The 56082-nt window shown below is 44.5% G+C and carries 61 protein-coding genes and 1 pseudogene (1 of these 62 only partly in view); 31 read left to right on the top strand and 31 right to left on the bottom strand.

Annotation, left to right across the window (positions count from 1 at the left end; genetic code table 11):
• From B5G33_RS11635 to B5G33_RS11605, 7 genes are all read left to right on the top strand, one after another.
• Positions 1-446, top strand: partial view of a penicillin-binding transpeptidase domain-containing protein gene (locus tag B5G33_RS11635; RefSeq protein ID WP_087417772.1) — the end only. Its footprint begins 2455 nt before the window's first position; 446 of the gene's 2901 nt are visible here — the last part of the coding sequence; its start codon lies beyond the left edge, outside the window; the stop codon is at positions 444-446.
• A 45-nt stretch (positions 447-491) separates the two neighbouring features.
• Positions 492-1283, top strand: a complete 792-nt coding sequence (gene minD / locus B5G33_RS11630; RefSeq protein WP_087417771.1) for a septum site-determining protein MinD — start codon at positions 492-494, stop codon at positions 1281-1283.
• A gap of 18 nt (positions 1284-1301) precedes the next feature.
• Positions 1302-1562 carry a cell division topological specificity factor MinE gene (locus B5G33_RS11625; protein WP_242971253.1) on the top strand — a complete coding sequence of 87 codons (261 nt, stop codon included), beginning with the start codon at positions 1302-1304 and terminating at the stop codon, positions 1560-1562.
• Positions 1563-1609: 47 nt separating this feature from the next.
• Positions 1610-2740, top strand: coding sequence for an FtsW/RodA/SpoVE family cell cycle protein (locus B5G33_RS11620; protein ID WP_087267848.1), 1131 nt, complete (start codon positions 1610-1612; stop codon positions 2738-2740).
• The gene (locus tag B5G33_RS11615; protein ID WP_087267851.1) at positions 2737-3132 is read left to right on the top strand and encodes a methylglyoxal synthase; all 396 of its coding nucleotides are present in this window, start codon (positions 2737-2739) and stop codon (positions 3130-3132) included. The genes B5G33_RS11620 and B5G33_RS11615 overlap by 4 nt, the downstream gene beginning before the upstream one ends.
• Positions 3116-4120 carry a D-alanyl-D-alanine carboxypeptidase gene (locus B5G33_RS11610; protein WP_087417770.1) on the top strand — a complete coding sequence of 335 codons (1005 nt, stop codon included), beginning with the start codon at positions 3116-3118 and terminating at the stop codon, positions 4118-4120. Before B5G33_RS11615 ends, B5G33_RS11610 begins: the two co-directional genes overlap by 17 nt.
• 167 nt (positions 4121-4287) lie before the next feature.
• The gene (locus B5G33_RS11605) at positions 4288-4707 is read left to right on the top strand and encodes a twitching motility protein PilT (protein WP_087417769.1); all 420 of its coding nucleotides are present in this window, start codon (positions 4288-4290) and stop codon (positions 4705-4707) included.
• 67 nt (positions 4708-4774) lie between these two features.
• Here B5G33_RS11605 and B5G33_RS11600 read toward each other — a convergent pair whose 3' ends face one another.
• Complete coding sequence (locus B5G33_RS11600) at positions 4775-4990, bottom strand: DUF378 domain-containing protein (protein ID WP_087267859.1); 216 nt, start codon at positions 4988-4990, stop codon at positions 4775-4777.
• A gap of 143 nt (positions 4991-5133) precedes the next feature.
• On the opposite strand from B5G33_RS11600, the gene B5G33_RS11595 reads away from it, so the two are divergent.
• The 8 genes from B5G33_RS11595 (at position 5134) to B5G33_RS11560 (ending at position 12075) form a co-directional block, all read left to right on the top strand.
• Positions 5134-6642 (top strand): HlyD family efflux transporter periplasmic adaptor subunit, encoded by a 1509-nt coding sequence (locus tag B5G33_RS11595; protein ID WP_087267862.1) that lies wholly within the window; start codon positions 5134-5136, stop codon positions 6640-6642.
• A gap of 29 nt (positions 6643-6671) precedes the next feature.
• Complete coding sequence (locus tag B5G33_RS11590; protein ID WP_087417768.1) at positions 6672-7373, top strand: YggS family pyridoxal phosphate-dependent enzyme; 702 nt, start codon at positions 6672-6674, stop codon at positions 7371-7373.
• A 17-nt stretch (positions 7374-7390) separates the two neighbouring features.
• Positions 7391-7999 carry a cell division protein SepF gene (locus B5G33_RS11585; protein WP_087267868.1) on the top strand — a complete coding sequence of 203 codons (609 nt, stop codon included), beginning with the start codon at positions 7391-7393 and terminating at the stop codon, positions 7997-7999.
• A gap of 9 nt (positions 8000-8008) precedes the next feature.
• The gene (locus B5G33_RS11580; protein ID WP_087267871.1) at positions 8009-8761 is read left to right on the top strand and encodes a YlmH family RNA-binding protein; all 753 of its coding nucleotides are present in this window, start codon (positions 8009-8011) and stop codon (positions 8759-8761) included.
• A 16-nt stretch (positions 8762-8777) separates the two neighbouring features.
• Positions 8778-9887, top strand: a complete 1110-nt coding sequence (gene aroB / locus B5G33_RS11575; RefSeq protein WP_087417810.1) for a 3-dehydroquinate synthase — start codon at positions 8778-8780, stop codon at positions 9885-9887.
• A 2-nt stretch (positions 9888-9889) separates the two neighbouring features.
• Complete coding sequence (lspA, locus tag B5G33_RS11570) at positions 9890-10408, top strand: signal peptidase II (RefSeq protein WP_087268500.1); 519 nt, start codon at positions 9890-9892, stop codon at positions 10406-10408.
• A complete protein-coding gene (locus B5G33_RS11565) occupies positions 10405-11328 on the top strand; it encodes an RluA family pseudouridine synthase (protein WP_087268497.1) in 924 nt (307 codons plus the stop codon). Before lspA ends, B5G33_RS11565 begins: the two co-directional genes overlap by 4 nt.
• Positions 11329-11433: 105 nt before the next feature.
• Entirely contained in the window at positions 11434-12075 is a 642-nt protein-coding gene (locus tag B5G33_RS11560; RefSeq protein WP_087417767.1) for a cytidylate kinase-like family protein, read from the top strand.
• Positions 12076-12154: 79 nt separating this feature from the next.
• Here the strand turns inward: B5G33_RS11560 and B5G33_RS11555 are convergent, their stop codons facing one another.
• Complete coding sequence (locus tag B5G33_RS11555; protein ID WP_087267876.1) at positions 12155-12883, bottom strand: tRNA lysidine(34) synthetase; 729 nt, start codon at positions 12881-12883, stop codon at positions 12155-12157.
• A 240-nt stretch (positions 12884-13123) separates the two neighbouring features.
• Here B5G33_RS11555 and dtd point away from each other — a divergent pair, with 240 nt between their 5' ends.
• Both dtd and B5G33_RS11545 read left to right on the top strand, forming a co-directional pair.
• The gene (gene dtd, locus B5G33_RS11550) at positions 13124-13591 is read left to right on the top strand and encodes a D-aminoacyl-tRNA deacylase (RefSeq protein ID WP_087267880.1); all 468 of its coding nucleotides are present in this window, start codon (positions 13124-13126) and stop codon (positions 13589-13591) included.
• A gap of 199 nt (positions 13592-13790) precedes the next feature.
• Positions 13791-14855, top strand: coding sequence for a tyrosine-type recombinase/integrase (locus B5G33_RS11545; RefSeq protein ID WP_087417766.1), 1065 nt, complete (start codon positions 13791-13793; stop codon positions 14853-14855).
• A gap of 80 nt (positions 14856-14935) precedes the next feature.
• Here the strand turns inward: B5G33_RS11545 and B5G33_RS11540 are convergent, their stop codons facing one another.
• Positions 14936-17437: a glycoside hydrolase family 31 protein gene (locus tag B5G33_RS11540; protein WP_087417765.1), complete on the bottom strand. Its 2502-nt coding sequence runs from the start codon at positions 17435-17437 to the stop codon at positions 14936-14938.
• Between the two features lie 137 nt (positions 17438-17574).
• On the opposite strand from B5G33_RS11540, the gene B5G33_RS11535 reads away from it, so the two are divergent.
• Complete coding sequence (locus B5G33_RS11535) at positions 17575-18381, top strand: helix-turn-helix domain-containing protein (protein ID WP_087417764.1); 807 nt, start codon at positions 17575-17577, stop codon at positions 18379-18381.
• A gap of 57 nt (positions 18382-18438) precedes the next feature.
• Here B5G33_RS11535 and B5G33_RS11530 read toward each other — a convergent pair whose 3' ends face one another.
• The 12 genes and pseudogenes from B5G33_RS11530 to B5G33_RS11480 form a co-directional block, all read right to left on the bottom strand.
• The gene (locus B5G33_RS11530) at positions 18439-18966 is read right to left on the bottom strand and encodes an IbrB-like domain-containing protein (RefSeq protein WP_087417763.1); all 528 of its coding nucleotides are present in this window, start codon (positions 18964-18966) and stop codon (positions 18439-18441) included.
• Entirely contained in the window at positions 18956-19048 is a 93-nt protein-coding gene (locus tag B5G33_RS22750) for a hypothetical protein (RefSeq protein ID WP_158229612.1), read from the bottom strand. The genes B5G33_RS11530 and B5G33_RS22750 overlap by 11 nt, the downstream gene beginning before the upstream one ends.
• Before the next feature lie 28 nt (positions 19049-19076).
• A pseudogene (locus B5G33_RS11525) lies at positions 19077-19595 on the bottom strand (phosphoadenosine phosphosulfate reductase); the annotation flags it as partial.
• A gap of 79 nt (positions 19596-19674) precedes the next feature.
• Positions 19675-20412 (bottom strand): 3-deoxy-manno-octulosonate cytidylyltransferase, encoded by a 738-nt coding sequence (locus B5G33_RS11520; RefSeq protein ID WP_087417762.1) that lies wholly within the window; start codon positions 20410-20412, stop codon positions 19675-19677.
• A 44-nt stretch (positions 20413-20456) separates the two neighbouring features.
• Positions 20457-22031, bottom strand: a complete 1575-nt coding sequence (locus B5G33_RS11515) for a polysialyltransferase family glycosyltransferase (protein ID WP_087417761.1) — start codon at positions 22029-22031, stop codon at positions 20457-20459.
• Complete coding sequence (locus tag B5G33_RS11510; protein WP_087417760.1) at positions 22028-24718, bottom strand: HAD family hydrolase; 2691 nt, start codon at positions 24716-24718, stop codon at positions 22028-22030. The genes B5G33_RS11515 and B5G33_RS11510 overlap by 4 nt, the downstream gene beginning before the upstream one ends.
• Entirely contained in the window at positions 24715-25257 is a 543-nt protein-coding gene (locus B5G33_RS11505) for a KdsC family phosphatase (protein WP_087417759.1), read from the bottom strand. The genes B5G33_RS11510 and B5G33_RS11505 overlap by 4 nt, the downstream gene beginning before the upstream one ends.
• Complete coding sequence (locus B5G33_RS11500; RefSeq protein WP_087417758.1) at positions 25258-26835, bottom strand: aldolase catalytic domain-containing protein; 1578 nt, start codon at positions 26833-26835, stop codon at positions 25258-25260. It abuts the gene before it with no gap.
• Between the two features lie 15 nt (positions 26836-26850).
• Positions 26851-28173, bottom strand: coding sequence for an exopolysaccharide biosynthesis polyprenyl glycosylphosphotransferase (locus tag B5G33_RS11495; RefSeq protein WP_087417757.1), 1323 nt, complete (start codon positions 28171-28173; stop codon positions 26851-26853).
• A 25-nt stretch (positions 28174-28198) separates the two neighbouring features.
• A complete protein-coding gene (locus B5G33_RS11490; RefSeq protein ID WP_087417756.1) occupies positions 28199-30274 on the bottom strand; it encodes a hypothetical protein in 2076 nt (691 codons plus the stop codon).
• A complete protein-coding gene (locus B5G33_RS11485) occupies positions 30271-31035 on the bottom strand; it encodes an ABC transporter ATP-binding protein (protein ID WP_087267911.1) in 765 nt (254 codons plus the stop codon). The genes B5G33_RS11490 and B5G33_RS11485 overlap by 4 nt, the downstream gene beginning before the upstream one ends.
• Before the next feature lie 18 nt (positions 31036-31053).
• Positions 31054-31809: an ABC transporter permease gene (locus B5G33_RS11480; RefSeq protein ID WP_242974683.1), complete on the bottom strand. Its 756-nt coding sequence runs from the start codon at positions 31807-31809 to the stop codon at positions 31054-31056.
• A gap of 86 nt (positions 31810-31895) precedes the next feature.
• Here B5G33_RS11480 and B5G33_RS21120 point away from each other — a divergent pair, with 86 nt between their 5' ends.
• Both B5G33_RS21120 and B5G33_RS22370 read left to right on the top strand, forming a co-directional pair.
• Complete coding sequence (locus B5G33_RS21120; protein ID WP_143276519.1) at positions 31896-32129, top strand: hypothetical protein; 234 nt, start codon at positions 31896-31898, stop codon at positions 32127-32129.
• Between the two features lie 157 nt (positions 32130-32286).
• Positions 32287-33633, top strand: a complete 1347-nt coding sequence (locus tag B5G33_RS22370) for a gamma-glutamyl-gamma-aminobutyrate hydrolase family protein (RefSeq protein WP_087267916.1) — start codon at positions 32287-32289, stop codon at positions 33631-33633.
• Here B5G33_RS22370 and B5G33_RS11470 read toward each other — a convergent pair.
• The 6 genes from B5G33_RS11470 to B5G33_RS11445 all read right to left on the bottom strand — a co-directional run bounded on the left by B5G33_RS11470 (position 33628) and on the right by B5G33_RS11445 (position 39785).
• Positions 33628-34419 (bottom strand): glycosyltransferase family 2 protein, encoded by a 792-nt coding sequence (locus B5G33_RS11470; RefSeq protein WP_087417754.1) that lies wholly within the window; start codon positions 34417-34419, stop codon positions 33628-33630. The genes B5G33_RS22370 and B5G33_RS11470 overlap by 6 nt on opposite strands.
• The gene (locus tag B5G33_RS11465; protein WP_087417753.1) at positions 34346-35602 is read right to left on the bottom strand and encodes a glycosyltransferase family 4 protein; all 1257 of its coding nucleotides are present in this window, start codon (positions 35600-35602) and stop codon (positions 34346-34348) included. The genes B5G33_RS11470 and B5G33_RS11465 overlap by 74 nt, the downstream gene beginning before the upstream one ends.
• Before the next feature lie 211 nt (positions 35603-35813).
• Positions 35814-36947, bottom strand: coding sequence for an aldo/keto reductase (locus tag B5G33_RS11460; protein WP_087417752.1), 1134 nt, complete (start codon positions 36945-36947; stop codon positions 35814-35816).
• A 98-nt stretch (positions 36948-37045) separates the two neighbouring features.
• Positions 37046-37882, bottom strand: a complete 837-nt coding sequence (locus tag B5G33_RS11455; RefSeq protein WP_087417751.1) for a DUF3737 family protein — start codon at positions 37880-37882, stop codon at positions 37046-37048.
• Positions 37883-37987: 105 nt separating this feature from the next.
• Positions 37988-39082, bottom strand: coding sequence for an aldo/keto reductase (locus B5G33_RS11450; protein WP_087417750.1), 1095 nt, complete (start codon positions 39080-39082; stop codon positions 37988-37990).
• Positions 39083-39302: 220 nt separating this feature from the next.
• Positions 39303-39785, bottom strand: coding sequence for a hypothetical protein (locus B5G33_RS11445; RefSeq protein WP_087417749.1), 483 nt, complete (start codon positions 39783-39785; stop codon positions 39303-39305).
• Between the two features lie 109 nt (positions 39786-39894).
• Between B5G33_RS11445 and rbr the strand changes: the two genes are divergently transcribed.
• Positions 39895-40500 carry a rubrerythrin gene (rbr, locus tag B5G33_RS11440; RefSeq protein WP_087417748.1) on the top strand — a complete coding sequence of 202 codons (606 nt, stop codon included), beginning with the start codon at positions 39895-39897 and terminating at the stop codon, positions 40498-40500.
• Positions 40501-40625: 125 nt separating this feature from the next.
• Here the strand turns inward: rbr and glgX are convergent, their stop codons facing one another.
• On the bottom strand, positions 40626-42803 hold the full coding sequence (gene glgX / locus B5G33_RS11435) for a glycogen debranching protein GlgX (protein ID WP_087417747.1): 2178 nt from the start codon (positions 42801-42803) through the stop codon (positions 40626-40628).
• A 205-nt stretch (positions 42804-43008) separates the two neighbouring features.
• Between glgX and B5G33_RS11430 the strand changes: the two genes are divergently transcribed.
• Entirely contained in the window at positions 43009-44565 is a 1557-nt protein-coding gene (locus B5G33_RS11430; protein ID WP_087417746.1) for a nitrite/sulfite reductase, read from the top strand.
• Positions 44566-44630: 65 nt separating this feature from the next.
• Here B5G33_RS11430 and B5G33_RS11425 read toward each other — a convergent pair whose 3' ends face one another.
• From B5G33_RS11425 to B5G33_RS11415, 4 genes are all read right to left on the bottom strand, one after another.
• Positions 44631-44945 (bottom strand): 4Fe-4S dicluster domain-containing protein, encoded by a 315-nt coding sequence (locus B5G33_RS11425; RefSeq protein ID WP_087417745.1) that lies wholly within the window; start codon positions 44943-44945, stop codon positions 44631-44633.
• The gene (locus tag B5G33_RS21360; protein ID WP_158229611.1) at positions 44905-45081 is read right to left on the bottom strand and encodes a hypothetical protein; all 177 of its coding nucleotides are present in this window, start codon (positions 45079-45081) and stop codon (positions 44905-44907) included. Before B5G33_RS21360 ends, B5G33_RS11425 begins: the two co-directional genes overlap by 41 nt.
• Positions 45078-46094, bottom strand: a complete 1017-nt coding sequence (locus B5G33_RS11420) for an alpha/beta hydrolase (RefSeq protein WP_087417744.1) — start codon at positions 46092-46094, stop codon at positions 45078-45080. The genes B5G33_RS21360 and B5G33_RS11420 overlap by 4 nt, the downstream gene beginning before the upstream one ends.
• 245 nt (positions 46095-46339) lie before the next feature.
• A complete protein-coding gene (locus B5G33_RS11415) occupies positions 46340-47041 on the bottom strand; it encodes a site-2 protease family protein (protein WP_087417743.1) in 702 nt (233 codons plus the stop codon).
• Positions 47042-47608: 567 nt separating this feature from the next.
• Between B5G33_RS11415 and B5G33_RS11410 the strand changes: the two genes are divergently transcribed.
• Both B5G33_RS11410 and B5G33_RS11405 read left to right on the top strand, forming a co-directional pair.
• Positions 47609-47812, top strand: a complete 204-nt coding sequence (locus tag B5G33_RS11410) for a helix-turn-helix transcriptional regulator (RefSeq protein WP_087267948.1) — start codon at positions 47609-47611, stop codon at positions 47810-47812.
• Positions 47809-48198 carry a hypothetical protein gene (locus B5G33_RS11405; protein ID WP_087417742.1) on the top strand — a complete coding sequence of 130 codons (390 nt, stop codon included), beginning with the start codon at positions 47809-47811 and terminating at the stop codon, positions 48196-48198. The genes B5G33_RS11410 and B5G33_RS11405 overlap by 4 nt, the downstream gene beginning before the upstream one ends.
• A 78-nt stretch (positions 48199-48276) precedes the next feature.
• Here B5G33_RS11405 and B5G33_RS11400 read toward each other — a convergent pair whose 3' ends face one another.
• The 4 genes from B5G33_RS11400 to B5G33_RS21355 form a co-directional block, all read right to left on the bottom strand.
• On the bottom strand, positions 48277-48894 hold the full coding sequence (locus B5G33_RS11400; protein ID WP_087417741.1) for a flavodoxin family protein: 618 nt from the start codon (positions 48892-48894) through the stop codon (positions 48277-48279).
• Positions 48895-48953: 59 nt separating this feature from the next.
• On the bottom strand, positions 48954-49055 hold the full coding sequence (locus tag B5G33_RS22745) for a GHKL domain-containing protein (RefSeq protein ID WP_087417740.1): 102 nt from the start codon (positions 49053-49055) through the stop codon (positions 48954-48956).
• A complete protein-coding gene (locus tag B5G33_RS11390) occupies positions 49052-49759 on the bottom strand; it encodes a sensor histidine kinase (RefSeq protein WP_087417739.1) in 708 nt (235 codons plus the stop codon). Before B5G33_RS11390 ends, B5G33_RS22745 begins: the two co-directional genes overlap by 4 nt.
• An 81-nt stretch (positions 49760-49840) precedes the next feature.
• Positions 49841-49999, bottom strand: coding sequence for a hypothetical protein (locus B5G33_RS21355; protein WP_158229610.1), 159 nt, complete (start codon positions 49997-49999; stop codon positions 49841-49843).
• A gap of 52 nt (positions 50000-50051) precedes the next feature.
• Between B5G33_RS21355 and B5G33_RS11385 the strand changes: the two genes are divergently transcribed.
• From B5G33_RS11385 to B5G33_RS11355, 7 genes are all read left to right on the top strand, one after another.
• Positions 50052-51023 carry a hypothetical protein gene (locus B5G33_RS11385; protein WP_087267959.1) on the top strand — a complete coding sequence of 324 codons (972 nt, stop codon included), beginning with the start codon at positions 50052-50054 and terminating at the stop codon, positions 51021-51023.
• Between the two features lie 159 nt (positions 51024-51182).
• Positions 51183-51860: a response regulator transcription factor gene (locus B5G33_RS11380; protein ID WP_087417738.1), complete on the top strand. Its 678-nt coding sequence runs from the start codon at positions 51183-51185 to the stop codon at positions 51858-51860.
• Positions 51861-51994: 134 nt separating this feature from the next.
• A complete protein-coding gene (locus B5G33_RS11375; RefSeq protein WP_087417737.1) occupies positions 51995-52945 on the top strand; it encodes an ABC transporter ATP-binding protein in 951 nt (316 codons plus the stop codon).
• The gene (locus B5G33_RS11370; protein ID WP_087417736.1) at positions 52938-53795 is read left to right on the top strand and encodes an ABC transporter permease; all 858 of its coding nucleotides are present in this window, start codon (positions 52938-52940) and stop codon (positions 53793-53795) included. The genes B5G33_RS11375 and B5G33_RS11370 overlap by 8 nt, the downstream gene beginning before the upstream one ends.
• 13 nt (positions 53796-53808) lie before the next feature.
• Positions 53809-54711, top strand: a complete 903-nt coding sequence (locus tag B5G33_RS11365) for a sensor histidine kinase (protein ID WP_158229609.1) — start codon at positions 53809-53811, stop codon at positions 54709-54711.
• Positions 54712-54782: 71 nt separating this feature from the next.
• Positions 54783-55319 (top strand): flavodoxin family protein, encoded by a 537-nt coding sequence (locus B5G33_RS11360; RefSeq protein ID WP_087417734.1) that lies wholly within the window; start codon positions 54783-54785, stop codon positions 55317-55319.
• A gap of 29 nt (positions 55320-55348) precedes the next feature.
• Positions 55349-55654: a hypothetical protein gene (locus tag B5G33_RS11355; RefSeq protein ID WP_087417733.1), complete on the top strand. Its 306-nt coding sequence runs from the start codon at positions 55349-55351 to the stop codon at positions 55652-55654.
• Here the strand turns inward: B5G33_RS11355 and B5G33_RS11350 are convergent, their stop codons facing one another.
• Positions 55655-55960, bottom strand: coding sequence for an NAD(P)H-dependent oxidoreductase (locus B5G33_RS11350; protein WP_087417732.1), 306 nt, complete (start codon positions 55958-55960; stop codon positions 55655-55657). It lies immediately after the preceding gene.
• Between the last annotated feature and the right edge of the window lie 122 nt (positions 55961-56082).

Below are 56082 nucleotides of genomic sequence, written 5' to 3'. Positions count from 1 at the left end.
CTATTGCAAGCCGGGGGACCAGTTATGATCTGACCCTTTTTGATAAAGTTACTGACGCAGACGGCAATGTTCTGGAAGATTACTCACCGGAAATAAAAGGTGATCTGGATGTTTCAGACAGTACCTGGAGCACTGTTCATGAAGGTATGCGGGGAGTGGCTACAAGAAATCCTATTTTAAGCTCCCTGGATGTTGCCGTGGCAGGAAAGACCGGTACTGCGCAGGAAGATTTATCACGGCCTTCCCATGGTTTATTTATCGGATTTGCTCCTTATGAGGACCCGGAAGTTGCCATGGCTGTTCGTATTTCTTACGGATACAGTTCCGGAAATGCGATATCTGTTGCAAATGATATTTTCAGCTATATGTACAATCTGGAAGATGAATCGGAAATTGTTTCCGGTACTGCAAACACAGATAACATATCCACCGCACAGACGGATTAAAAAATACCAGAGATGCATAAAAGGAAAATATCAGGAGGATGAGGTATGAGTGAGATTATTGTAGTAACGTCCGGAAAGGGCGGAGTAGGAAAAACCACGGTAACGGCAAATCTGGGGCTGGGGCTTGCAAAAATGAATAAAAAAGTGGTAGTAGTAGATACTGACATCGGCCTTAGAAACTTAGATGTGGTCCTGGGGCTGGAAAACAGGATTGTCTATAATCTGATCGATGTGATCGAAGGCAGCTGCCGGATGAAGCAGGCCCTGATAAGAGATAAGCAGTGTGATACCCTGTATCTTCTTCCTTCAGCCCAGACAAAAGACAAGACTGCCATTACCCCGGAACAGATGGTAAAACTTACAGAGGACCTTTCGGAAGAATTTGACTATATCCTGCTGGACTGCCCTGCAGGAATTGAACAGGGATTTAAAAATGCCATTGCCGGGGCCAACAGCGCTATTGTAGTTACAACACCTGAAGTTTCTGCTATCCGGGACGCTGACAGGATCATCGGCCTTCTTCAGGCAAATGAAATGCCAAAGATACAGCTGATCATCAATCGTCTGCGTATGGATATGGTGAAACGGGGAGAAATGATGTCCGTAGAAGATGTGACAGAAATCCTTGCTGTAGACCTTCTGGGAGCCATACCAGATGATGAGGCAGTAGTGGTAGCCACCAATCAGGGAGAACCTCTGTGCGGAAAAAATTCTCCTTCAGGACAGGCCTTTGAAAATATCTGCCGAAGGATTTCCGGAGAGGCAGTGCCTCTCATGGATTTCCAGGGAAAAACAGGAGTTATGAAAAGACTGTCTCAAATTTTCAGAAGATCATAAGAGGGAGGCATGGGTATTATGAGATTTCCAGGCAGACGTTCCGGCCTTATTGCAAAAGACCGCCTCAGGCTTCTTCTTACATCAGAAAGGCTTGACTGTACGCCGCAAATGATGACCATGCTGAAAAACGATATGATAAGAGCTGTGGATAAGTATTTTACTGTTCAGGATAAAAAGGTAGAAATCCGTTATGTAAAAGACCGCAGTACGCTTCTGATAAAGATCCCTCTCCAGAGTGATATAGAAAAATCCTCTCCGGGAATGTCCTTCTGGAGATAATAACTAAGCAATAAATCGATAAGCAACCATAAGAAAAAGGTGTTTTCATGATTAGACTATATAAATTACGTGACTATGATTTCAGATTGGTAATCGCTCTTGTTGTTTTGAGTACCATAGGCGTACTCCTTGTAGGAAGTGCAGATGCATCCCTTCAGAACCGACAGCTCATGGGATTGATCCTGGGACTGGCAGCTATGGTGGTCGTTTCTTTGATGGACTTCAGCTGGATACTTAATTTTTCCTGGGTAATCTATTTCCTGAATATTTTACTTCTTTTGGCAGTCCGGCTTTTCGGAAACGATGCAAACGGAGCTACCCGCTGGATCAGCATCGGAGGCTTCACCTTCCAGCCTACAGAGCTGGCAAAGATTGTCATTATCTTGTTCTTTGCCCGATTTTTTATGGAGCATGAGGAGGATTTAAATACACTGAGGACAATTGTAAAATCTATTATCCTTCTGGCAGTTCCCCTGGCCCTGATCTACATCCAGCCGGACTTGAAAAATACACTTACAATTGTTATACTGTTTTGTATGATCATTTATATGGCGGGACTGAGTTATAAGATCATCGGAGGAGGGCTTTTGGTGGTCATTCCGCTTGTGATTGTGTTTCTGTTTATTATTATGCAGCCCAATCAGTCACTGATACCGGACTATCAGAGAAACAGGATCATGTCCTTTCTGAATTCTGAAGAAGATGAATATTCCGATTCCGTCCTTCAGCAGGAAAACTCTGTAATGGCTATTGGTTCCGGACAGCTTACAGGAAAGGGCCTGAATAACAATGAGGTCTCCTCTGCAAACAATGGAAATTTTGTATCTGAGAACCAGACAGACTTTATCTTTTCTGTGGCAGGGGAGGAGCTTGGCTTTATTGGCTGTGCGGCTATTATCCTGCTGCTGCTGTTCATTATTTTTGAATGCATAAGGATAAGTTTAAGAGCAAAGGACCTGTCGGGAAAGCTTATATGCTGCGGTATGGGAGCCCTTATCGGAATACAGAGCTTTATCAATATAGGAGTTGTCACAAATATCCTGCCTAACACAGGTACTCCTCTTCCCTTTGTCAGCTATGGACTGACCTCCATGGTCAGTCTGTATATCGGAATGGGACTGGTGCTTAATGTGGGGCTTCAAAGATATAAAAAATACAGGGAGGTTGATGAATCATGAACATCGGATTGATCGCACACAATTCAAAGAAGAAATTGATGCAGAATTTTTGCATTGCCTACAGGAATATTTTATCCAGAAATACACTTTATGCTACGGGAACCACCGGCAGGCTGATAGAGGAGGCCTCTAATCTGACAGTCCATAAATTTCTGGCAGGACATCTGGGAGGAGAACAGCAGCTGGGAGCATTGATCGAACAAAATGAGATGGACTTGGTCATTTATCTGAGAGAACCTCTGGCGCCTCAGAAGCATGATCCCGATGTAAAAAGAATTTTTCATTTGTGTGACACCCATAACATTCCCCTGGCAACAAATCTGGCAACTGCCGAGATGATGATTCGCTCTTTGGGAAGAGGAGAGATGGACTGGCGTGAAATGTATAAATAATAAAAAAGTCAGGAAAACTCTTATTCTGATAGGAGTCCTTGCAGGTTTCTTCCTTGTGGGAATCATTGCCCTTGTGCTCTTTACCCGTGGAGGACAGATTAACGAACCTCTGCCTTATTCCAGAAGCGCCCGTATATTCGGAACTTCTGTACAGGAATCTTCCACGGTGGCAGAAGGCATAGCTGAGAATCTATGTGTAGGAGCCAGCAATAATGCTCTGGATGGAGTAGATGCCCAGGAAGGAGAGATGGCAGGCCTTTTTGATATCCGAAATGGCGAGATTCCTTTTTCTCAGAATATTTATCAACAGAAGTCAGCAGGAAGACTGGCCCAGCTTATGACAGTCCTGGTAGCCTACGAAACACTTGACATGGACTCCAGCGTTACGATTGAGCAGGAGGATATCCCCTATGGAGCTGACCGTACCTGTGGCCTGTCTGTAGGGAATGTAATCAGTGCGCGACAGCTACTAAATGCGGCTGCTGTATATTCAGCAGAAGATGCTTGCCTGGCCTTGGCGAGAGCAGCGTCGGGAAGTGCGTCTGCTTTTGTAGAGAGCATGAATAATAAGGCAAAAGAACTGGGTATGACAAACACCAGTTATACAGATCCTGCGGGAACCGATGAGGAAGGGCAATATACCACAGTTTATGATACCTATCTTCTTCTCAACGCAATACTGGAACATCCTGACCTTACAAACACTCTTGGATTGTCCAGTTATACCCTGGACTACAGCCGGGCAGATGGTGAGCAAAAACAGCAATGGCTGAGTTCAGACAACCTTTATGTGACAGGTACTGCTTCATCTCCCAGAGGAGTAACTGTTTTGGGGGGAAAGATGAATGCAGCGGCGGAAAACAACTATGCAGCTCTTCTGGTCCAGGACAATTATGGCAATCCATATGTAGTCATTGTGCTGAATACAGACAGTCAGGTGAATCTCTATGAAAGAATGGAACAGATGATGGAAAAACTGGGTGGCTGAATATCTGTACAGAGACTAGGTACCCGCTAATTTCCTGCTATAAGAAAAAATGCTGGAAATTTTGATTTTACCATTGTATTTTTGAATGATATGCACTATAATTATCTCAACGATAACCACGTTTTTAGTAAAAATACATATTACGTGCGGCTAAGGAGGAAATTGCGATGGTTCAGTTAATTGTAGGAGAAAAAGGTAAAGGAAAAACAAAAGAACTTCTGGACAAAGTAAATAAAGAGGTAAAGGAAGCAAGCGGTACATTTGTTTATCTGGATAAAAGCAGAAAGCACATGTATGAGTTGAATAATAAGGTACGTCTCATTGATATGTCAGAATATGACATCCAGAATAGCAGCGAGTTTCTCGGGTTCATATCCGGTGTAGTGTCTCAGGATAATGACCTTGAAAAGATGTTTCTGGACAGCTTTTTAAAGATTTCAAAAGCTGAGGATGGGGAACTTGGAGAGGTTCTGGAGCGTCTGGATACAATGGGAAAGAAATACGGAGTTTCCTTTATTGTAAGTCTTTCAAAGAATAAAGAGGACTTACCGGAAAGTGCACAGAACATGGTTTTGATTTCCTTATAAACCGCCTTCGATTTCATATGTAAACACGGTTGAAAGCCGCCCCGTTTGGGGCGGCTTTGTTGCGGTCTTAATTATTTTCAGAAAATGATGAAATCCTTCCAAAAAGGCTAAGGAGATACAGACCGCAGATTCCTACCAGCGCATAAATGATCCTGGAAATCCAGGTCATATCGCCAAATAAAAAAGTTACCAAATTGAATCGGAAGAAGCCGATAAGCCCCCAGTTAACCGCACCAATAATTGTTATGATCAGAGCGGTATAGTCTAAAAATTTACTGTTCATATTTTGCTGCCTCCTTTATCACTGTGTATTATTTCCACAGACCATGGTTTTATACGAAAAAATTCTATTGTGATTCTTTATTGAAAATGGTAAAATGTAAGATAGTCTATAGAACATCTAGAGAATAAAAAAGGAGAATTCTATTGTCAGGCAAGAAAAAGTTCTCAGGAACTGTCAAAAATTTTTTTACATCTATTGGAAAATTGCTGACGTTTAATATTAGCACTATCATGTTTGGAGCTCTGCTTTTATACATGATCATTACTGTGGTACTTTATGCTACATCCAGCCATGTAACTACTTATCAGGTTACTACAGGCCCGCTGACTAAGAATCCTGTCTGCACTGCTCTGGCACTGCGCAGCGAAGAGGTGATTACTGCAGAAAATTCCGGATATATCGAATATTATGCTACCGAAGGCATGCAGGTACGTAAGGACGGCTCCGTATACAGTATTTCAAATGAACAGCAGGAAAATACAGCTGTGGCCCTTTCGGACGAACAAATGGAAGAGGTTCGTTCCAGTGCGGAGCAGTTTTCCTATGCTTACAACAGTAATAATTTTTACGATACTTACAGTTATAAATATCAGGTAAGGGGAACGATACTTCAGGCTGCAAAGGCGGAAACTTCCCAAGCTACACAGACATCCGAAGACAGCCAGACTGCTTCTTCAGAGGAAGGGGAAAACACGGATTCTGTAGCCGGAAGCGCAGTTACAGGAAACAGCATTTCGATTGGAAATCAGGATGTATATACGGCGCCAGAGGCGGGAATTGTGGTATATTCAACAGACGGATATGAGAATAAAACCGCGGATAGTCTGGTGGAGGAAGACTTTAATCAGATGGCTTATCAGAAAGAAAACCTGATTACTGGCAATGAGATACAAACTGGAGATTCGGTTTATAAGCTGATTACCAGCGAAAACTGGACATTGATGGTACCTCTTACAGACCAGATGGCTGCTGCTCTGGCAGGAAGGGAATCCATACAGGTAAAATTTGTCAAAGACGGGGAGAGCCAGAACGGTTCTCTATCTATTGTGAATATTGGCAGCCAGAAGGTGGCAAAAATTGAACTGATAAATGGAATGACCCGCTATGCAGGAGACCGTTTTTTGGAAGTAGAGCTGGTTATTAATACTCAGAGCGGATTGAAAATTCCGGTAAGCTCTATTGTGGAAAAAGAATTTTATACGGTTCCACTGGATTTCCTGACCCAGGGAGATAATGGAGACACCCAGGGATTTTTAAAACAGATAGGCTCAGGAGACTCTTCTTCCTCAGAATTTATAGATGCTACCATATACAGACAGGTGGATGCTCAGGGAAATGAGATAACTGAAAATACCCAAGATACCTCCGGTGGCCTGTGCTATGTAGATAAGGATACCCTGAATGAGGGAGACATACTGATCAAGCCAGACTCCGGGGAAACCTTTACTGTAGGACAGGTAGATAATCTTCAGGGTGCTTATAATATCAACCAGGGATATGCCGTTTTCCGGCAGATTAAAATACTGGATCAGAATGAGGAATATTGCATTGTGGAAGAAGGTACTTCCTATGGGCTGAGAGCTTTTGATTATATCGCCCGTGACGGAAGCACTGTGAGCGAGGAAGAAATTTTGTATTCCGGTTCTAATTAATGTACTGACAGAGAAAGGAAGTAGAGAAAATGAGCGTCTGTGATAATTACAGAACTGTAGAAGAAAAAGTAGAGGCTGCCTGCAGAAGAGCCGGCAGAAACCGAGATGAGGTAACACTGATCGCAGTGAGTAAGACTAAGCCGGTGTCAATGATCGAAGAACTGCTCCCCATAGGAGTTCGCGATTTCGGTGAGAATAAGGTCCAGGAGCTGACGGCCAAGGAGGAAGTTTTGCCGAAAGATATCCGTTGGCATATGATCGGCCATCTGCAGAGAAATAAGGTAAAATATGTGATAGATAAAGCCTGTATGATCCATTCTGTAGACAGTCTCAGGCTGGCCTCAGAAATCAGCAAAGAGGCTGTAAAACATGGGATTACTGCAGATATACTTATCGAGGTTAATGTAGCCGGTGAAGAGAGCAAGTTCGGTGTCTCTGTAGAGGAGACCCCTTCCCTTGTTCAGGAAGTCGCAAAACTTCCCGGAATAAAAGTAAAGGGGCTTATGACAATTGCTCCTTACGTGGATGATCCAGAGGAAAACCGGGGCGTTTTCAGAAATTTAAGAAAATTAAGTGTTGACATTGGAGAGAAAAACTTTGATAATGTTACTATGAATGTCCTCAGCATGGGCATGACTGGTGATTATGAAGTCGCCATCGAAGAAGGTGCCACCCACGTACGTGTAGGAACAGGCATTTTCGGAGAAAGAAATTATAATATAGAAGAATAGGAAATGGAGATTGGAATATGAGTTTTTTAGATAAATTTTTGGATGCAGTTAAGGTGAATGATGATTATGATGATGACGATTTCTTAGATGAAGCAGATGACGATTTCGAAGACGAAAAGCCAAAGAAAAGATTCTTTAAAAAACTGGAAGATGATTATGATGATGATCTGGACGATGATCTTCCGCCTGTAAAGAATACTAAAAAAGAAAAGAAAGAGAAGAAAACATCAGCAGCAACAAAAACCGTAAAGCAGCCAAAAACCCAGAATTCTTCAAGTAAGGTGACGCCTATGTATAGTGTTAAGAAGAAAACATCCGGTTCATCGGCAGGTTCTTCTAATGAAGTATGTGTGATCAAACCAAAGAAATTTGACGAGTCTACAGAGATTGTAGATGCCCTTCTTGATAACTGCACAGTTATCCTGAACCTGGAGGGTTTGGATATTACATTGGCTCAGCATATTATTGATTTCACTGCCGGAGCAAGCTACGCTATTGAAGGAAATATCAAGAAAGTGTCTTCTTATATCTTTATTCTAACTCCAGAAGGTGTGGACATAACCGGAGACTCTCAGGAAATCTTAAATGATATAGCCGGGTCAGCATCTATGTATGAAGGATTTTAAAAAACAGCTATGGAAAAGGACCAATTATTTGAAAAACGTATGATGGAACTGGGTAAGAAGGCCTATTACAGAGGCATTCTTACCTTTTCCGATTTTCTCGACCTGAACCAGCAGAATATACTTCACAGCCTTTCCTTTCGAGATACAGGAGTCCAGGTAAAAACCTTCGGAGGCTATGAGTCAGCGGAGCGTCAGATGGCGGCATTCGTCCCTGATGCTCTTTCTTATGAGCAGGCATATCCTATTGCATGTATAAAGGTCCAGCCTCTGAACAGGAAATTTTCTGAGGAGCTGACTCACAGGGACTATTTGGGGGCTATTTTGAATCTGGGCATTGAGAGGAGCAAAACAGGAGATATCCTTCTGGACGACAGTTGCGGTTATATTTTCTGCTGCGAATCTATGGCGGACTTTCTCACAGAGGAGCTTGTGCGTATCCGTCATACTTCTGTGCAGGCCAGGAGACTTTCCCAGGAAGAGCCTCTTCCTTCACCTAAAAGAGAAGAAATCTCAGGAACCGTAGCTTCTCCACGGCTGGACAGTGTAATTGCTCTGGCTTTTGGCAGTTCCAGAAGCAGCATTCTGGGACTGATAGAAGGAGGAAAGGTCTTTGTAAATGGGAAGAGCGTGGTTTCTAACGGCTATGGGATCAAGGACGGAGATATTGTATCCGTCCGGGGAAAAGGAAAATTTCAATTTGGGTCTGTGACCAATAAAACAAAGAAGAACCGGTATCATGTAATTTTATACCGTTATGTCTGAATGGGAGGAACAGGATATGACAGAACAGAGACTGCTGGTAAAAAGAGAGGGAGATTTTACTTATCCGATTACCTTTTATAGTGACTTTTCTGGTCTGAGCAGAGAAGTTGAAAGCCTGGAGAACCGTGGAAAAAGGCTCTGTATCGTGACAGACAGTCATGTGGCTCCACTCTACCTGGAGACGGTAAAGAAAGAGCTGGAAAAAACAGGGAGAGAGATTTACTCTTATATCCTTCCTGCCGGAGAAGAAAATAAAAACCTGGAAGAAATACAGGGAATCTACGAGTTTCTTATAAATAATCATTTTGACAGGAAAGATCTTCTGGCTGCTCTGGGAGGAGGCGTTGTAGGCGATATGACTGGTTTCAGCGCTGCCACCTATCTTCGGGGGATTGATTTTATTCAGATTCCAACCACCCTTTTGGCCCAGGTAGACAGCAGCATAGGCGGGAAAACAGGAGTTGATTTCAAACAGTATAAAAATATGGTAGGTGCTTTTCATCAGCCACTGCTGGTGTATATGAATGTTGCCACATTAAAGACTCTTTCTGACAGAGAATTTGCCTGCGGCATGGGTGAGGTTATTAAACATGGTCTGATCCGCAGCCGGGAGTACAGCAGCTGGCTTACAGAACACAGTGGGGAAATCCTTTCCAGAGAGGAGAAGACCTGTCAGGAGATGATTTATCAGAGCTGTGTGATCAAAAAAACTGTGGTGGAAAATGACCCTACGGAAAAAGGGGAGCGGGCAGTGCTGAATATGGGACATACAGTGGGACATGCAGTAGAAAAACTGAAAGACTTTACTATGCCTCATGGTCAGTGTGTAGCTGTGGGATGTATGGCTTCTGCCTGGCTTTCCAGAAAAAAGGGACTGCTCTCCAATGAAGAGTACCTTGAGACAGCAGAGCAGATGAAATTATTTGGCCTTCCTCTGGCAGTTGAAGGACTGTCTGCAAAGGATATCCTTGACACTACGAAATCTGATAAAAAGATGGAAAAAGGACATATTAAATTTGTTCTCATGGAAAAACCGGGATATGCTGTGGTGGATACCGGAGTGACAGATGAAGAACTGCTGGAGTCCATTGAAAGCATCCGGCTGGAAAACCGGGAGGTACTATGACCATGAATACAGGAAAAAAACGACTGCTGGACTTTGGGATTTTCCTTATTTCCACAGGGATATTAGTGGCTTTTGATCAGTGGACTAAGGCTTTGGCCGTTGCAAATCTAAAGGACCAGGCTGATATTCAGCTGATTTCCGGAGTTTTATGTCTTCATTATCTGGAAAATACGGGTGCAGCTTTTGGAATATTCCAGGACCAGAGAATTTTTCTCCTGCTGCTGACAACGATTATCCTACTCTGTGTCTGCTATGTGCTATGGAAGATTCCTGGAGAAAAAAAATATATCCCACTAAAGATTCTGTGCGGTATGATTACTGCAGGTGGTATTGGGAACCTTATTGACCGGGTTCGTCTGAATTATGTGGTGGATTTTATTTATTTTTCACTGATTGATTTTCCAGTATTCAACGTGGCAGATATTTATGTGACCACCAGTATGATCCTGCTCCTGATTCTTGTATTTTTTTACTATAAAGATGAGGATTTTCAGTTTTTAAAATGGAAGAGAGAAAAATGAAAAGGCTTTGTTTACAGGCAGACCTTTCCTGGACAGGGGAAAGAGTCGATAAATTTCTGGCGGAAGTAATGGAGGATTACTCCCGCTCTTTTTTACAAAAGCAATTCAAAGAAGGTAATATTACGGTTAATGGAAAGCCGGCAAAAGCCAGCCAGAAAGTAACAGAAGATGATGAAATCGTGGTTTTTCTTCCGGAGAATCAGGAACCGGATATTGAACCGGAGAATATTCCACTGGATATTCTCTATGAAGATCAGCAGCTTCTGGTGGTAAATAAACCAAAAGGGATGGTCGTACATCCCAGTGCCGGTCACTACAGCGGGACCCTTGTAAATGCCCTGATGTACCACTGCAAAGATAATCTTTCAGGGATTAACGGCGTGCTCAGGCCTGGAATTGTCCACAGAATCGATATGGATACTACAGGGGCTTTAGTAGTCTGCAAGACTGACACGGCACATCAGAGCCTGGCAGAGCAGCTGAGGGTTCACAGCATTACCCGAAAATACAGAGCGATTGTCCATGGAAATATCAAAAAAGACAATGGAACTGTAGAAGGAGCCATTGGGCGTCATCCGGTGGAACGGAAGAAAATGGCTGTTCATGTCCGGGGAGGCAAGGAGGCGGTGACTCACTTTAAGGTTCTTGAGCGGTTCGGCAGTTATACTTATATTGAATGTCAGCTGGAAACTGGGCGGACTCATCAGATCCGGGTACATCTTTCCAGCATCGGCCATCCTCTCTTAGGAGACCAGCTCTATGGACCAAAAAAATGTCCCTTCCCCTTTCTACAGGGGCAGACGCTTCATGCTATGGTCTTAGGTTTTGTGCATCCTACTACATCAGAATATATGGAATTTACTGCTCCTTTACCGGAATATTTTGAAAAATTATTAGTAAAATTAAGGGGAACTCTTTAAAATTTGAAACTGTTAGATTTACTATGTAAAATTTTTAAATTATCTATACATTTCACTCAAAATGGATTATAATATAGAAAAAGCATTAGGAGAGGAGTGTATGGTATGGCAGCAAGTACAATAGTTACAATTGCCCGCCAGTATGGCAGCGGCGGACGGGAAATAGGGCTTCGGCTGGCTGAAAAAATGGGTGTCAAATGCTACGATAAGGAGCTGCTGGATCGTGCGGCCAAGGACAGCGGAATATGCCAGGAATTATTTGAACACCATGATGAAAAACCCACCAACAGTTTTCTGTATTCACTGGTTATGGATACCTATTCCTTTGGTTATTCCTCGGCGGCTTTTACAGATATGCCTATTAATCATAAGGTGTTTTTAGCCCAGTTTGATGCTATTAAGAAAATTGCCAGTGAGGAATCCTGCGTTATGGTAGGAAGATGTGCAGACTATGCTCTGGCGGATAATCCCAATGCGATCAGTGTGTATATCCATGCAGATCTGGATAAGAGGATTGACAGGATTTCCAGAAAGTACGAGCTCTCAGCGGCTACAGCTAAAGACCGGATACAGAAAACCGACAAACAGAGAGGCAGCTACTATAATTACTACACCAGTAAAAAATGGGGAGATGCAGACAGCTATCACCTTTGTCTGGACAGCGGTATCCTGGGAATCGAAGGCTGCGTAGAGATGATCCTGAAGGCTATTGAAGTGAAAGATAAGGCAAAAAATTCAGGAAAGTAAAAATTAGTCACGATATTCAAAGGCCCCGGAAGAGGATTCTTCCGGGGCACAGTTTTTGTCTTCTATAAAAAATAGGGGCTCAGCCATTTCCCAGGGAATGCCATCCGTTAATATTACTGTTAAGGATCGCAGTAAACATCCGTTCCTTGGTTCCGGGATTCTCTTTTGAAATATCATGGAGAAGCTCCTTGGCATACTGTCTTTTCGTATAGCCATCTACGGGACAGGGGCTTTTTTCGATTTCAATGCCATATTTGTTTTTAAAGCCGATTACATCTGCTTCGTCTACAAAGAGGAGAGGACGGATAACTGTAAGGTCCATCCGGTCCAGATAGGTTTTAGGTGAAAAAGTATGAAACCTGCCCTCATAGATGAGAGAGAGCAGCATAGTCTCTACTACATCGTCCTTGTGGTGCGCATAGGCTACTTTGTTGCAGCCCAGTTCTTTGGCTTTGGCATTGAGAGCTCCTTTTCTCATTTTTGCGCATAGAGAGCAGGGATTGCTTTCTTTTCTCTCCTGAAAAATGATAGGTGCAATCTCTGTCTTTACCAGATGAAAGGGTACATTCAGCTCCCGGCAGAGATTTTCGATTTTATCTGCCTGAAAACCTGGATGCCCCAGGTCCACGGTGATCACCTCTATGGTAAAAGGATTGGGGTAGAAGCGCATCAGTCCGTGAAGGGCATAGAGCATGGTAAGACTGTCTTTGCCTCCGGAAACCCCTACAGCGATTTTATCGCCGGAATCAATCAGATTAAATTCATCAACAGCCTTTCTGGTAAGGCTTAATAATTTCTGTAATTTCATAAAATTTCAGTTCCTTTCAGATGCAGGTTTTGTGAAGCCTTAAGCATCATACCACAGATGCAGAAAAAAAGAAATCATTTTATGGCTGGCGGTGGCCAAATAAATATAAATATTCCCTTGGCTCGTTGCTTTGTGGTATACTATGGAGATGTCAGGGGAGGCGGCATGAATTTTCCCGAGTAGATAAATCGTGACTGGACCGGCCCTGGAAAATATGAGGATGAAAAGAGGATAAAAAGAATGAAACTGGTGATCCAGAAAGTCAGCAGCGCTTCTGTGGAAGTAGATGGAACATGTGTGGGAAAGATCGGAAAAGGATTTCTGGTTCTTGCAGGCATCGGCCAGGAGGATACCCGAGAAATCGCAGATCAATACATTAAAAAGATGGTAAACCTCAGGATATTTGAAGACAGCGATGGGAAGACAAACCTTTCCCTGGCGGATGTAAAGGGGGAGGTTCTGCTGGTTTCACAGTTTACGCTGTACGCCAACTGCAGAAAAGGAAATCGACCTAGTTTTGTAGAGGCAGGGGAGCCTCAGATGGCCCAGGAACTCTATGAATATATGATCAAAAAGATACAGGAGACTGTGCCAGTGGTCCAGACCGGCGTTTTCGGAGCAAAAATGAGCGTGTCTCTTGTAAACGAGGGTCCATTTACAATTATACTTGATGAGAATACCTTTAAGCATAAAAAGGACCGTATATAGCTTTACAATAATTTGACTTATGAAAAATATGGTTTTTTCCAGTCTGGACTTGCCGGAACAAGAGAAGGAGGACTGGAAAAGGCCATTTGTATTTAAAGATTAGTTTAGCGGACAAATACAGATTTATCCGAAAAAGTCTGGCTTTTTTCCGGAATCTGTGATAAACTACTCTCAAAACAAGGATTTTTGGAGGGATTTTATGGCAAAGCCAATGACCTATCGGGAACAGGAAAAAATTGAAAATACAGTAAAACTTCGGGAATTTCTTCAGGAACTTCCTCCTTATGTCAAGGATTATTTCCGGGCCAAGGAACCGACCACTTCAGACAAAACCCGTTTGTCCTATGCTTATGACCTGCGTGTTTTCTTCCGGTTTCTTCAGGAAACAAATCCGGCTTTAATGTCCAAAACTATGGCTGATATTTCCATCCAGGATCTTTCCAGTCTTCAGCCTGTGGATTTTGAAGAATTTCAGGAATACCTTAAGGCCTATAAGGCTCCTGACAACAAGCTGGAAACCAATTCCCGCACCGGGATTGCCAGAAAAATGTCTTGTCTGCGAAGCTTTTACGATTATCTGTGCAAAAGGCAGTTAATACAGTCTAACCCGGTCCGCCTTGTAGACATGCCTAAAATTAAGGAAAAAGCCATTATCCAGCTGGACCCTGATGAGGTGGCCAGTCTTCTGGATTATATAGAAAATTATGGAAATCAGCTTACAGGGGTGAAACTTTATCACTATAATAAACAAAAGTATCGGGACATTGCCATTGTCACTCTCCTGCTGGGAACAGGTGTTCGTGTTTCTGAACTGGTAGGTCTGAACATTTCTGACATTGATTTTAAAAATAATGGAATACGGATACTCCGAAAGGGAGGAAATGAAATGATCGTCTATTTCGGGGAAGAGGTTGAAAAGGCGCTGAAAGACTATCTGGAGATTTCCAGAAATGCCATTACTCCCCTCTCCGGCCATGAGGATGCTCTCTTCCTCTCCGGACAGAGAAAAAGGATCAGTGTAGATGCTGTAGAAAAAATGGTAAAGAAATATGCTTCTGCAGTCTCTGCTAAGACTATCACCCCTCACAAGCTCCGCAGCACCTACGGAACGGCTCTTTACAGAGAGACCGGGGATATTTATCTGGTAGCCGATGTTTTGGGCCATGCAGACGTAAATACAACGAAAAAACACTATGCCAAATTAAGCGACGCCAGAAGGCGCTCTGCTTCCAAGGCAGTGGTACTGAGAGAAAAAACCAACTAGAAGTCAATAGGGCCTGCCGGACCGGCTCATATCAGAAATATGGCGGTTCCTGCAGGCCCTATGCCCTTTATGGAAGGAGTTTACATTCCGATCAGGTCAAACTGTTCAAAGGAAACTACTACCTCATAATCCTTTTTGGGATTGGGGTATTTGATCTGAACAGATTTCAGTCTCTGGCTGTAATACCAGCCAAAATCAGCTCCTTCGAATTTTTTCCTGTGAAGGAAATGAGGAACTTCTTTTCCGTTTACGGTTACCCAGTAAGGAGATTTTTCTCTGTGAATCATATCAATCTGCATATCCTCTACAGCAGTCTGATAAGCCCCTTCGTTGCGGAAGGAAAGGGTGGTCTGCTCTCCTGCTTTCATGGTAATAAAAGTCTTCAGGAATGCGCCCTTTTCATATTCCATAGTAACGCCGTCGTCTTCATATAAAGTAAAGGCTCCGTCACGTCCTGCCTCACAGAGGATGGAAAGGCCTGTAACCCTCTGAGTAGCGAAATTATCCATTTGATTCAGAGCCATAGGGATAATGGCTCCGCTTCTGACAAACAGAGGAATACTGCTAAGGTCCACATCCAGTTCTGCGGTCTCTCCGCCTTCGTAAGGCATTCTTGTGTAGAAATCAAAGAAACGGTTTTCTTTAGGGAAATAGACTTTTCTGGTTTTGGCGCCTTTTTCTACCACGTTGGCTACCAGAAGAGAGTCTCCCAGCATAAAGTCTACTCCTTCCTCATAGCAGGCCGGGTCATTCTGGAAGGCGCTGCACATTGGCTCCATAATAGGAAGACCTGTCTCATGGGCCCTCTCCATAAGGGAATAGAGATAGGGGAAGAGACGATATCGAAAACGGATGGCCTCACGGATATAGTCCGTACAGTCACTGTACATCCAGGGTTCTGTGACTGTATTGTCTGTATTAGTTGAGTGAATAGAAAATCTGGGCTGAAAGATTCCGTTCTGGATCCACCTTACCAGAAGTTCTGCCTCTGGCGCCGGACCATAGAATCCGCCGATGTCGCAGCCCTGGTTGGCTACACCGCTTAAGCTCATACCCAGAATAGTGGCTATATTATATTTCAGAGAGTCCCAGCAGGTAAGGTTGTCCCCTGCCCAGGTCTGGGCATAGCGCTGGATGCCGCAGTGTCCGGAACGGCATACAATGTAAGGCCGTGTATTTCCAAAAGTCTCATGGATTGCTTCCCCGGTAATATGACACATGATATTGGACATTACAAATTTCAGCTGGCCGATAGTGCCGCCCTTTCCTTCAAAGCTGCAGCGGCAGTCCTTATCAATGAGGCTGTCATACTCGCAGTTATCATTCCATACAGAGCTGGTGCCGTATTCCAGAACATTTTCTTTCAAAAGAGCTTTCCAGTTTTCTCTTGTGGAAGCCTTTGTAAAATCTACGAACATGCCTTTGCCGCCCCACCAGGTTCCGATTCCCGGCTCATCGCTTTCACTGGCCTTGATGAACATATCTTTTTCTTTCATCTCTTCCAGTTTCGGATGGACCAGAAGCATTCCCGGTTTCACATTGGGGGATACACATACCCCTCTTTTCTTCATCTGGGCAAAAAAGTCCTTGGGGTCTTTAAAACGCTTTTTATTCCAGGTAAATGTGCAGCGCTTGATCCCTTCTTCCGTGTCAACGGCACAGTATCCTGAGGAAAGCTGGAATCCGTCTACAGGAATTCCTTCTTCCTTAGTTGTATCGATAAATTCTGTAATGGCATCATCACAGTCTGCTTCTAACTCCGGATAATACATGGAAGAGCCCAGATATCCCAGGGCAGATTTTGGGAGCATTGCAGATTTTCCTGTAAGGTCTGTGTACCTTTCAACAACCTGCCGTATGGAAGGACCGGTGATCAGGAACAGATCGATATCTCCTCCGTCTGTCCGGTAACGGCTGTGCATCTTCCAGTAATTGCTCTTTTCCCTTCCCATATCAAAGTCACATTCATAGGTGTTGTGATAGAAATAGCCTACGGCCTTTTGGGTATTCCGGTTCAGCTTGATGTAAAATGGAATATGCTTATACAGTGAGTCTGTCTCTTTGGGATTATAGCCCATGGCGTCCTTGGGACTCATCCCCATGAATTTCTGTGCCTTGTTAAATTCCCCGCTCTTCTCGCCAAAGCCATAGAAACAATCTTCAGGGCTGATCTCGCAGGTATGTATCCTCCGGTGATTGCTGTCCTCCATATAGGCCAGATCTACAATATCTGCGTGAAGCTGAGTGCCTTCCTTATCATAAACACAGATACGGAAAGGTTCTTTTTCCACGATAACTTTCAGCTCTTTCCCCTGGAGCACTGCCTGATTTTCCTCTTCAGTCAAAACAGCCTGAGCCGCAGTGATACGCTTTCTGTATCCTTTCATAAAATCATCCATACGGTCTTCCCAGGCGGTAGTAACCAGACTATAGGATTCTTCTGCAAAATCACCGTCAAACCCTGCCCGGATACGCAGTATCTGGTCAGTAACAAACCAGATACGGATAGGTACACTGTCGGTCTGTACCGTAAAATAAGAATCCTGCTGTGTTACGGAAGCTGCCTTCAAACACACTTTCATAGAGTTTTCCTCCTTCTTTTTGCTTTAAAACTGGTTTTATGATAATATAATATTGAATTAACACCCAGGAAACTATACAAAAATTGCGTATTTTCTTTCTCTTTTTTACATTTCTTGCTTTATATGGGAGGAAAAAGATGATCGACCAGGCAGGGATTATGATGGCCCAGGGGAAAAAGATTGCCTGTGAACGGATACAGGGAGTGAATGATAATATGGCCAAGTCCCACTATCACGAATATTTTGAACTTTATTATCTGGAAAGCGGACGGCGATTTCATATGGTCCAGGATGAAATGTATGAGATGTATCCAGGCCAGTTTATGATTTTTGCACCATATATCATGCATCGCTCCTTTGGAGATCAAAATATGCCCTTTAAAAGACTGGTGCTGTATTTTCAAAGTGGAGAGGTTCTGTCCGAAGAACTGAGAAAAACTGTTGAAGCGGGAGTAGGTGTTTACAGACCAGACAGGCAGGAAGAAACCTTCATACACAGAATACTGGGAAATATTCTGGAGGAACAGGAAAAGCCAGAGGTTTTTTCTGATGAATATATGGCAACCCAGCTAAACGGACTTCTCCTGCAGATTGCCAGGAAGCTGGAAAAGCCGGAACGGGTAAAAAAACTGGACAGGATCGGAGAAGTGCTCCATTTTATCCACACGAATTTTGATAAAGAGATCAGTCTGGAACAGCTTTCCCGGACTTTTTATCTCAGCCCCTATTATCTCTGCAGGGAATTTAAAAAGCATACGAACACCACTATTGTCCAGTACCTGAACGTGACCCGGATCATGAATGCTCAGCGGAAGCTCATGGAGACTAACCAAAGTATCACCCAGATCAGCAGGGAAACAGGGTTTTCGAATATCACGCACTTTAATCGGGTTTTTAAAAGCATTACAGGAGTGTCCCCTACCCAATTCAGAAAACAGTTATAGTCGAGAAATCCCCAAAGCAGATTTTCATTTCCGCTTTGGGGATTTCTTTTCAGACGGCTACTGCTCCTCTTCCTCTGTAGGAACCCAGGCTTTTCCAAATTTCACATCCTTAAACAGCGCCGCCAGGCCGGTAATCTGCTTAAGCCGCAGGATTTCGTCTTTATCCATACCCAGATGTTTGGATATCCAGGCGTCGGACCGGCCCAGCTCGTGGAGCTCCTTTACAATGTTGCTCATCAGGTCCACATCGTGGCTGCCCCTTGCCCGGTTATGGCGGATAGTGCTGGCCATTCGCTGGTCGATGGGCTTATTGATCACAGAGACCGGAAGCATTCCATGTTCCCGCTCATAAATATCCTTGTGCTCTGTGATCACCCGGTAGCGGTGGAATCCGTCTACGATAATATATTCGTCCTGAGCCTTTACATAATAGCAGACAATAGGAATAGTATAGCCATCGGCTTTAATGCTCTCATAGAGCAGCTTCATTTCCGGCGGAGCTACGGCGTTGGGATTGTATGTATTGGGTTTGATCTTTTCCACCGGCACCGGAATGATATAGTATGCAGGACTTTTAAACTCCATATTCGATATCCTCCAAACTCTTATATTTTTCCCGGATCACATCTACTCTCTTCTGCTGCTGTCTGGTAAGACCGAAGCCCATGAAGCGGCAGGTATGGTCGTTTTTCAGTCATGCCCAGAAGGCAGACGGTTTTTTTCGTTCCGTGAGCTACCCGGTACCATCTGCCGAACTGCTTGGCCAGGTCTTCCTGGTGCATTTTATAGCGGTAGGTCCGGATAGGGTTGTTTTCCAGGTTGATCACATAATCATGTTTGGGCATTTCCCGCACCCAGAGCTCCTGTTTCTTGTCATCCCAGGGATACCAGAACATTTCATAGCTGCTGAGAGCCGTCCGGGTAGCCATGGGAAGGCAGACCCAGTAAGGTTCTACCTGGTCTTTGATCTTTTCAAAGGTTCTTTCGATATACTCTGTAGTCACTGTATACTGGGCTTCAAAGTCCTGATGAAAAACCCCAATGGATTTTTCGGGATAGTATTTATTCCGATAGTCCAGTACCAGGTTTAAAAGCAGACCGCTGTCCTTTCCTCCGGAAAAGGAAACATAGATGTTGTCAAATTCTTCAAAGAGAAGTTTAAAACGGTCCATCAGAGCTTCATACACATTCTGTTCCAGATATTCACGTACCATTTATGTATTCCCCCTGTGCTAAATTTCCATAATTTCCCAATTCCTATGAAGGATAATTTAGCACATAACGGGAGAAAATTCAACTGAGTTCCCGGTTTTTCGACCTTTTCCGCACCTCTTCCAGGTCCTTTAAGGTATCTACAGAGAGACTTTCTCCTTTGGCTACCGGTATCAGATAAAGAGGCTTTCCGTAATCCAGAAACCGGAGGGTATCAATGCCCTCTGTCCGTTCCAGCTGACCGGGAGAAGAGTTTTTATAAAAATCCAGCATCTGCCGGCTGTATCCGATGATTCCCACATGTTTGTAGTAGATGCAGTCCAGAGTGCCGAAGGGACAGGGAATAGGTGTTCTGGACATATACAGCGCCTTGTAGCTGCTGTCAAAGACGACTTTGATATTGGAAGAATCCAGAACCTCTTGGGGACTGGTCACCGGCATAATGATGTTGGTGCCGAACTCTGCCTCGTCTGGAAATCTTTCCGGTACTGCCGCAGCAATATTTTCCCAGGATATCAAAGGTTCGTCCCCGTTGATCTGTACATAAAAATCAGCCTTTATCTGTTCTGCAGCTTCCCCAAGCCGATGGGCGGCGCACCGGTGGGTATCCTTTGTGAGGATTACGGGAATCTGCCGTTTTTCACAGGCCCGGAGAATTTCCATACTGTCTGTGGCCACCCATATTTTCTGCAGATTTTCCGCTTTTCTCGCCCGCTCATAAACATGCTGGATCATAGGTTTTCCATTAATGTCCATTAATGGCTTCCCCGGAAGCCTGGAAGAGCCGTATCTGGCAGGAATGATTCCTACTGTCTCCATGGTATTTCCCCTTTCTGGATCATAGTTTAACAAGATGTCCGGTCCTATTGGAACTGTTTTCTCTGTGTTACCAGCTCCAGCTCTCTTCGCAGTTCTTTTTCTGTTTTTATATATTCTGTCAGTCTTTTTTCCGTAGCTGCCAGGATACCTTCCAGCATACGGATCTGTATCTGGCTGTCCGTAAGCTCTTCTATGGAAACCGGTACGGAAGTATCTTCCTGACTCTGGGAGCTTATAAATCTCTCTGCCATTTTTCTCACCTCTTCCCTGGCTGGATAAAAATATAGGGTGTGTGCGCTGCTCCCTTCCCGAATGGAGACAGGTACCATCTGGAAAAACTTTTCTTTTTCTCCCGGCTGGTACATCCGGTAATTTTTTCGGGAGTTCAGATAGAGGACTCCCAGTAGTTCATCCTCCAGTTTCCAGATATCCTCGCCGTTTTCCGGTTCCTTCCTGCTTTCTTGGCATTCTTCAAAATCATCTTGTATACAAAGGACTTTTCCTGTAAGCTCTTCCCGGTTTTGGGAGATTTTCAGCTTTTTATTTTCGGGCCAGTGGATTTTTGCCAGATTTTCAAGCTGGACCTTATTGGCTCCCCGGCACAGGATTCCCTCTGCACCCAGATACGCTCCCAGCCCAAGGGCAGTATAGTAAGAGCCGTCCCAGTGAAAGGTCTGTTCATAGAGCCCATTAAAAATCAGGGTATCTGAAAATTCCCGGCGGATCTGGTTTACCCCTGTGGAGCTGACTGTGGACAATATTTCCGGAAGCTTTTCAAAAACAAATGGCAAAAGCTCCGAGGGAAAAGGCTCCTTCAGGACCTCACAATGGGGAAAGAGCCTGGGATAATAGAGGATATCATCGGGATGGGGCTTTATGAGCACCTGCTTCCCCCGTAAATAATAGTCAAATACATGCTGGTAGATGCCCTTCTGCTCATCTAAAGTTAGCTGGCCCAGATTGGCAAACTGCTGAGTCAGAAGAAGCACCTGGGCACAATCTCCTTTTTTGGAGGGCAGACGAAAAAGCCTGCGGATATTTTCCTGGATTTCCGGGGACAGCCTCAGAAAGTTTTCCAGGACCTGAAAATCTTGTGCTTTTTCGTCCTGAAATCCCGGAAGCTGTGCTTTTTCATCATAATATTTTCTGGTGATCCAGGGACTTTTATGGTCATAGAGATGATATTTCTCTATAAGCCCATATCTGGCAGGAGAAGATTTCTTGTGGATATCTGCCAAGACCCAGGGGCGGCTTAAGGCTCCGCTTCCGTCCTCAAACATCTCAAAAGAAATCTCTTTGGAAATCAGCCAGACCTGAAGGTAAGTGTGGATTCCTGCGATCAAAAGTTTTTCAAACTCTTCCGGAGCATAGGGGATTGTCTTCTGGTATTCTTTTTCTATCTGGCCGAGGATCTCCTCTTCTGTCCCTTTGTACCCTCCGAAACGAAAAAGGAATATCTGGTCAAAAAATCCCCGGCTTTCCAGCTCCTGGTACCAGGGCATCCGTTCGTTAATATAATTGCCCAGGAGCAGCACCGCTTGTTTATCCCGGTAAAAGACCTGGCGGTGGATGATACATTCTAAAATCTGATAAGATGACAGCGCCTGATATAAAATCATGATCTTCCCTCCCAAATTCCGGCTTTTTTCATAACTTCTTCCACAGACTCCATAACTGCCTTTTCCTGGGTGGCGAAAAGATCCCGCCCAAAGATATAGCCGCTGAAATACTTCTTTATCCAGAGGAGATTTCTGGAAAAATACTGGAAGGGCATATAGGCGTCATGGCCGGAAATATCCAGCATATAGGGAAAGTTCCGGAAGTGCTGCTGATATTCCTTTACAAAATCCAGAGCTCCCTGATGGATTTCCTGATTTTTCTTATAATTCTCTACTTCAGGAATGTCATAGAGGAACCGTCCATCCCTGTCAAATCCCAGAAAGGTAGGAGTACAGGACTGGGTGAGGATTTCAAAGAAAAAGGAGTTCAGCCGGTTATTCTCTTCCTGGTGAGCGTCATGAAGGCCTTTATTATACATATTGGAAAAGATATAGGTCTTTACTTCTTCTTTCTGGATCATAGCCGCCATATAAGTGTCGTTTACATTTCTGGCGGCAGCCAGGAGACAGTGAACCTGACAGTCCAGCTTATATACTTGTTCCAGAAGATATTTTACCTGTAGGACATTATTTCCTGACCAGCCTACATCTACTACAGCTACAGACCGGGCGGAGCCGGTTTTTCTGGTGAGATACTGCCGGATCCGCTCTTGATCCCGGACATAACAGTTCTCAAGCTCTTCCCAATGGTCTATCAGAAGCTGTCGGACGATCTTTTCATTTTCAGGAGTCAGAAACTCCTCCTCTTTTATCCGGTAATCGGAAAGGTATTTTTTCAGCTCACCAATGCCAGTCCGTTCAAAAAGAGTTCCGATTTTTGACTTGTAAAGGGCATTGGCCTTGTGGTGAATGATCTGAAGAAGGTAAGGATGCCGGTTTTTTCCTACAATGGTCTTTACCACTCCAATCCTGGACCAGAGGACATATTCCGTGGGAATCTCCGGATACATGGACTGAAAGACCTTCTGATACAGGTCCCCCTCCCGGGCCAGAAACAATACTTTTTCGATTTTGTGCTCCTGGATATAGCGAAAGATCCACTGACAGAATCCCATAACGTAGATTCCCGTATAGACAAATCCTACTTCATAGTAAGGACTGTACTGCCTGGCGCCGCTGTGCAGCTTTGCATTGACGATTCCCCGGTAGGCAGAACCTGTCAGCCGTGACATGTCCCTGGCCCGGAAAATATTGCCTGCTTCATTTACATTCTGGTAGAATCGGGTATCCAGTCCTTTTTCCTTTGCCCTTTCTATATCGGAAAGCCGGTTGTCCCCTATATGGACCATCTTTCCCGGATACTGTTCTTTTAGCACCTCATACAGGCCGCCGTTTCCTTTGGAACAGTTATAGTCACAGGACACCATAACACGGTCAAAATCTTCATAGCCTTTGGCGGAAAGGAGACGAGAAAGGAGTTCCCTGGGCAGATACATATCGGACAGGGCCACCAGGGTCTTTCCTTGAGCGGCCAGGATATAAAAAACTTCCTGCATATAAGAGTTGGGATAGCAGAGCTCGTATTCCAGAGAAAATTCCAGATCCGCTCCTGCCTTTGGATCTATGCCGGTCTCCTGGGCCACCAGTTCATAGATTTCTTTGAGGGTAACTTCACGGTTGCCCCGGAGAAGCTGATTTTTCCTCCTGGCCTCTTCTTCTGCCTGTATGCGGATTTCTGTAAAATTCATAATGTCCAGCTTCTCTCCCACAAGCATGAACAGATCTGAGGGATTAGAGAAGGGACGGAAAAGCAGAGTATCAAAGACATCAAAGGAGATTACATCATAAGGCATCAGGCCTTTGGCAAAGTTCATTACAGAAACCCGGTTGAAAGCCTGGGATTCCGCCCCCTTTTCAAAAAGCCGCCCGCTGTTTTTCTTCGTGAACTTTTCACCTGGCGCCGTAAGTTTCAGTCTTCTGGGAAATTCCTGATAGGTTTTTCCGTTTTTTGTATATTTCAGCAGATAAGAATAGGCGGTTCCGCTTTTAAGCTCTTTATCCGCATAACCAGTCTCCCTGGTCTGTATGAGGAACCGGTAGCTCCCGCCCTCTTCTGATCGATAGAGATTATAATGGAGGGCCCCGGAAACTGGGGTCCAGGAAATCTCCGCGATTCCCTCTTGGGGAAAGCTTCCCTGGAAATCCCTGCTGCCCTCCAAAGTTCCGGCTTTTCTGGATTTTTTCGAGTGTTTTCCAGAAGCATCAGAGAAAATCCTTTCTCCTTTTAAGGCCAGTTTTTTCATGAAAAAGAGTTCTTGGTTCTGCACTGTGGATACGGTGAGAACCTGGGAAAAATCGCTGTACCTGCTGCCGTCCATAGAGACCTTGAACTTAAAAAAATACATCTGGTCCTGCTTCAGATTTTCTACTTCACAAAGATGATTTCGTGTCTTTTCCTGGAACCTGTAGTGAAGGCCGTCCTGAGAGACATAGAGATTGTAGCAGCAGGCTCCGGGGATCCACTCCATCCGGATTTTTGCTTTGTTATCTTTCAGTTTTGCCAGGGTCAGAGTATGGAGTCTGTTTATCTGGCTTCTCCGGTATTTCCAGGACAGGGCAAGGAGTATCAGCCAGTGTTTAAACCGGCTTCTCTGGTGTTCTTCCAGGTGCCCCTGAACATAGGTTTCATAGGCCCTTTGCACCCTGGGATTTTTTCTTACAAATTTTTCATAGAACCAGTCTTTCATTCTGTTCTCGCCTCCTGTCCCCAGAGGGCTTCCTTACATTCTTCCAGGTTCCCTTTTTTCTTCAGGAGCAGCTCCGCAAACTCTCTTACAGCCCCTTCTCCGCCTCTGCTGTTTAAAACACAGGTACAGGAGTCCTGGACTTCTTTTACAGCATCCCGGGGACAGGCGGTGACTGCAGTAAGGCTCATGGCGCCCAGATCATTTAAGTCGTCACCTATATAGGCAGCTTCTTCCCGGCTGACCTGCCTCTCCCGGAAAAATTCCCGGAGAAACTCCTTCTTCTTTTTTACATTTTGAAAGACATAGGGAATCTGAAGCTCCTGGGCCCTTTGGGTTACACAGAGGCTTTCCCTGCCGGTAAGGATCACTGGCTGGATGCCTCCCTGCCGGGCCAAAAGGATCCCGGCTCCGTCTTTAATGGAAAATTTTTTTGTTTCATTGCCCTGGCTGTCCAGATAGACGCCTCCGTCAGTCATGGTGCCATCTACATCCAGGATCAGATATCGGATCTTATCCCAGTCAATAAAATCTGCCCTCATCTACATTTCCTCCTCATAAGCGGAAGGAGTTACAAAAGTAAGCCGCATCTTTCCGCCAAGCTTTTTCAGTTCCCGGGCAATCTTCCGGTTATCACCCAGAGGGGCGCTGGCAAACCTGCCGAAGTATCCTTCCAGATAGTTTTCTTCTCCTTCAATATAGCCGTCAAAGCCCGCCAGAGCCCCCTCTCTTACCCCCAGAAGGAGGAGAAGCCGAAGAAGCAGGATACCGCTGTTTCCCCGTTCTGTTTCTTCCTGGGACAGACGGTAGAGATTGATCACATGGTCGTCTGGCCGGATACCTGTGGTAATGTTGGAAGTAAGGATTACCTGAACCCCTGGTTTCCTCAAGGAACGATATTCCTGGAATCGTTTGGAATTGCTGAAAAAGGCATATCCTTCCTCCTGCTGGTCGTAAAAGAAATTTACGGAGATAGGAACAGGCCTATGGGCTCTTTGATAATCTTCCACCTGCTTCCGGTATTCTTTAAGGCCGGGGCCAGGGGCCAGAAGAAGTGCTTTTTTATCTCGGAAAGCTTTCCGCAGAGCATCCAGGGTCTTTTCATCAGAAACGGTGTGGTTTTCATACTGGTGGTACAGGTATTCTATATAGTTCTGGTCAAAGGCGCTTTTTTTCTCTTCCGGTATCATCTGAAGGATACGGTGCATATCCCGGGAGGAAAGAGCGCCTTTCGTAAGGAGATATTCTGCATAATTTCGATGGAGATTGTACTTGGCAGAAAGAAAATATTCTGCCATATATCCCCAGGGTTCCTGTTTTTTGATAGGAGAGATATATTCTTCAATGGCGTCCAGCACCGGGTCTATGTCATAGGACTTCCCGAAATGTTTGTTCAGATAATCCATGATCAGTTCTATACAAAGATTTCCGGGAACCCGTCCCATGCCGTTTAAAGAGGCGTCCAGGACACAGCTTCTTGCCTGCTCCCGCATTTTCAGAAAAGACTGAGCCAGAGAGAAGGACTGGGCCATATTTTCGTGGAGATGGAGGCCAAGGACAATGTCTTTTTCCAGATTGTTTTCACAGAGAGAATAGATCCTGGTCAGTTCCCTTCCGGTCATGGAGCCGAAGGTATCCACAATAGAAAAGCCGTAGGGATGAAGCCGGTTTACCTTTTCCAGCAGCTCTAGAAGCTGCCGGTCTGAATATCCCATGATATTGATGGGATTCACAAAGAGCTGATAGCCTTTCTTCTTAACCTTTTCACAGAAAACAAGTCCCTCTTCGATATCATAATCATGAAAGGTCACCCGAATGATATCAATACTTCCGTCACAGGGCTCCAGTTTTTCTACATCGTACTGATTATGGAGGGCCATGGCCGCAAATCTGGTGCTGCTTGAATTGGCAGGAAGGATTTTCTTCAATTTCTTTATAGATGGAAACAGAGTTTTGTCTTTGTCCCAGGTACAGTTCCGTAAAAATCCCACTTCTATGATATCGGTCCCTGCCTCTGTAAGCCGGGATGCAATGCTTCGGATAGTCTTTTCTCCAAACCCCCATTGGTTGATGTATCCTCCATCCCTGAGGGTACAGTCCAGTAATCTGATATTTTCCATAGAACATACGCTCCTTTACAAATTTGATTCCTCCACTCCCTGGGCGTTTTCTTTCTGAAAAAAGATGCGGATGGTAAGAAACAGCAGCCGGATATCCAGGCGGAGGGAATAATTATAGATGTAGATGAGATCATACTTCAGCTTGTCTTCCGGTCCGGTACTGTATTTCCCGTAAATCTGGGCGTATCCTGTCAGTCCGCCTTTTACCCGGAGCCGCTCCTTAAACTCTGGAAGGATACGGGAATAGTCTTCAATAAATTCCCGCCTTTCCGGCCGGGGACCTACCATGGACATATCTCCGGCCAGTACGTTAAAAAGCTGAGGCAGCTCATCCAAATGAAGATTCCGAAGGATCTTCCCTGTTCGGGTAACCCTGGCGTCATTTCTGGCCGCCAGCCTGGGTCCCTCTTTTTCCGCTTCCGGGACCATGCTGCGGAATTTCAGCATGAAGAAAGATTTTCCATATCTGGTCACTCTCTCCTGCCGGTAAAATACCGGTCCGCCATCTTCTGCTTTAATGCACAGGCTGATCAGTCCCATTAAAGGAAGCGCCGGGATTAACAGCAGAAGGGCGCAGATAATATCTTCTGCCCGCTTCACCCTTTCCTGTTCTTTTGTGAGATATCCTCTCCCGCTTCGGAAGAGCACCTTGTCATGAAGGCGGATGATACGGGAGTTTTGCAGATAGATGTCTGGGATTCCGGGAACCGCAAAACATTCCCGGTCTGTACAGATTCCCAGCTTCAGGAGCCGGTTCCGGTCACTGTCGGGAAGCTTTCCCAGAAAAAGGGCCTGGTATTCAGGAAGGATATGCTCGATGAAGTTCAGTCCTTTCCGGTAAGAAACTGCTTTGCTGATACGGAAATAGCCGTTTCTGCTGTTGTTTTCTTTTACCGTTCTCTGCCAGTCTTCTCCATCTCCGTAGACATAAAGAGCCTGGTTCCGGGTCTGTTTTCTCAGATACAGGGTAAAGGAGAAGGCCGCCCATAAAATCCCGGTAAAAGCTTCCAGCAGGGTAAGAATAGAAAATTCCCAGAAAAGGCTGATCCCAGGCTGGGCGGAAATAGTCCACAACAGAGTGCCGAAAAGGATATTCGTGCAAAGGGCTGCGAAAAATTGTCCATATACCAGATCCAGGATCCTTCTCTGGCTTACGTTTCCAGCTTCCATAAGAGCCTGGAAAATCTCCAGTACCGCCACATACAGAAGTGTAATGGCCAGAAACCGTTCTCTCCAGATTTCTTTCATTACCTGGGCGGCGGCGCAAAAATAGAGAAATACCAGAAGCAGCCTGGAGATAAAGCTGACTGCTTTTAAGATAGTGTGTCCTTTTCTCATTTCTTCATACCTGCCCTTTGCTGTTTCATTCTACATTTTCACGGATATCCCACAAAAAAGCTTTTTCCAGTTTTTTCTGGAAAGCTGTATCTTTCAGGAGAAGAACAAGAGGAGCATAGGCGTCCCTTCCGGAAATGTTTCCCTGGCCCTTTGCAGTAAAATCTCCGAAATATTTCTGGTAATCTGCAACAAAGTCCAGAATGCCCTTCTGGATTTCACGAACTTCCTTTTCATGGCTTTCCTTTGGGGCAAACAGAAAATTTATATTGCCGTTCTCTGTTTTTTCAAATCCCTGGAAACTGGGAGAAGGTGAGGTAAACAAAAGTTCCAGATACAAGTTGTGCTTCTTATGCAGGTCGTGGAATTTCCAAAGGTCCCGGTTGTGGCTCTGGGAGAAAAAATAACTGTCCATCTGATTTTCAAAGAAAAAGCCCTGGGAGCTGTCCCTGTCCGGACTGGGAGCGCCGCTGCTGCCTGCCAAAAGAGTATGGACTTCCCAGGAAGGGCCACAGGTTTTGTGAAGGACATATTCCAGTCCCAGGGGGCCGCTGCCGGCCCAGCCGATATCTGCCAGGACAATTTTTCTTTGCTCCTGCCCATAATTTTGTGCACATTCCTCTGGAGAAAGGAGCAGCGTCCTCAGATACTCTCCTGCCAGATCTTGTTCTTCTTTATAAGCCTCCAGCACCCTTTCCCACTGCTTTAGAAGGAAATTCCGGCAGCTAAGAGCTTTCTTTTCCGTAAGGACGCTGTCCTTTGAGCAGTGCAGATACCGGCAGGCATCCTCCCTCAGTACAGAAAGTCTCATGCTGGCGAAAATCCTTTCCAGAGAATATCCCTGATTGATTTTCTGAAAGAGAAAGCGTTGAAAAAAATCAAAAGGAAACCGCTCTGCCCCCAGCCTTGCAGAGACGTTTCTGGACCAGAGCAGATAGCAGGTGGAGGATCCGGGATAGAGCTGGTCATAGACCTGTTTTAAGACGTCTCCATCCCTGGCCAGAAAACAGATCCGGCATCTTTCCCATTCCTGAACTTTCCTGTGGATAAACTGACAAAAACCTAAGGCCGCCAGGCCTCCGTAAGCATAGCCAAGCTCATAGAAGACGGAATACTTCCCTGCCCCTGTATGAAACCGGATATTTACCATTCCCCGGTAGATGGTTCCCGTAATCCTGGACATGTCAAAGGGCCGGTAAGGATTTCCAGCGTCCTGAGGATTTGGATAGAGAAAGGCATCTATCTGCCGTTTCTTAGCCATGAAGATATCGGAGTGAGGGTTATCGCCCACATGAGCCAGCCGCCAGCAGCCTTCAGCAGAGCCTGTTTGTTCAGCCCAAATTTCTTTAGCAGTTTCCCGGACTTTTTCATAAAGCTTTCCATTTGCCTTGGAACAGCCTTCCTCCTGGGAAATCAAAACCCTATGGAAGACAGGACCATAATATTTCTCCAGAAGCTTTTGGATAAAGCTTTTCTCCAGATACATGTCACTGACTGCCAGAAGGACTTTCTGAACTTTTTTCAAACTATCCAGGACAGGCAGAAAGTATAGATTCCCCTGACAATACTTTTCCTCAGTGCTCATTTCCACAGCCATTCCTGTCTCCACAGGGATTCCTGTAAGGGGTTCCAGACATTCCCAGATTTCTTTTAAGGTGACTTCCCCGGTCCCTGTTTTTTCTGCTTTTCGTTTCCGGGCCTGATCTTCTGCCAATACCCGGAGTACCGGAAAATCTGGATAATGGAGTTCTGTTCCTATCAGATAGAACAGGTCTTCAGGAGCGGAAAAGGGTCGGAGGAGAAGGGTGTCAAAGACATCAAAAGAAATCACGTCATACCCAGACAGCTCTTTTACAAGCTGTTCCCCGGACATGCCAGTAAAGTTTTTCGATTCTTCAAAGAGCAGTTTTTTCTTTTCTGTAAAGCAGATTTCTGTCTTCTGTGTCCTTCCCCCTGAAAGATAATATTCCAGATTCCACCAAAGAAGCTTCCCAAAGAGAAGGAGCCTGGCGCCTCTGGTAACCGCTTCTTTTCTGGCTTCCTGATATTTTCTGCGGATAGCAGGCACACGGTTTACAAGAACCTTGTAAATACGGGCTTTCATTTCCTTTCACCTCGTTTCCTCCCATAGTCCAGATAGGCCTGGCAGACCTCTTTAGGATTTCCGGTAAGCTTCTGTATCCCTTTTTCGATCCAGAGAGCTCTGGTGCAGTTTTGGAGAATAGTATCTGTAGAATGAGAAACAATGAGGACTGCCCGTCCTTTTTCCATCAGTTCCCGGATCCTGGCGGTACTTTTTTCCTTGAAAAATACATCTCCTACACTGAGGACTTCATCTAAAATCAGAATTCCCGGTTTATCGGAAGCCGTGGCGATTGCAAATCCCAGCCTTGATACCATGCCTGAAGAGAAATTTTTTACTTTCTGTTCCATAAAGCCTTCCAGCTCAGCAAAACGGACAATATCCGGATACTTTTCTTTCAGAAAACTGCGGCTGTATCCAAGGAGTGCGCCGTTTAGATATACATTTTCCCTGGCCGTCAGCTCCCGGTCAAAACCAGTGCCTAAAGTGAGAAGCTGAATGTTCTCTTCCACTGTTTCCACCCTGCCTCTGGTAGGGGTAATGGCTCCTGAAATAATCTTCAGCAAAGTGCTTTTCCCGGAGCCATTGGTGCCTATGACCCCCAGGATTTCTCCTTCATAAACGTCCAGCCAGATATTTTTCAGAGCCTTTAGGGTACGGCTGGAGTTTTTCCCTGTAAAGACTTTAATAAGATATTCTTTCAGACTGGAACTGCCCTCCAAAGGTACCTGGAATTCCATACTGACATTTTTTACAGAGATTACCGGTCTGCCCTTTTCCATATGTTTCCTCCTGGAGTTTCAAAGTTTCAATGTGATTTTAGTCTTTGCTTTTCGGAAGATATATATTCCTGCAAGATAGAACAAAAAACTCCATAGGCTCATTTTCACCCAGAGACAGGCGGAGGGAATTTCCCGGTACATGACGCAGGACCTGGCGGCATAGATAAACTGATAAATGGGATTTAACCGGATAAAAGCCTGCACTCCCTCAGGCAGCAGCTCCAGAGGATAAAAAAGAGCGGAGAGATACATAAGCAGAGTGAGAAATACAGAGTAAAGATGACGGATATCCCCAAAAAACACATAGAGGACCGACAGAATATACCCAACACCCAGAGAGAAGAAAAATAACAGGACCATGACCAGAGGGAAGAAAAGGACAGAAATGCCCAGTGAGATCCGAAAAACAGCAAGGATCATCACATAGGCCCCCAGGGAATAGAGAAAATTCATAAAGGCCGTACATACCCGGGAGAAAGGAAAAATTTCTCTGGGAAGGCGGATCTGAAGGAGCAAAGCCTGGTTGTCAGCCAGAGAAGTCATAGCTGTGTTGGTAGCTGTGGTAAAAAAGCTCCAGATCAGAAAACCTGTGAGATAATATACCGGATAATTTTCAATAGATTTTCGAAACATGGTAGAAAATACCAGAGAAAGAACGGTCATAGATAATAAGGGGTTTAAAACACTCCACAAAATCCCCAGCTTAGACCGGCTGTATTTCCGCTTCATTTCTCTGGATACCAGTTCCTGTATTACAAATAAGGTCTGTTTCATGTACTTCTGCTCCATTCTGGCTTTTCTTTTACTTTTTCCAGAAAGGGCGAAATGATACCTGAAAAAACAGAAACACGGCAGAATGTGTGAATTGTGAACTTTACGGAGGCATTACCCTTCAGACCATTGTGGCTGCGGTTTTCTTCGCCATGCAAAGCGCATTTTTTTCTGTTCTCCTGGAATGGTTTTACCCCATTCGAAATGGGATCATGCTTTTACTGGCAGGCATAGTTGGGACCTTGCCAAGGTCCCTTTTTGCGCTGATTATCCTGCTGGCTGCTGAGATTGCTGTACTGTTGATCCAATGTGTGAGGTGCTGATTTTGTGAAAGAGTTAAAAGTTTTTCTATTGATCTGAGCATAAGTATTCACCTGCTTTTTCGACTGTGTTACAATAAGTCAAAAAGAAATTCGCTTTTACAGATCATACCAGTCATGAAAGATACAGGCTTATTCGATAGGAAGGAGAAAAAGTAAAATGAAAAAACCATTGATCGGTATTATCCCGCTGGTGGATAGAGAAAGAGAAAGCTACTGGATGCTTCCCGGCTATATGAAGGGGATTGAGGAGGCAGGAGGGATTCCTGTTATGCTGCCTCTTACCTCGGACAGGGAAGCTCTAGAGAAACTTGTAAATTATTTTGACGGCTTCCTTTTTACCGGAGGTCATGATGTGTCTCCTGCTGTTTACCGGGAAGCAGTTTTTGAAAAATGCGGGGAATGCTGTCCGGAGCGGGACGAAATGGAGGCTGCACTGCTGCCGATAATTCTTGAAGAGGATAAGCCTGCCCTGGGAATCTGCCGGGGGTTACAATTGTTCAATGCCTTGCTGGGAGGAAATCTCTATCAGGATCTTCCAGCGCAATTCCCCTCTTCTGTGTGCCACCGCCAGCCGGCGCCCTATGACCAGCCTGCGCATCTTGTAGATCTGATAAAGGGCACGCCTTTACAGAGACTTCTGAAGAAAGACTCACTTCCGGTAAACAGCTGTCATCACCAGGGAATCCGAAATCTTGCCCCTGGCCTTCAGCCAATGGCTTATGCCCCTGACGGTCTTGTAGAGGCAGTATGGAAGCCGGGATCCAGATTCCTGTGGGCGGTTCAGTGGCATCCGGAATTTTCCCATAAAGTGGATGAGAACAGCCGGAAAATATTTCAGGATTTTGTAAAAGCTGCTGCCGGCAGCAGTACGATCAGAGCAGATGGTCCTACAAGTATTTACATCAAAGGAGTAACGGACAGGGACGTTTCTCCCCAGGAACTTGAAGGGCGGGCCTTTTTTAAAAAAAGAAAAGAAGAAATAGAAAACAGCATCACTGCCAATCCTCATACTTTGGACCAGGTTATCGCATATATCATGGAAAAATATCATGGCATAGAGCTTTCTAAAGAGAACCGCATCTGTCACCAGCAGAAAGGGAACTTAAAAGAGGCCCTGATCATGAAACACTGCCCCAGGCTCCTGGAAGAGGCAGACCTCCCCTCTCTGGACAGTATTCTGCCTTCTGATTACCAGGATCCGGCTTTACAGAAAGCTTTTGGGGAAAAACTGGAGCTGCGGCAGAAAAAGATAAATGAGATTCCGGAAGCACTTTTTCCGATGGATTATCATATTTACGAAATAAACCTCCCTCAAGGGCAGATTCAGATCGACATAGAAAAACACTGGGAATGTCTCGGCTGCTCAGTTACGGGGGATCCGGAAGAAATGCCCCATTTAATGAATATCGTGAAAGACATCAAGTCCTACTACGGTGTTACAGAAGAGGATATAAGGACAAAATCAGAAAGATTCCAGGACCTTGTAATAACGCTTGCTTCATAAAAAGGCAGATGCTTTGCCTCTTTTTAACTGCCAATAAATACTTTTAGGGATTACGGCTGTTCCATAGGGCTTGTATTTATAGCATTCCGCCCGAAGTCCGGTCAGGCCCAGCGCAGGAAATTTCTGCCTGCGCAGCCTGGCCTCTTTTCGGCGGCTTATGAAGGTTCTTTTTTTATAACTTTCTTTTTCCTCCCGATAATGAAGGAGGATTTCCTTCAGATTATATCCATAGCTTCCTCTGGAGTGAAGCCGCATAAACAGCTCATAGTCTTCGCATCTGCGGCAGAGGTCTGAGGTATCATAAAGGCCATATTTTTCAAAGACCTCTCTTCGGAACATCACGGAAGGATGGATATAGGGGGAAAAGGAAAGAAAGTCTTCTTTCTGGGGAACAACAGCCATCTGCCGAATGCCCCACAGCTCTTCCCCTTCCAGAAGGGCTGCCGCTGCTCCCACATAATCATAAGCAGGATTGGCGTCCAGAAAGGCTGCCTGAACCTCCAGACGCCTGAGAAGGGAAAGATCATCTCCATCCATGCGGGCCAGATACTGGCCTTTTGCTCTTAGGATACACTGGTTCAGACCATAGGCGATTCCTCGGTTTTCTTCTCCTCTCAGGATATGGATCCGGGCATCCTGCTTCCCGATTTCCTGAATGGCCTTTCGGCACTCTTCATCGGAACCGTCATCGTAGATAAGAAACTCAAAATTTTCAAAACTCTGATTCAAAACGGAATCCACCGCTGCTTTCAGCCAGGGGAAAGGCCGGGGATTGTAAAGGCTCATGATTACGCTGATTTTTACTTTTGTATCCAGGATGATCCTCTCCTTTCCATGCAATACGGTATACCTGCTCCATATAGAGCCGGCTCTCTTCTGCTCCAAATCTCCAGCTGTCCTTTCTTGCCCGGACAGCCATTTTATTTCTCAGAGAAGGATTTTGGGCCAGAATACGGATAGCTGCTGCAAAATCCCCGGCATTTCTGGGCTGGCACAGAAGGCCGTTTTCTCCGTGGCGGATATATTCCCTGGTTCCCCGGTTGTCTGCGCCTACGACAGGTACGCCGCAGGCCATAGCCTCCAAAGCCGCCATGCCAAGGCCCTCCCGGAGAGAAGGGAAAAGGAAGATATCTACTCCCTGAAGGAGAAAATCCAGGTCCCGGCGGAATCCCAGAAAAACTACTTTTTCCTTCAGCCCCAGACTGGCAGTCTGTTCTTCTAAAGCTTTCCGGTAAGGTCCTTCCCCGCAGATATAATACCGAAAAGGCATGTCTTTTATCTGTGCTAAAGCATGCAATACTGTCTGATAATTTTTCTCTTTGTCTAACAGGGCGGCGGTAAGCAGACACAGTTCCTCCCCTTTTACACCAAGAGCTGCTCTGGCCTCCTGTCTTTTTTCAAATCGTACCCGGAATTTATCACGGTCAACCCCTACGCCGGGGATTTTCATTACCCAGCCCGAATCTTTCAGAGAGAAACCTCTGGCCCGTTTTTCATCTTCCCGGTTAATGGTCACAAGGATATCCGTATACCTGGCGAGAAACCGCTCTGCCTGATAATAGAGCAGCCAGTTTTTCAGGCCTGCTCCTTTATAAAAATGAAATCCGTGGGCGGTATAAATCACCTTTACCTGTCTTTTGGAAAACCTGGCCGCCAGTCTTCCCAGCACTGCTCCTACAGGGGTATGGCAGTGGAGGGTATCAATTTCTTCTTTCTCAATGATTACCATAAGACTTTTCCATGCGCTGAAATTATCTTTAAGACGGTATGGAGACTTCTGGATGGATATCGGATGGATCTGGATTCTATTTTCTTCAAAGTATTTCTGATCAAAAGCATAAGCCGGATTTTCAAAGTTTGACGCATAATGGATCTCTGCATTCTGGCTTTTTAAAATCTCTACGGTGTTTTTTTCAAACTGCCATAAAAATCCGCTGACTGTAGTAACGATCAAAACCTTATGTGTCATTTTATTCCGCTCCTTTCTGTCAGGGGAAACCCCTGCTGCTTTTTCGTTACGGCTACAGTGTAACAGGGCGGATGGAAGATTTCCTTATGAACCAGTTGGAAAAGAAAACGGATTCTGGAAGAATTTCCTCCAAAATCCGTTGACATGAATCCTTATTTAAAAAAATTTCAACTAGCCGGCAGCCAGTGCCGCCTTCCTGATTTTCTATTTTTTACATATTCAGTTTTTCTGCAAAGTCTGCCATGGCTTCTGATACTTTGATCTGCTGCGGACAGACTTCTTCACAGCTTCTGCAGCCTACACAGGCACTTGGCAGTTTATCTTCCGGATAGGAAGACAGAGCCATAGGCGCAATAAATCCGCCTTTGGTAAAGCAGTGCTCATTATAAAGGGCCAGCAGAGTCGGGATATCCAACTCCTGAGGACAGTGGCTGACACAGTAATGACAGGCAGTACATGGAAGGACAATCTTCTGCACCATTTCATCTGCCATAGCCAGGAGATTTTTCATTTCTTCCTCTGACAGAGGTTTCTCTTCCTGGAAAGTATGTATATTGTCTTTCATCTGCTCCATGTTGGACATACCGGACAGGACTACAGTAACCTCTGGAATGGACTGCAGGAAACGGAAAGCCCAGGCAGGGGTTCCCTCTTCAGGACGCATAGCTTTCAGTTTGGCCTCTTCTTCCTTGGTGAGATTAGCCAGCCGTCCGCCTCTTAAAGGTTCCATGACCCATACAGGAATGTTATGTTTTTTTAGCAGCTCTACTTTTGCCTTGGCATCCTGGAAGCTCCAGTCTAAGTAGTTTAACTGGATCTGGCAGAACTCCATGCTCTTTCCGTATTTATCCAGAAAGCGTTTCATAACATCATAGCTGCCATGGGCGGAAAATCCCAGATGACGGATCCTTCCATTCTCTTTCTGTTTCATCAGATACGCATAAATTCCATGGCTTTCATCCAGATATGCGTCAATGTTCATCTCACATACATTGTGGAATAGATAGAAGTCAAAGTATTCTACCTGACATTTTTCCAGCTGTTTCTCAAAAATTTCTTCCACCTTATCCATATTGGCAAGATCATAGCCGGGGAATTTGGTAGCCAGATAAAAGCTGTCTCTTGGGTATTCTTTTAAAGCTCTTCCCATTACCAGCTCGGAATTTCCGTCATGATAGCCCCATGCAGTATCGTAATAATTTACCCCCTGCTCCATGGCATAGGCAACCATTTCTTTTGCCGCTGCCTCATCGATTTTGGAATCATCTCCGTCCATCACCGGGAGACGCATAGCGCCCATTCCAAGAGCAGATAATTTCAGATCCTGAAACTCTTTGTAAATCATAATTTTGCCTCCTTTTTCTGTTTTTCATATTCTTAGGACTGTCTCATAAAATAAACAGTCCGGTATTATTATAATCCCTGGAGTAAACTTCAAGTCAATTATTTTGTGAGGATAATCTCACATTTGGAGTTTTCGTCATCCCGAATGATCTCTCCAACCTCCGGAACCTGAATGCATCCGGAAAGAGGGTTTTTAATGCTGATCACAGGAGTGGTGATAACTGCATCCACCTGAGACTTTTCAAAACTCAAGTCTGTATCCACCATTTCACAGTTGATCAGTTTCAGATTTTTGCAGTAGCACAAAGGCTGTGTACCAATGATCTTGCAGTTTTCCAGGGTCAGACCATCGCTGTACCAGGCCAGATATTCTCCTTTCACCACACTGTTTTTCACAAGCACATTTTGGGCATGCCAGAAGGCGTCCTTGGTGTCCAGTTCACAGTCTTCAAATACAGCGTCTTCGATATATTGGAAAGAATACTTTCCTGTCATTTTCAGCCTGCAAAACTGAAGATTTTGAGACCGCATCATGAAATATTCGCTTTCCGCACTGCAGTCCTCCATTTTCAGATTCTTTACGGACCAGCCAAACTCCGGTGAAACAATGTGGCAATCTTTCATGATAATATCGCTGCATTCTCTTAAAGCCTTGATGCCATGAAGTTTTGTGCCGGTGATTTCTATATGGTCTGAATACCACAGAGCTGCTCGGCACAGGGGGGTCATTTCTGAATCTGTGATCTTCAGCCGGTGGTCATGCCAGAAGGGATAGCGCAGATTGCAGAAACAGTGTTCCACATTTATATCACTGCTCTCCTTTAATGCGCTTTCTCCATCTGCCGGGCCGTCAAAGGAGCAATTTTTTACAGATATCTCATGACTTCCATATAGGGCTCTTTCCATATCAAAGGTTTGATTTTCAATTCGTTCCATTTTTACATTTCTCCTTATTCAGCAATATTTTCTTCTGTTTAAACTCTATCACTATAAATAAAAATTATCCAATACTCAAAATGAATGGGAATATATAGCTAAAAACTATGCACCAAAATACTGGACGATTTCTTTCATCCGTGCTCCCTGTTTTACATGGAAAGGACATCTGGAATCACAGTGGCCGCACTGGATACAGACGGAAGCTTTTACCTCCAGCTTTTCATAGTGATTTGCTGCCAGGGTATCCCCGGCTTTTGCCAGATCATAATACTTATTGATCAGTCCTACATTCAGACCTTTTGGACAGGGCTGGCAGTGGTTGCAGTATACGCAGACGCCCTCTGCTGCCTGGGGAGCAAAGCTGCCGATTACAGCATAGTCCTTTTCCTCAGGAGAGGCCTGGAAAAATCCCAGGATCCTTTTTAAATCCTCACAGTTTCGGATTCCGGGAAGAACTGTAAGGACTCCCGGTCTGTCCAGAGCATACTGGATACATTGATATTCAGTCAGTGCCTTACCGAAAGGAGAAGTTTTATCGCTCAGGAGCTGACCTCCGGCAAAGGCTTTCATTACTGAAATTCCGATGCCTTCTTTTTCACACCTGCGGTACAGTTCCATCCGCTGGTCTACCTCTCCAATGCCATAATCCCCTTTCTGATAATCATAAGCAGGATTGATACTGAACATCATCATATCTGCCAGCCCCATATCCAGGATTTTTTCTGCCACAGGAGGCGTATGGGAGGAAAGACCGATATGACGGACCGTTCCCTGGTCTTTTAACTCTTTTAGGTAGTCCAGCACTCCGCTTTTTATGTATTTGTTCAAATCTGCTTCTTCATCTATACAATGAATAAATCCAAAATCAATGTAATCGGTTTTTAAAGATTTTAATTGCCAGTCAATGGATTTTTTAATCTTATCCAGGCTGGTAGTCCAGCCATATTCTCCCGTGGTGTAATCAGCACCAAAATGGATCTGATAATAAACCTTGTCCCTTAAGCCGGAAAAGACCTGTCCATAAACTGGAAAAGGTTTGTCATCTCCGGAAGCCAGGTCAAAATAGTTGATGCCATTTTCTACGGCCATTTCCGCCGCCTGGGCAATTTCTTTTTCTCCTGCTCCTCCGATAGAACTGCTGCCCAGTCCCAGAACACTGATCATTTCCTCCCCATGGGGAAGTTTTCTATATTCCATAATCTCTTCTCTCCTTTACACACTTTTCTTTGTAACCATTGTCCACACTTTTCGTGTCTCTGCTATTATAGTTCTTAGAGTTCACTACAGGTCAATAGGGAAAAAGAATTTTCCATAGGAGCTCTGCTGATCCGGATTCCTCTCCTCCATTTTATCAGCGGACAGGGAATCCGGCAGCTGCAGTTCTATGGACTGGTTTTTTCTGTGTCCTGACCGGCACTTATGCAAAAGGACACAGGACAACGATCCTCTGGGGTGTGGTCTGGGGCGGAATACTGAAAGTGGTATTGGTATAGTATACCAGAAGCTGGGAATTTTCCGGAGTACACAGAAATCTCTGACCATTGAGGGTTTCCACATTTGTGAAAGGAGAGAAATTCAGCTTCAGAGAATTATCTTCAGCAGTTAAGGTTCCGTCAAAATACTTTAAAGTTACATTCTGATCTCTTCTGAGGGGAGCGATCAGTTCAGCCCGGAACTGAGGCGGATAAATGGCAGGGGCGGGCAGATTGGCGTCATAAAAAGCAGCCACCCGCATCCCTCTCAGCAGCCTTGTATTATCTACGATCTTCGTGTCGCCGGACACCATAAAATTTACGGTCTCGTTATCTGTCCTGATAGAAATAAGCAGATCGCAGCAGGAATTTCCCCGTCGGATCTCCTGGATAACTCCTGTAACCTGCTGATAAGAACTATAGTCCATGTGATAAAATCCTTTTTTGTTTATCCTATGTGGAAAAACAGGAAAAGTGAGATTTTATGGATAAATTTTCTAATGCAGGGACAGACTAGGTGAAAAGGAGGAATCTATCATGTCTATTTCATTTGAAAACAGTATGACCAAAGAAAATCTCATGCGGGCTTTTGCCGGAGAAAGCCAGGCCCGGAATCGTTATACTATGGCTGCTTCTCAGGCGAAAAAAGAAGGACTTGGAGTTATTGAAGCAGTCTTTACTTTTACCGCCAATCAGGAAAGGGAACATGCAGAAATTTTCTATAACCATCTCTCCCAGGCAGCAGAAACCAGTATATCTATTGATGGTTCTTACCCGGTGGATATTTCCAGAGATGTGGCCAGGCTCCTTCGTTTTGCCCAGCATAATGAATTTGAAGAACATGAGGACGTCTATAAAGCTTTTGAAGAAAAGGCCAGAGAAGAAGGGTTTCCTGAAATTGCCGCTTCTTTCCATATGGTGGGTGCTGTAGAAAAAACCCATGGAGACCGCTTCGGCCTGTTTGCAGAACTTCTGGAACAGAATAAGCTTTTTGTGTCTGATATAAAGACTTCCTGGATGTGTCTAAAATGCGGGCATATTTACAATGGTACGGCAGTACCTGAAAAGTGTCCGGTATGCGGCCATGACAGAGGATACTTTGTCCGGCTGGAGCTGGCCCCCTATACGGCACTGGAGAATTGATCAAAATTTTCTAAAGAAAGAATGGAATATTTTGCACGGGATTTTGGAAAACACCATTCCTGCACAACATATTCCATTCTTTTTTTATCAGGAAAGTCCTCCAGACTGCCCTATAGAAGCAACATTTATAATTTTTTCCCGATGTAAATACATACGCTTCGGGGATTCATAACATAGATATTCTGATCCAGCATCTCATCTCCCTGTATCAGGGCTGCTTTGCCTCTGGAAGTATCCAGAACCGGCACCCAGCAGAACCCCTGAGGAAGCCTGGGCAGTTCCAGCGTTACCTGCTCCCAGTAAGCATTGACTCCCAGGTACAGGATATCTTCTCTTCCATCCTCTTCCCGGCCTGCAAACATAACGCCTATGGTCCTGGTATCCCCATCGTATTCTTTCTGCCAGGGAGCGGTGCCGTGAAGACTGAAAAAGGGAAAGCCTGCAGAGCTTGGGCTGGTATCTTTTCTCAGGATAGTATGATCTTTCCGAAAATGTATCATGAATTTAAAGAATTCAAAAATCTCCTGATTTTCCGGTAACTGTTCCCAGTTCAGCCAGGAAATTTCGTTGTCTTGACAGTATGGATTATTGTTTCCAAACTGCGTATTGCCAAATTCATCTCCTGCCAGAAACATAGGCGTGCCTCTGCTGCACATCAGCACTGCACAGGCATTTTTAATGAGCTGCCGGCGTAGCCGGAGAATTTCAGGATTTTCTGTCTCGCCCTCTTCTCCGCAGTTCCAGCTCCTGTTGTCATTGGCTCCGTCGGTGTTATCCCAGCCATTATCCTCATTATGCTTTTGATTGTAAGAATACAGGTCATACAAAGTAAAGCCGTCATGGCAGGTGATAAAGTTTACCGAGGCGTTATCTCCTCGCTTTTCTCTGGGATAGAGATCCGGGGAACCCAGGATCCGCATGGCCGCCGCTCCTGCCAGTCCTTCGTCTCCTTTAAGAAAGCTTCTGAGATCATCCCGGTATTTTCCGTTCCACTCTGCCCAACGGTTCCAGGAGGGGAAACTTCCCACCTGATAGAGACCTCCTGCATCCCAGGCCTCAGCGATCAGATCTGTACTGTACAGGATTGGATCATAGGCCAGTCTTTCCAGAAGAGGAGGACGTCTCATAGGAGAAGAGTCCTCGCTTCTTCCAAGAATAGAAGCCAGATCGAACCGAAAGCCGTCGATATGATAGCTGGTGGTCCAGTAGCGGAGACAGTTCAAGATCATGTCTCTTACCATAGGGTGATTGCAGTTCAGGGTGTTGCCGCAGCCGCTGAAATTATAGTATTTTCCGTCAGGGGTAAGCATATAGTAAATGTTATTGTCAAATCCCTTAAAGGAAAAGAAAGGTCCTTCTTCATTCCCCTCTGCCGTATGATTGAATACCACATCCAGGATTACCTTGATCCCGTTTTTATGAAGATCTTTGATAAGATTTTTCAGCTCTGTACCTTCCCGGTTATACTCCTGCTCTGAAGCATAGCTGGTATTGGGGGCAAAAAAACATACCGGATTATAGCCCCAGTAATCCAGGAGCTGACGGCCATTCACAGTACGCATATTCCGGGTTTCATCAAATTCAAATACCGGCATGAGCTCTACTGCATTGATTCCCAGATCCAACAGATAGGGTATTTTTTCCCGAATGCCTTCAAAGGTCCCCGGGTGCTTTACTCCAGAACTTTCATGGCGGGTAAAGCCACGGACATGCATTTCATAAATAATACAGTCCTGAAGTTTTGATACCGTGTTCTTTCTCTTGGGAATCTCCCAATGGAAGTTGTTATGGACTACTCTTGCTTTATAAAAAGCTCCGCCTGCAAGCTGTTTTCCCCATTCACTCTGACCGGTGACTGCCTTTGCATAGGGATCCAGAAGATATTTCTCTTTGTCAAAAAGCAGTCCCTTCGAAGGGTCATAGGGGCCCTCTATGGAATATGCATATTCAAACTCATCGGCCTTTAAGCCAAAAACAAACATAGAATATACATTTCCTACCCGGTAATTATCCGGAAATGGTATCCGGGCATAGGGAACCTGGGCCTTTCTGTGAAACAGGAGAAGCTCACAGGAGGTTCCGGAATAGGTAATAAGTGTAAAGTTGACACCGTCAGGCAGGGCAGAAGCCCCATTGATCTCATAAAATCCCGGACGTATCTGAAAACCATTGACCTGGTCAATGGGCTTTATATTTTCACCGGATTCAATCTCAATACCGGCAAAATCTTCCAGCAGTAGATATTCTTTCTGAGGAATCAATCTCTGAGAAGTCCTATTTTGAGGTTTGTTCTTTTTTGCCATCTGGCCTCTCCTTTCTGGGATATGTCCTGCTTCTGGCTGAATTTCTTAAAAATGCTGTTTATCAAATGTTTTATAGAAAAGAATTTTCGTACTGTCCATAATTTTATCACGTCTTTTAAAAGAAGTACAGGACCCCTTCTCCTGCAAATGTATAATCTGGGAAAATCTGTGAAAACTAGAAATAGCATTAAAGGAGCGATTGGTTATGATCAGTGAAGAATTGATTCAGCAATTTGTAAAGGAAACAGAACTGTTTGAAGAAAGGCTCCGGGCCTTTGAGGCCGGAGAAATTGACCGGAAAACCTTTAAGGGAATTTCCGGAAGGTTTGGCTGCTATGCTCAGAGGGAGAAAAACTACATGCTCCGCCTCCGGTTTCCCGGCGGCAGGATTTCCAAAGAGCATCTGGCCTTTCTGGGAGAAAAAACAAGGGAATATCCTCTTGAACTTATGAAGATCACTACCTGCCAGACTATACAGGTACACAATCTGTCTGCTTCCCAGGTGGTCTCTCTAATGCGGGAAGCTCTGCAGAAGGGAATCATTACTATTGGAGGAGGCGGGGACAATCCCAGAAACGTAATGTCCAGCCCCCTATCCGGTGCAGACAGCCAGGAGGCTTTTGACGTGCTGCCTTATGCAGAGACTGTCAGTGATTACCTTATCAGCCGCATGACGGAACTTCATCTTCCCAGGAAATTAAAAGTGGCCTTTTCAAATACAGAGGAGAATACCACTCATGCCAACATGAGAGATCTGGGCTTTACGACAAACCCAGAGGGAACTTTTTCTGTGTACTGCGCCGGAGGTTTGGGACCCAATCCGAAAATGGGCGTTCTGGTGGAAAAAAATGGAAAACCTCAAGAGGTGAGTCTTTATGTCAGCGCCATGATCCGCCTGTTTACAAAGTATGGAGATTATAAGAATCGTGGAAAATCCAGAAGTCGCTATCTCCAGGACACACTTGGCGAAGAAGGAATCAAAAAAGAGTATCTATGCTGTCTGGAAGAGGCGAGAAAAGAAGAAATTCCCTGGCCGGTCTTCTATTCCCATTCGACATTAAAATCCGGGGATGGAGAAATCGAAGGCTCCAGGATCTTTCCTCAAAAACAGCCTGGACTTTATGCTGTATCCTATCACCCCATAGGCGGCTGCCTTACCCAGAAGAACCTTATGGTGCTCTGTGAAGTGCTGAGAAATATTCCGGATACGGAGCTCCGGCTTTCTCCCGATGGCACCATATACATTCTCCACCTTACGGCAAAGGAGGTTCCCAGAATCCTTGAAGCCACAGGCAGCGGCGGTGAAAATCTCTTTGAAACCAGCACAAGCTGTATAGGAGTCCCTATCTGCCAGCGGGGGATAGGCTGCTCTCAGTGGCTTTTGGCTCATTGCATCGAAAGAGTGAGAAAAGAAAACTTCCCCGACGGTCTGCTTCCCAGAATCCATATCTCCGGCTGCCCTTCCGGCTGCGGGACTCATCAGGCTGCCTCTCTTGGATTCATGGGATGCCGAAAAAAAGTGGAGGGAGAAACTCTTCCGGCCTTCCGCCTGTTTATCAATGGACAGGCAAAGAAGCCCGGTTCCAGGATTGGGGAAGAGGCCGGTATTCTGCCGGAAGAAGTAATCCCGGAATTCTTAGTGGAACTGGGAAGAGATATTCAAAAAAGCCATAAAAGTTTTGAAGAATGGCTTCCGGAAAATAAAGATAGATTTCTGGAACTGGTACGGGAGTTTGAGGGAGCAGCAAAATTGATTCGCTGATATTCTCCTGATTTATTTCCCATCTCACTTCCTGAAAACGGAACCTGTTATTATTTTAATTTGTTTCAATACTTTCCTGCTGCCAGTTTTTTCATATACCCAGGTACGTCAATATTCTGTGGGCAGTGAGAAGTGCATTGACCGCATCCAATACAAGTATCCGGTCCATTCTGAGCTTTCACTGCCTCCTCCCAACGCTTCTTATCCTTTGTAAGAGACAGTTCATTATAAAGGTTCATCCAGGCTGGAATATCAATTTTCACCGGACATCCGTCGCAGCAATAACGGCATGCTGTACATGGTACTGCCAGTTTTGACTGATATCCTGTCGCCACATTATCACGGATCTGGTCCATCGTACTCATACCGCTTAAGATCATGGTGACATTGCTCCATAGCGTAATCTATGATTTCCTGTGCCTTTTTCTGATTGATCTGGCCCAGCTTCGTAGGCAGTCTCATATTTCCCATTCCCAGACGTGAAAGGCTGAGTTCTTTAAAGTCTTTGTAAATCATTCGCCCTTTCCTTTCATTGTATTTCGTAATGCTCTGTGCAAAGCTCTGCACCGAATCTCCAGCATCTTTTTTGTGATTTCTGTTTCCGTAAATACGTCAAAACCGTGGAACGTGCCTTTCACATCCTGTAATTCCGCAGTGATTCCAGTTTTTTTCAGATTCCTCCAATAATCAACGCCTTCATCATGGAGGCAGTCATACTGCTCCACCTCGATATATGTCGGCGGAAGATCGTGAAAGTCCTCAGCCTCAGCGGGAGATGCATAATACCTCTTTCCGAAAGTTCCGTTTTTTAAATACAGTTCCCACATTTTTCTCGACAAAGGGGCGTTCCAGACTGGACTGTCCGTATATTTTTTCATAGACTCTGTCTTCATACGTGCGTCAAGCACAGGATAGATCAGCATCTGAAAGCAAATGTCAAGCTTCCCTTCATCCCTGCTTCTGAGTGTACAGGCAGCCGCAAGAGCACCGCCTGCACTGTCGCCGCCCACTGCAATTCGTCTCCTGTCAATATGCAGATTCCCGGAATTTTGGCGAACATATTCAAGACCCTCCCAGCAGTCTGTAAAAGGAATCGGAAAAGGATATTTCTCTGATGTCCTGTAATGAACAAAAATAACTGTACATTCTGCTTTTGCCGCATATTTTCCCATATGCTCATGGATATATGGAGCATCTTCCAGACAGAAACCTCCTCCGTGAAAATAGACCAGACAGGGCATGTTATTTTCCATTGCCTCCGGTCTGTAAATAGTAAGCCGTATCTTCCCGCCATCTCCCGATTCAATCCATTTTGTCATCTTCTCTATTCCTCGTGGAGAAGCCGGCAGCTCCATAGAAGCTAACCGTCGGTTTGCTATTTTTAATATATAAGGAGAAAGGAAAAATCCTGGTACAATAAATTTATTGATAAGCGGATACCCCACCGCCAGAGGATACTTTTTATTTCTCAGTCCGCACCATAATGCAGCAGCAGCTGTTCCAGCCATAAGCAAATATCTCTTTTTCATAGATCTTCACCATTGCTTTCTATTTTTCTTCTTTCATTATACAATCTTATTTTAAAATATCTGCAGTATATCCAGAATAGCCAGAAAGTTTTTCAGTATAAACCTTAAGGTTTCTTCATCTTTCCAAAGTCTTTCTCACAAACTACACCATCATCAAGCCCCTTTAAGGAATAAAAGAAAATCCAGGACAAAAAGCTCATCTCTGTCCTGGATAAAATGGTTCCCTCTCTGTATGTAGGGCAATGTTAAATATATCCTCCGCTCTGAGGTACACCTCCGCCGGAACTTCCTCCTGTCCCCAAAGAAAAAAGTGCACTGACAATATTCCACATAGCCGCAAAAATTCCGTTATTCGCCGTATTCAGCGGCCTTGACAGCGCTCCTGTAGCCAAAAGAATAAGGAGGATCAATGTACAGTATGGGCGGATCCTCTGGTAAAAATACAGAACTCTCGGATACATCTGTTCTATCACATTAGAACCATCCAGAGGAGGGATTGGAATCAGGTTAAAAACGCCCAGGCCAATATTGATCACTGCAGAATAATAACACAGCATAACCCCTATAGTCACAGCACTGTTCCCTGAATTTCCGAAGCGCATAAGAGCGCCGCAGATCAGCAGAGAAAGAAAAGCCGTGAGAAAGTTGGCAACAGGTCCTGCAAGAGAAACCCATATAATTCCCTGCCGCTTATTCCGGTAATAGGCGGTATTGATCCTTACAGGCTTTGCCCAGCCCATATGAAAGAATAAAAGACACAAAGTTCCGATAAGATCCAGATGTCTGAGGGGATTGAGACTTAACCGTCCTTCATACTTGGGAGTTGGATCTCCCAGCTTGTAAGACACCCAGCCATGAGCAAACTCGTGAACCGTTATGGCAATGAGCATAACCGGCACCGTGTAGATCAGCAGACGGAGCTGCTGGATATAATAATTTAGATACATAAAAAAGTCCTTTCTAACCATATATGTCTGAGACAGAGTATACGGTTCTATTTCACATTTCTTATTTTGTAACCGTACATTGAATGATCGTTGTACGGCTGTATTTCGCATTTTCTTTTTGTAACCGTACTCTAAATGGTCGTTGTACGGTTATATTTCGCATTTCCTTTATACAACCGTACATTGTATGACTGCTATACGGTTGTATTTTACATTTTCTCATTTTCAACCGTACTTCACACTGAAATAATACAGTTGAATTCTATATTTCTCCCTTTTTAACCGTACCGCCCAAATTCGGGCCTACAGTTTAGCCTTACATTTCCTATGTCTAATGCCTTAATTCTCATATTTTCTGATAAAGATTTTATTTAAGTGCCAGACAGGTTTTATGTTTTCACAATTTTATCTCATATAGTCGGGATTGTCAATTTCACCTGCTTCACAAATCTCTCCTTCTATTGCCCTTCTATTGCTTTTATGGAAAGTATACTTGTCATTTTCTTCAAGATACCATAAGATAGAATCAAGAAAGGAAAGTTAGCTTTCCATAAAGGAGAAAATCCCGTGAAAAACCGGCTGGAAGAATTACGAAAACAAAGAGGAATCAAACAAGAAGAGTTAGCTTCTGCTCTTGAAGTATCTCGTCAAACCATAGGATCTTTAGAAAATGGGCGATATAACCCCTCCATTTTGCTGGCCTTTAAAATTGCCAGATATTTTCATATGAGCATAGAAGACATCTTTATTTATGAGGAGGAAGAGTCATGAAAGAAAAGTTCTGGTATTTCGGCTATATTGTTGCATTACTGCTTATTCTGCTGATGGCATTTACGGATTTTCCACCTGGAGCAGATATGGCTTTGGCAATCCTTTTTACATGTGTATTTTCGGTTACCCATACACAGCTTCTCCACCGCAGAATGCTCCATACGGATTCTTCTTATCGGATTAATGTGTTAGATGAGCGTAATATTGCCATAAAGGAAAAAGCCGGAAATATCACCAATATGATCACCTTAATGCTTCTGGGCATTGCTATGTTGATATTTATTACTTTAAATTATATGGTTTCTGCCATAATTGTAGGAGTAATTATCCTGATACAGCCATTGGTCCTAATCATTGCAAGCAGTATTATTGAAAAGAAAATCTGAAAATAATAACAAAGCCCTCTGCGGACCCAGGTATCATAACCTGCACACAGGGGGCTGTTTTTACAGTTGACAGCTGACTTACCGGATAAAGTTGGTAGGTGTAAAGGGTTCTTTTTCAGGAAGACCATATTTTTCTTTTCCAAGAGCAATGCTCTTAATTAGAAAAGCCATATTTCTTCCCAATGTCCGCATAATCTGACATCCTTCAATATCCTTCTTTACCTCTTCCGGAGTGTTGCCATGCACCTGGTTCCAGTACTGGCTGGAGGCAATGGGCATATTGGAAATTGTAAAATATTTATTCAGCTCATCGAAGGTTGCGGTACATCCCCCTCTTCTGGCAGATACTAATGAGGCGCCGACTTTCATGCTCTTGTCAAAGCTTGTGCTGTAGAAAAGGCGGTCCAGAAAGGAAATCAGAGTACCATTGGCAGAGGCATAATAAACGGGAGAGCCGATGACGATCCCGTCGCTTTCCTCAAATTTTGAAGCAGTCTCATTTACCAGGTCGTCAAAGACACATTTTCCCGTGGTATGACATTTTCTGCAGCCGATGCAGCCCCGTATATCCTTATGTCCCACATGAATCAGTTCTGTTTCAATACCCTCTGCTTCGAGAGTAGAGGCCACTTCCGTTAAAGCAGTATAAGTACAGCCCTTTGCATTGGGGCTTCCGTTAATCAGCAATACTTTCATCATTCATTCCTCCTCGATCATTCAATTTCTAATTTATTATACAATGCCTGTCAAGAAAATTACAAATCATATAAAAGGATCTTAACTGTAAAACACTCTTTTTCCTCCTGGATCTCAAGTACGCCATGATAGTTTTTTACTGCAGTGCGGACATTTTTCAAGCCGAATCCACTGTTTTTTCATGGCCTTCTGATGTTTCCGGCAATAAAGGCAAAGGATTTGTTACCCGTATAAAAAGAGAATGGGGAATGTAATGGATATCCAGACAGATCCATCTTTTTTCTTCCGGATTTTCCCTGCATGCTTTTATGGCGTTGTCCAGAAGATTTCCCAATATAATGATACTGTCTTCTGTTGCCAAACTCATTTCTTTTGGAACAGAAATTTTGCTGTGGACGGTTATCTTCTGCTCTTTTGCCTGACCGATTTTCAGAGATAAAATGGCGTCCATTCCCATATTTCCTGTAGACAGGATCTGAGACGCTTCTCCGATATCCTGTATCAGCTGTCCCAGATATTCCTGCAGCTCTTCAGTTTCCCTGGACTTAGGAGTGATCCTTGCAGCTATCCAGCTAAGAGACTGGAGATGATTTTTCATATCATGGCGTATGCCTTTCAGCCGCTGCTGAGAAAGAGACAGATCTTCATAATACTGTTCTGAAAGCTTTATCTGCTGTTGAAGAAGAATGTCTGTATTCCGTTGGAGCAGGTTGCAAAACTGGCTGTAAATAAAAGCCGTTGCCATATTAATGAAAATAAAGGCGGTGATCAGAGGAAACTCCAGATAAAATAAAGTGTCAGGATAGGAATTGATCCTGAGCAGAAAGAAAACCAGGACCAGGAAACTGATGCCTGGAATCGCCATGATAACAGCAAAATGCTTCGGTGGCAGCAGGACACTTTCTTCTATCCTGATCTTTCCAAGAATCAGGAGCAGACTCCAGAATCACACATGCATGCTTCCTGACAGAAGGAAAAAATTCAGACCGAGATAGCTGAAATCCAGCTTTGTGCTGCGTATAACAGCGAGAAGAAAGACTGTCAGATAAAGAGCTGTCACAAACTCAATAGAAGAAAGAAGGATCATTTTCTGCCAATTCTTCATTGCAAGTCTCTTCCGAACCCTTTATAATTGTTTCATAAAGGAGAAAATGCATATGAATAATGAATTGTCCAAGGAATTATCGTATGCAAAAGAAAAAATACAGTACGATACCCAGTGCAAACGTGTACTGAGCCAGAAGCAGATTCTTGCCTGGATACTAAAGCGTACTGTAAAAGAATTTACGGATTTATCTATAAGGCAGATTATCCCGCATATTGAGGGAACACCGGAGATTTCTTCTATATCGGTATACCCCGGTAATAGTAAAGAATCTCTCGAAGATTCTGAACCAGCCTACAATAGGGCTGAAAAAATTTCCGGCATGCCTAACGAAGACAAAATTCCCGAAGAAGGAACTGTTTACTTTGATATCCGTTTTCGGGTATCTGTTCCTCAGGGAAACAAGGTACAAATGATTATTAATGTGGAAGCTCAGAAGTCTTTTTATCCCGGCTATGAAATCGTAACAAGAGGAATTTTTTACAGTGCCAGAATGATTTCCGCACAGTCTAGCGTTGATTTTACCGCTTCTGATTATGACAGTATCCGAAAGGTCTATTCTATCTGGCTTTGTATGAATGCTCCTAAAAAGATTGGGAATGCTATTTCCGAGTATTCCTTCCGAAAAAGGGACCTTCTGCCCGGTCTGCCGGATCATCCCCAGGCCTATGACAAAATTTCTGTGATTATCATAGCTCTAAATGAAAAAATATCTTCTGAAGACTTATTTATCGGTATGATAAATACTTTGCTTTCAACAGAAATTCCCTATCATATTAAGAAAAAAAGGCTGGAGAAGGACTATCATATTCAAATGCACAGTGATCTGGCGAAGGAGGTGGGATTAATGTGCAACTTATCAGATTATGTAGAAGAACAGGGTATTCAGAAGGGCATTCAAAATGTGGTCGTTAATTTACTTAAACTGGGGACTGTCAGCGATGAAGATATTATGAAAGCTGGCAATCTTTCTCCGGAGGAACTTGGCAGGATTAAAGAAGAGGTAAAGAACAGTAAAGTTTAATAGATACTCCCAGCAGGGGCAGGTATGATGCAATCCAGTCGTACCTGCCCCTGCAACTTTTCTGAAAGAAAAATATGGTGGATACATTTCTCTCACCTTCCCTATATGCTATAATGGCTTTATCCCGCCGCTTTTGCGGCAGAATTGGAGACTGTACATATGACACGTGTTTTAATTGTAGAAGATGACGCTACCATCAACAGCCTGATCTATGAATATCTTACTGAAAAAGACTTCGACTGCCGCCAGGCCTTTTCCGGAACGGAAGGAAGGCTGCTTTTCGATATGGAAAAATTTGACCTGATTCTTTTGGATCTTATGATACCGGGGCTAAGCGGGGAAGAACTTATTGCCTATATCCGTTCTTCTTCTCAGGTCCCAGTTATCGTGCTATCTGCAAAGACTGCGCTGGAAGATAAAGTAAATCTTCTTTCCACAGGATCAGACGATTATCTGACAAAGCCCTTTGAACTGGAAGAGCTCCTGGCCAGGATACAGGTACAGCTGAGACATAAGGCTGCAGCCCCCTCTCCTGCTCATTCTTCTCTTCGATATAAAGACTGGGAGCTGGATGAACAGGCCAGAAGTTTCCTGGTTAAGGGAGAAAGGATTGATCTCACCGCTCATGAGCTGGGAATTATAACCCTTCTGATGAAATATCCCAAAAAAGTTTTTACAAAACAGGAAATCTTTGAATCTGTGTGGAACCAGGAGTATTTTGTTGAGGATAAAACCATCAACGTCCATATCAGCAATATCCGCTCCAAACTGAAAGATACAGATACAGACACCTATATTCAAACAGTATGGGGAATTGGCTTTAAATTAAAAGACTGATTTTAGAATGGTCTTTTTCTGTTCCTTAATCTTAAACTTTTCTTAAACTTTTCTTTGCGCTTTTTGAAATTCTCTGTGAGATACTGGACTCAGAAAAAAACAAGAGGCTTTTCAAAAGCTGACTAGGAGGATAAATGATGAAAGATTTGATTGTCACACAGAATCTCACAAAGATGTATGGCGATAAAGCCGCTGTCTCTTCTATGGATATGCATGTGAAACAGGGAGATATTTACGGCTTTATCGGAAGGAACGGCTCCGGCAAGTCCACCACATTAAAAATGCTCTGTGGACTGGCTTTTCCTACCCAGGGAAGTATCCGGGTATTCGGCCAGTCCCTGAGCCGAGAAAGCGTAAGGAAACGTATCGGCGTCCTCATTGAATCTCCGGGGCTGGAAGGAGGCCGGAGCGCCTATGAAAACATGTACTTAAAAGCCAGCCTTATGGGAATCGTGGATCCTGACAAAGAGATCCGGGAGCTTCTTACTCTTACAGGACTGAATCCGGACAACAAAAAGCTGGTAAAACGCTATTCTATGGGAATGAAGCAGCGGCTGGGAATCGCCATGGCACTTCTGGGAGGACCGGATCTTCTGATCCTGGATGAGCCCATCAACGGCCTGGACCCGGAAGGAATGAACCAGCTCCGCTCTATCCTGGTGGAGCTGAACCAGAAAAAAGGAGTAACCATGATCGTCAGCTCCCATATTTTAGGAGAACTTTCTAAAATGGCTACCCGGTACGGGATCATTAAAGACGGCTGCCTGGTAAAGGAGATTTCCAGAGAAGAGCTGGCTGCAGAATGTAAGGATTATCTCTATCTGAAAACTGCAGATGCCAAAATGGCTGCAGTTCTTCTGGAAGAAAAACTTGGAATCCAAAATTATGAGGTACGGCCAGAGGGAGAAATCCGCATTTATCAGAATGCAGATCCGGGGCAGATTACCACGGTTATGTCTTCCGCAGGCATCCCGGTATATGCGATCTACGGCCATCAGCAGGATCTGGAAGGATATTTTCTGGATCTGATGGGAAAAGAAAGTAAAACCGGTTCGTCAAAGAAAGGGGGCAGACGCCATGCTTAATCTTACACGTATGGAATTCCGCAGACTATTCAGAGATAAAAGTGTTTATATTACGCTAGCTTCATTTTTAGGATTTATTCTGATCGCTCTGATCACAATGAAACTGGTAACCGATCAGAATCTTCTGTCTTTTGCAACGGAAAACGGATTTGAATTCACTGCGGAAGATCAGGCTGACGCAGCTTCTTTTCTCAGTTCCACCATAGCAGATTTTGTCAGCAATCTTCTTTTTTCCGGAGGTCTTATGGTCTGCTTCAGCGCAATCTTCTGTGCTGTCAGTACCTGCGATGACTTCTCTTCCGGCTTCGGGAAAAATATCTTTTCCTACTATCCGGACAGGAGCTATTACATCGTAAGCAAAATTGTTACTCATTGTGCCATTAACGCTATGTTTATACTGGCTCTTACGGCTGCCAGCATAATCCTTTTTAAAATCTGTGGATTTCCCAATCACCTGGGAGACCCTTTGAAAATGGTCCTTATGCTTTTAATCGGCTGGGTAGCCCTGATCCCTCTGGCGGCTCAGAGCATGCTTTTGTGCATGCTTATCCGGAATGCTGCAGTAGCCAGTATTCTTTCTATCCTCTGCGGTCTTGGAGTCGTGGCAGGTGTTTTAGAAACCATTGCCGGACTCTTCGGAATCCATGTGGCACAGTTTTTCCCGCCCTACCTGGTGATGATGTCTCCCTATATCAGCGGCAGCGCCAGCACAGGATCTCTGTTATCCTTTGCAGTGGGCCAGAACGGTCTGGGTACAAATCTGCTTCTGTCAGTGTTTGCCAGCCTTTTGTGGACCCTGACCTACATCTGGCTCTCCCAAAAGGTACTGAGCAAAAAAGATATCTGTTAAGAGGAATATGCCTATGTTAAAAACAGCATTGATCATCCTATTTGCCATATTATTTTTCCTTTCTCTTACTGCTCTTCTCCTCTACAGAAGGCAGGTACGAGGACTAGCCCAACAATTAAAAGATCTGGAGCCGGGAAGCAATCAAAGGCTTACCTGCTCTGTCAGGGACAGAAATATTCTGTCCCTTTGCCGCCTGGTAAATACTTATATCGATTCTCAGCAGAAACTGGTGCTTCAGGCCCGGGAAGCGGAGGAAAAACTTAAATATACCATTGCCAGTGTTTCCCACGATATCCGGACACCCCTCACCGGAGCCTCCGGCTATATGCAGATGGCGGAAAAAACAGAAGACCCGGATAAAAGAAAAGAATACTGCCGGATTGTCCGGGGCAGACTGAAAGATCTGGAACAGCTTTTAGACCAGCTTTTCCTTTATACAAAATTGACAAGCCAGGAAATTTCTCTCCAAATGGAGCTGGTTTCCCTGTTTCCTCTTGTCTGTGAGGTTCTTACAGGATTTTACGGAAAATTTCAGGAACAGAACCGGGAGCCTTCCCTGGATTTTCAGGAAGAGGCCATTCAGATCCAGGGAGACAGCAGCCAGCTGAAGCGGGTTCTGGGAAATCTCGTTTCCAATTCCCTTTCTTACGGCCTTGGCACCCTTTTTATTTTTCAAAAGGGAAATACGCTGACCTTTTCCAATAAAGTAAAAGATCCGGGATCTATTGATCCGGATCAGATGTTTGTCCGTTTTTACAGAGGCGACCCTTCCAGAAATGCTTCAAAAAGTTCTCACGCCGGACTTGGACTTTCCATAGCCAGAGAACTGACCCAGGCAATGGGAGGGAAAATTGAAGCAAGACTTCATGAAGATATATTGGAAATTGTATTGACTTTTCAGGGAATTTCCCGGTAAACTGTCTATACAGAACAGTAGGATCATCCCGGGATTGTAAACTTCATCGGTCCCTGAAAAGGAGAAAAATTATGGAAAATATTCTGATCATTTACAAATCAAAGTATGGTGCAGCCAGGGAATACGCCCAGCTTCTGGGAAAAGCCCTGGACACTGCCCCTGTTTCCGTTGACCAGGCCAAATCTCAGATGGTCACTTCTGCAGATACGATTATTCTCTGCGGAGGAATCTATGCCTCTTCCATTGCCGGCCTTTCTTTTCTGAAGAAAAACACCGCTCTTCTCAGTGGGAAAAAGACGGCTGTCTTTGCAGTGGGGGCGTCTCCCTACGACCAGAAGACTCTTGAGGAGTTGAAGAAAAGGCACCTTTCTGGGGCATTGGAGGGAATCCCTCTCTTCTACGGCCGGGGTGCATGGAACGAAGAGATCATGACCGTAAAAGATAAATTTCTCTGTTCTATGCTGATGAAAGTAGTGTCCAAGAAACCTGCGGAACAATGCGAGCCCTGGGAACTGGCTCTGAAAGAGGCAATGGGGAAGAAATGCTCCTGGGTAGATGAGAAGTATCTGGAGCCTTTATATAAATATATCCATAAAGACACCAGATAAAATACAGAGTGAAAGTTTGGGTGAGGAATATGGAGATTACTCCAATTACACTGGAGAATCGGTCTGTAATTAATGAGTTTTTAATGAAGCATTGGTATTCTACGGATATGGTGGTATGCGGTGAGAAAATTGATATGACAAAATCAGATGGCTTGGCTGTATTCTCTCATGGAAAAATCACAGCCCTCCTCACCTATCGCATAAAACCGGATCATACCTGCGAGATCATTTCACTGGACAGTCTTATAGAGAATCGGGGAACAGCGACGAAACTCCTCCAGAAAGTTTTTGATATTGCCAGGACTAATTGTCAGCCGATCTTTAATAAACAATAATCATAGCCGGTTTCCCAGTTTATACGCCATTTCCGGATACCGGCTGTGCCTGGTCATTGATGGAGTCCCGCACCCTCGTCCAAGGACCATACCCTGGTCCTGGAAATCCAGATATCTGACCAGTGTTTGGTAATGACTTTCCAGTGCATCAAATGTCCAGTTATCGCTGTTCCATGCAACAGTAAGAAGGGCCGATTTCATATGTTTCCTTGTAATACTGCTGTTATAGGAACAGAAACGGTCGATCACGATTTTAAGCTGTGCTGACATTCCATAATAATAAAGCGGGGTCGCAAAGACGATCATATCAGGTAGTGTAAAAAACTTTGTGGCTTTGGTAAAAAATGGCTCCTTTTTGGTAAGAATTACAGATATGACAATTCTTATCGAAAAGGAGTTTATTTATGGCAGTAGCAAAAGACCAAATC

This window comes from Blautia sp. An81, assembly GCF_002161285.1.
Lineage (GTDB): Bacteria > Bacillota > Clostridia > Lachnospirales > Lachnospiraceae > Blautia > Blautia ornithocaccae.
Note: the sequence above shows the minus strand (reverse complement) of the source record. Positions and strands in the feature narration are given on the sequence as shown.

What these genes read in the sequence shown, in the direction of transcription:
- minD (WP_087417771.1), top strand. Translation starts at nt 492, where the DNA reads ATGAGTGAGATTATTGTAGTAACGTCCGGAAAGGGCGGAGTAGGAAAA.
- B5G33_RS11625 (WP_242971253.1), top strand. Translation starts at nt 1,302, where the DNA reads ATGAGATTTCCAGGCAGACGTTCCGGCCTTATTGCAAAAGACCGCCTC.
- B5G33_RS11620 (WP_087267848.1), top strand. Translation starts at nt 1,610, where the DNA reads ATGATTAGACTATATAAATTACGTGACTATGATTTCAGATTGGTAATC.
- B5G33_RS11615 (WP_087267851.1), top strand. Translation starts at nt 2,737, where the DNA reads ATGAACATCGGATTGATCGCACACAATTCAAAGAAGAAATTGATGCAG.
- B5G33_RS11605 (WP_087417769.1), top strand. Translation starts at nt 4,288, where the DNA reads ATGGTTCAGTTAATTGTAGGAGAAAAAGGTAAAGGAAAAACAAAAGAA.
- B5G33_RS11600 (WP_087267859.1), bottom strand. Translation starts at nt 4,990, where the DNA reads ATGAACAGTAAATTTTTAGACTATACCGCTCTGATCATAACAATTATT.
- B5G33_RS11590 (WP_087417768.1), top strand. Translation starts at nt 6,672, where the DNA reads ATGAGCGTCTGTGATAATTACAGAACTGTAGAAGAAAAAGTAGAGGCT.
- B5G33_RS11585 (WP_087267868.1), top strand. Translation starts at nt 7,391, where the DNA reads ATGAGTTTTTTAGATAAATTTTTGGATGCAGTTAAGGTGAATGATGAT.
- B5G33_RS11580 (WP_087267871.1), top strand. Translation starts at nt 8,009, where the DNA reads ATGGAAAAGGACCAATTATTTGAAAAACGTATGATGGAACTGGGTAAG.
- aroB (WP_087417810.1), top strand. Translation starts at nt 8,778, where the DNA reads ATGACAGAACAGAGACTGCTGGTAAAAAGAGAGGGAGATTTTACTTAT.
- lspA (WP_087268500.1), top strand. Translation starts at nt 9,890, where the DNA reads ATGAATACAGGAAAAAAACGACTGCTGGACTTTGGGATTTTCCTTATT.
- B5G33_RS11565 (WP_087268497.1), top strand. Translation starts at nt 10,405, where the DNA reads ATGAAAAGGCTTTGTTTACAGGCAGACCTTTCCTGGACAGGGGAAAGA.
- B5G33_RS11560 (WP_087417767.1), top strand. Translation starts at nt 11,434, where the DNA reads ATGGCAGCAAGTACAATAGTTACAATTGCCCGCCAGTATGGCAGCGGC.
- B5G33_RS11555 (WP_087267876.1), bottom strand. Translation starts at nt 12,883, where the DNA reads ATGAAATTACAGAAATTATTAAGCCTTACCAGAAAGGCTGTTGATGAA.
- dtd (WP_087267880.1), top strand. Translation starts at nt 13,124, where the DNA reads ATGAAACTGGTGATCCAGAAAGTCAGCAGCGCTTCTGTGGAAGTAGAT.
- B5G33_RS11545 (WP_087417766.1), top strand. Translation starts at nt 13,791, where the DNA reads ATGGCAAAGCCAATGACCTATCGGGAACAGGAAAAAATTGAAAATACA.
- B5G33_RS11540 (WP_087417765.1), bottom strand. Translation starts at nt 17,437, where the DNA reads ATGAAAGTGTGTTTGAAGGCAGCTTCCGTAACACAGCAGGATTCTTAT.
- B5G33_RS11535 (WP_087417764.1), top strand. Translation starts at nt 17,575, where the DNA reads ATGATCGACCAGGCAGGGATTATGATGGCCCAGGGGAAAAAGATTGCC.
- B5G33_RS11530 (WP_087417763.1), bottom strand. Translation starts at nt 18,966, where the DNA reads ATGGAGTTTAAAAGTCCTGCATACTATATCATTCCGGTGCCGGTGGAA.
- B5G33_RS22750 (WP_158229612.1), bottom strand. Translation starts at nt 19,048, where the DNA reads ATGGGCTTCGGTCTTACCAGACAGCAGCAGAAGAGAGTAGATGTGATC.
- B5G33_RS11520 (WP_087417762.1), bottom strand. Translation starts at nt 20,412, where the DNA reads ATGGAGACAGTAGGAATCATTCCTGCCAGATACGGCTCTTCCAGGCTT.
- B5G33_RS11515 (WP_087417761.1), bottom strand. Translation starts at nt 22,031, where the DNA reads ATGATTTTATATCAGGCGCTGTCATCTTATCAGATTTTAGAATGTATC.
- B5G33_RS11510 (WP_087417760.1), bottom strand. Translation starts at nt 24,718, where the DNA reads ATGAAAGACTGGTTCTATGAAAAATTTGTAAGAAAAAATCCCAGGGTG.
- B5G33_RS11505 (WP_087417759.1), bottom strand. Translation starts at nt 25,257, where the DNA reads ATGAGGGCAGATTTTATTGACTGGGATAAGATCCGATATCTGATCCTG.
- B5G33_RS11500 (WP_087417758.1), bottom strand. Translation starts at nt 26,835, where the DNA reads ATGGAAAATATCAGATTACTGGACTGTACCCTCAGGGATGGAGGATAC.
- B5G33_RS11495 (WP_087417757.1), bottom strand. Translation starts at nt 28,173, where the DNA reads ATGAGAAAAGGACACACTATCTTAAAAGCAGTCAGCTTTATCTCCAGG.
- B5G33_RS11490 (WP_087417756.1), bottom strand. Translation starts at nt 30,274, where the DNA reads ATGAAAGCCCGTATTTACAAGGTTCTTGTAAACCGTGTGCCTGCTATC.
- B5G33_RS11485 (WP_087267911.1), bottom strand. Translation starts at nt 31,035, where the DNA reads ATGGAAAAGGGCAGACCGGTAATCTCTGTAAAAAATGTCAGTATGGAA.
- B5G33_RS11480 (WP_242974683.1), bottom strand. Translation starts at nt 31,809, where the DNA reads ATGAAACAGACCTTATTTGTAATACAGGAACTGGTATCCAGAGAAATG.
- B5G33_RS22370 (WP_087267916.1), top strand. Translation starts at nt 32,287, where the DNA reads ATGAAAAAACCATTGATCGGTATTATCCCGCTGGTGGATAGAGAAAGA.
- B5G33_RS11470 (WP_087417754.1), bottom strand. Translation starts at nt 34,419, where the DNA reads ATGAGCCTTTACAATCCCCGGCCTTTCCCCTGGCTGAAAGCAGCGGTG.
- B5G33_RS11465 (WP_087417753.1), bottom strand. Translation starts at nt 35,602, where the DNA reads ATGACACATAAGGTTTTGATCGTTACTACAGTCAGCGGATTTTTATGG.
- B5G33_RS11460 (WP_087417752.1), bottom strand. Translation starts at nt 36,947, where the DNA reads ATGATTTACAAAGAGTTTCAGGATCTGAAATTATCTGCTCTTGGAATG.
- B5G33_RS11455 (WP_087417751.1), bottom strand. Translation starts at nt 37,882, where the DNA reads ATGGAACGAATTGAAAATCAAACCTTTGATATGGAAAGAGCCCTATAT.
- B5G33_RS11450 (WP_087417750.1), bottom strand. Translation starts at nt 39,082, where the DNA reads ATGGAATATAGAAAACTTCCCCATGGGGAGGAAATGATCAGTGTTCTG.
- B5G33_RS11445 (WP_087417749.1), bottom strand. Translation starts at nt 39,785, where the DNA reads ATGGACTATAGTTCTTATCAGCAGGTTACAGGAGTTATCCAGGAGATC.
- rbr (WP_087417748.1), top strand. Translation starts at nt 39,895, where the DNA reads ATGTCTATTTCATTTGAAAACAGTATGACCAAAGAAAATCTCATGCGG.
- glgX (WP_087417747.1), bottom strand. Translation starts at nt 42,803, where the DNA reads ATGGCAAAAAAGAACAAACCTCAAAATAGGACTTCTCAGAGATTGATT.
- B5G33_RS11430 (WP_087417746.1), top strand. Translation starts at nt 43,009, where the DNA reads ATGATCAGTGAAGAATTGATTCAGCAATTTGTAAAGGAAACAGAACTG.
- B5G33_RS11425 (WP_087417745.1), bottom strand. Translation starts at nt 44,945, where the DNA reads ATGATCTTAAGCGGTATGAGTACGATGGACCAGATCCGTGATAATGTG.
- B5G33_RS21360 (WP_158229611.1), bottom strand. Translation starts at nt 45,081, where the DNA reads ATGATTTACAAAGACTTTAAAGAACTCAGCCTTTCACGTCTGGGAATG.
- B5G33_RS11420 (WP_087417744.1), bottom strand. Translation starts at nt 46,094, where the DNA reads ATGAAAAAGAGATATTTGCTTATGGCTGGAACAGCTGCTGCTGCATTA.
- B5G33_RS11415 (WP_087417743.1), bottom strand. Translation starts at nt 47,041, where the DNA reads ATGTATCTAAATTATTATATCCAGCAGCTCCGTCTGCTGATCTACACG.
- B5G33_RS11405 (WP_087417742.1), top strand. Translation starts at nt 47,809, where the DNA reads ATGAAAGAAAAGTTCTGGTATTTCGGCTATATTGTTGCATTACTGCTT.
- B5G33_RS11400 (WP_087417741.1), bottom strand. Translation starts at nt 48,894, where the DNA reads ATGAAAGTATTGCTGATTAACGGAAGCCCCAATGCAAAGGGCTGTACT.
- B5G33_RS11390 (WP_087417739.1), bottom strand. Translation starts at nt 49,759, where the DNA reads ATGGCGATTCCAGGCATCAGTTTCCTGGTCCTGGTTTTCTTTCTGCTC.
- B5G33_RS21355 (WP_158229610.1), bottom strand. Translation starts at nt 49,999, where the DNA reads ATGAAGAATTGGCAGAAAATGATCCTTCTTTCTTCTATTGAGTTTGTG.
- B5G33_RS11385 (WP_087267959.1), top strand. Translation starts at nt 50,052, where the DNA reads ATGAATAATGAATTGTCCAAGGAATTATCGTATGCAAAAGAAAAAATA.
- B5G33_RS11380 (WP_087417738.1), top strand. Translation starts at nt 51,183, where the DNA reads ATGACACGTGTTTTAATTGTAGAAGATGACGCTACCATCAACAGCCTG.
- B5G33_RS11375 (WP_087417737.1), top strand. Translation starts at nt 51,995, where the DNA reads ATGATGAAAGATTTGATTGTCACACAGAATCTCACAAAGATGTATGGC.
- B5G33_RS11370 (WP_087417736.1), top strand. Translation starts at nt 52,938, where the DNA reads ATGCTTAATCTTACACGTATGGAATTCCGCAGACTATTCAGAGATAAA.
- B5G33_RS11365 (WP_158229609.1), top strand. Translation starts at nt 53,809, where the DNA reads ATGTTAAAAACAGCATTGATCATCCTATTTGCCATATTATTTTTCCTT.
- B5G33_RS11360 (WP_087417734.1), top strand. Translation starts at nt 54,783, where the DNA reads ATGGAAAATATTCTGATCATTTACAAATCAAAGTATGGTGCAGCCAGG.
- B5G33_RS11355 (WP_087417733.1), top strand. Translation starts at nt 55,349, where the DNA reads ATGGAGATTACTCCAATTACACTGGAGAATCGGTCTGTAATTAATGAG.
- B5G33_RS11350 (WP_087417732.1), bottom strand. Translation starts at nt 55,960, where the DNA reads ATGATCGTCTTTGCGACCCCGCTTTATTATTATGGAATGTCAGCACAG.